Raw genomic sequence first — 56,246 nt, 5'->3', positions numbered from 1 at the left:
GCTTCTTCACCGGCTGGGTGAACCTCGCCGTCGCGAAGCCCTGGGTGACGATCGTCCTCGTCCTCGGCGCCGTCGCCGGCCTCGCGCTCCCTGCGCTCAACCTGCGCCTCGCGCTGCCCGACGCGGGCGTGCTGCCCGAGTCGAGCAGCGCCCGCGTCACGTACGAGCGCATCTCGGACCACTACGGCCCCGGCTCGAACGGACCGCTCATCATCACCGGGTCCGTCCTGACGAGCGACGACCCGCTCGGCCTCGCCACCGACCTCGCCGACGAGCTGCGCGCCCTGCCCGGCGTCGCCGACGTCCCGCTCGCGACCCCCAATGCGTCCGCCGACACGGTCATCGTCCAGGTCGTCCCCGAGTCCGGCCCGAACGACCAGGAGACGGCCGACCTCGTCCAGACGATCCGCGACATGCGGCCCGAGATCGAGGACCGCTACGACGTCGACATCTCGGTGACCGGGTACACCGCCGTCGGCATCGACGTGTCCGCCAAGCTCGGCGCCGCGCTGCTGCCGTTCGGCATCTTCGTCGTCGGGCTGTCCCTCGTCCTGCTGACGATGGTGTTCCGCTCTGTCGCCGTGCCGCTCAAGGCGACGCTCGGCTACCTGCTGTCGGTCCTTGCCGCGTTCGGCGTCGTCACGGCCGTGTTCGAGAACGGCATCGCCGCAGAGATGCTCAACGTCGGCCGGCTCGGCCCCGTCATCTCGTTCATGCCGATCATCCTCATGGGCGTGCTCTTCGGCCTCGCGATGGACTACGAGGTCTTCCTCGTCTCGCGCATCCGGGAGGACTACGTCCACGGGCGCGACGCGCGCGCTGCGATCCGCAGCGGCTTCGCCGGCTCCGCCAAGGTGGTCACGGCCGCCGCCGTCATCATGATCGCCGTGTTCTTCGCGTTCGTCCCCGAGGGCGACGTCAACATCAAGCCGATCGCGCTCGGTCTTGCCGTCGGTGTCGCCGTCGACGCGTTCCTCGTGCGCATGACGCTCGTGCCCGCCGTGCTCGAGCTGCTCGGCGAGCGCGCCTGGTGGATGCCCGCGTGGCTCGACCGCGCGCTGCCGTCGTTCGACGTCGAGGGCGAGGGCCTGCACCGCGAGCTCTCCCTCGCCGGCTGGCCGGGCGAGGGCACGGCCGTCGCTGCGCGCGGCCTCGAGCTCGCACCGCGGGCCGACCTCGCGACGCCGATCGACCTGGAGGTCCCCGACCGCGGGGTGCTCGTCGTCGACGGACCGGCACGCGCCGTCACCGGCCTCCTCCTCACGCTCGCCGGACGCGTCCGCCCCGAGGGCGGCGACCTCAAGGTCGACGACCTCGTCCTTCCGGAGCGCGCCGCGACCGTGCGGCGACGCGCCGCGTGGCTCGACGCCCGGCGCGGTGACGCCCGGGCCGTCGACGCCGCGCTGCGCGAGAAGCCGCGCGTCCTCGTCGTCGACCACGCCCACCACCTGCACGGCGACGCCCGTGCCGGCGCGGCCCTCGCGGCTGCCGCGCAGGGCGGCACCACGCTCGTCCTCGGCACGACCGACCCGGACGTCCTGCCCCCTGGCGTCACCTCCACCCACCTGCTGACCCTCACGAACGGCGAGTGACATGACCAGCCCCACCTCCATGCCGCGATCGGCCCGACGCCGCTGGGGCGTCGCCCTCGTCGCGCTGCTCGTCCCGATCGCGCTCGTCGGTGCGCTCCTCGCCGCGCAGTGGGATCCCGCGTCCCGCGCGGGCGACGTGACCGCCGCCGTCGTCAACCTGGACGAGCCGGTGACGCTCGACGGGCAGATCACGCCGCTCGGTCGGCAGCTTGCCGCGCAGCTCGTCAAGGACTCACGGTCGCAGGGCGGCTGGTCATGGGTCGTCACCGACTCCGAGGACGCCACCGAGGGCCTCGACGAGGGCCGCTACGCCGCCGTCGTGACGATCCCGGAGGGCTTCTCCGCCGCTGCGACGTCGTTCGCCGCGGACCAGTCGGCCGCGCGCACCGCGCAGATCGACGTGGCGACCGCGGAGAGCTCGACCGCGACGCGCAACCTCGTGACCAGCGCGCTCGCCGACGCCGCGACCGTCGGCCTGGGCCGCCAGCTCACCGAGTCCTACCTCCAGAACGTCCTCGTCGGTTTCCAGGACCTCAGCTCTCAGCTCGGCGAGGCCGCGGGCGGTGCCCAGCAGCTCGCCGACGGCGCTGGCGAGCTTGCCGACGGCCAGACCCAGCTTGCGCAGGGTGCGGGCACGCTCGCCGACGGCACCGGGAGCCTCGCCGACGGCCTGAGCTCCCTCGCCTCGGGCGCCAGCACGGCGTCCTCGGGCGCGAGCAAGCTGAGCGACGGCACGAGCAGCCTCGCGGGTGGCGCTGGCGACCTGGCCGACGGCGCAGGCAAGCTCGCGAAGGGCGTCAAGCCTCTCGCGAAGGGTGCGAAGAGCGCGGCCGGCGGCGCGAACGAGCTCGCCAAGGGCACCGGTCAGCTGGCCGACGGCCTCGACGCGCTGGCCGACGGCGCGAAGGACCTCACGGCGGGGTCCGCGGCCGTGGCTGACGGCGTGGACGAGCTCGTCGACGGTCTCGAGGAGCTCGCGGCGGGCGCCGAGGGCGTCCCGGCCGGCTTCGCCGCTGCGCGCGCTGGCGTCGACGCGCTCTCGGGAGACCCTCTCGACCAGCTCGTCGAAGGCGTCCGTCAGGTGGGTGCCGCGCAGGCGGCAGCCGGGTGCGCCCCGGGTGACGGCGGCTCGTGCGACGCGTTCGACGACGCTCTCGCCGACGCGGTCGCGCAGTACCGTGGCGGCCTCGGCCAGCTCTCCGACGGACTCGCGGAGGCCGAGGGGACCCCGGCTTCCGCGACCTCCGCACCGACGGGCTCATACCTGCTCGCGGCGGGCCTCGCTGCTGCCGTCGGCACCGACGGCACCGACGGCGCCGAGCCGTCGGGCGCCAAGGCGCTCGCTGCCGGCGCACAGGCGACGGCGACGGGCACGAAGACTCTCGCGGGCGGCCTCGCGCAGACCGCGTCGGGAGCCGCCACGCTCGACAAGGGTGCGGACAGCCTCGCAGGCGGTCTCACCACGCTCGCCTCCGGCACGACCACCCTGAGCACCGGGGCGAACGGTCTCGCCTCGGGTGCGAGCGAGCTTGCTTCGGGTGCCAAGAGCCTCGCCTCCGGGACCGGCGAGCTCGCTGGCGGCGTCGCGCAGCTCTCGACCGGTACCCGTGAGGCCGCCGACGGAGCGGGCGACCTCGGGGACGGGGCCACCCAGCTCGCCGACGGCCTCGCCCAGGCGGCGCCGGGCGCGAAGCAGCTCGCTGAAGGCACGTCCGAGCTTGCGGGCGGTCTCGGCCAGGCGGTCGACGGTATCTCCGCGCAGGTCCCGGAGAACCCCGAGACGCTCGCTGAGGTGATCGCGGCGCCCGTCGCGGCGCCGACGCTCTCCGACCTCGGACCGCTCGCGGGCGTCGGCCTCACGGCTGCGGTCGCGCTGTGGCTCGGTGCGCTCGTCATGACGATGCGCCCGCGCACCTCTGGCCTCGCCCTGCTCGGGACGACGCGCTCGTCGGCCCGCATGGCGCTGCACGGCGTGACCCTCGCGGTCGGCGTCACGGCGCTCCAGGGTGTGCTCGTCGGTGCGGTCGTCGTGGTCGTCACCGACGCGCCGCTCGCCATGGTCCCCGCGGCGGCCCTCGCGGCGGTGTCGATGGTGCTGTTCCTCCACGCGCTCGTCGCGTGGGCCGGCAACGTGGGCCGTGCGATCGCGCTCGTCGTCGGGGTCTCCGTCCTCGTCGCCGCGTCCGCGCCGTCGGCCCCGGCGTGGCTCGAGTCGCTCGGGGCCCTCGGTCCGCTCGACGCGGCGGGTCGCTTCCTGACCGCTGCTGCGGGCGACGGCGGCAGCGTCGGGGCGGTGGTGCTGCTGCTCGTGTGGGCTGCGGCAGGCTTCGCCGCGGACGTCGCGGCGACCGCGTGGGCGCGGCGTCGTGCGGGCGGGCTGGTGCTCGCCGCGGCCTGACGCGACGAGCAGACGCGAGGTCATCTCGTCTCTCACCCTGCGGGGGAGCAGCCGCCGCGGGGCCTGCACGACTACGCTCGACCCTCAGGGGTCGAGAATGGGGGCTGGACGTGGAGCAGGTGGATGTGCAGGGTGCCGACGACAGGCTCGTCGTCATCGTGCAGACGATGGCGGTCGAGCGCTGGGACGCGCTCGCCGAGGCGTTCGTGCGTGCCGAGGGCGCGTCGGGCGGCTGGCTCCCCGTTCCGTTCGAGGGGCCTGACGACGGGCACCGTGACGACGACGAGCTGCTCGTGCCGCGCCTCGACGCCGAGGCGCGCGCCCTCGTGGAGGCGCTCCGACCGTTCGTGGACGCGGCTGGTATCGACCCTGACGTGGTGAGCAGCGCGGTCCTCGAGGCTGACCTGGACCAGCTCACGGAGCTGACGCCGGGCGCAGCGCTGCGGACCGTCGCCGCCGTCCTGGACGCAGGGCGGGCGGACGAGGGCACGCTGCTCTCGGCGTTCGAGAGCGGCGCGATGCAGACCCTCGTGGACCGCGTCCTGAGGGCGCGTCCGGCCTGACCGTTCGCCTAGTGTTGCCGGGTGACCTCTGCACCCGCCTCCTCGTCCGCCGTCTCCACCGCATCCGAGGAGGCCGCGCCGTGGTGGCGTGACGCCGTGTTCTACCAGGTGTACCCGCGCTCCTACGCGGACAGCGACGGCGACGGCATGGGTGACCTGCGGGGCATCACTGCCCATCTGGACCACGTCGCGGCGCTCGGGGCAGACGCCCTGTGGCTCTCGCCGTTCTATCCGTCGCCCCAGGTCGACGCCGGGTACGACGTCTCGGACTACTGCGACGTCGACCCGATGTTCGGCACGCTCGACGACTTCGACGAGCTCCTCGCGGCAGCGCACGAGCGCGGCCTGCGCGTGACGATCGACCTCGTCCCCAACCACTGCTCCGACCAGCACCCGTGGTTCCGGGCGGCGGTCGCGGCAGGTCGTGGCAGCGCCGAGCGTTCCCGCTTCCACTTCGTCGACGGGCGAGGCCCGGACGGCGACCTGCCTCCCAACAACTGGCGTTCCGTCTTCGGCGGGCCGTCGTGGACGCGCGTGACCGAGCCCGACGGGACGCCAGGGCAGTGGTACTACCACCTGTTCGCGGCCGAGCAGCCGGACTTCGACTGGGGCAACCCGGAGATCCTGACCGAGTTCGAGGGGATCCTGCGGTTCTGGCTCGACCGGGGCGTCGACGGCTTCCGCATCGACGTGTCGGACGCGCTCATCAAGGACACGACGTGGCCTGACACGGAGGACGGCTCGCCGGTCATCCCGAAGGACGAGTCGAGCGCGGTGCACGACGTCTACCGCGCGTTCCGTCGCGTCATGGACGAGTACCCCGGTGACCGCATGGCGGTCATCGAGACCGGCGCCCCGGACGACGTCGTCGCCGCCTTCCTGCGGCCTGACGAGATGCACCTCGCCTTCAACTTCCGCTTCGTCAAGGCGGGGTGGGACGGTGCGTCCCTGCGTGCGGCGGTCGACGAGTCGATCGCGGCGAACGCCGCGGTGGGCGCCCCGACCACGTGGGTCACGGACAACCACGACACGACCCGCTCGGTGACGCGGTACGGCGCGGACGTGACGCTCGTCGGGGACTACGTGCCCGACGTCGCGCAGGAGCGTGCTCTCGACCCCGAGGCGTTCGCGCGCGGGACGCGCCGGGCGCGCGCGATGAGCGTCCTGCTGCTCTCCCTGCCGGGCGCCGCGTACGTGTACGCGGGCCAGGAGCTCGGGCTGCCCGAGGTGGAGGACCTGCCGCTCGAGGTGCTGCAGGACCCGGCGGTCGCCCGCTCGGGCGGCCGGGTGCGTGGCCGTGACGGCTGCCGCGTCCCGCTGCCGTGGTCGGGCGTCCGCCCGCCGTTCGGCTTCGCCGCGGACGACGTCGCGACCTGGCTGCCGCAGCCTGAAGGCTGGGCGTCGCTGACGGTCGAGCGGCAGGAGGCCGACCCGGCCTCGATGCTCGCGCTGTTCCGGTCCGTCCTCGCGCTGCGCCGGGCGGAGCCTGCGATGCGCAGCGGCTCCGTCTCGTGGGAGGAGCCTGGTCCGGACCTGCTCGTGCTGCGCCGTCGGGCGGCGGGCGGGCGGGACCTGCGGGTCGTCGTGAACCTCACCGAGGAGCCGGTCGAGCTGCCTGCGGGCGAGGTCCTCGTCGTGAGCAGCCCGGTGGCCGACGGGATTCTCCCAGGGGAGTCGGCCGCCGTCCTCGCGTGATCAGGCGCCGCGGCTGATGCGGAACGCGTGGTTGTCGGTGAACGAGTTGCGAGCTTCGACGAGCTTCGTCGTCACCGGCATGATGATGCCGCAGTACTGGTGACGCGTCCCGGTGCCGAACGAGTTGCCGGTCACCGCGACGCCCTGCAGCGGACCGTATGCGCTCCTGGTGATGTTGACGGAGCACGAGCCGTTGTTGATCCAGTTGTCCTCGAAGCGGGCGTTGGCGACCTTGCCGCGTCCCTGGGTGATCATGACGGCGGCGCTGCTCGATCCTTCGAGCCGGCTGCCGGTCACGCGGATGTTGGTGCCCTGCTGGATCTGGATGTTGTCGTCGTGCGACGGACCGCCCCGGTGGTTGGGGTCGTTCGCGTAGGAGAGGTTGCCGTGCAGCCAGGAGTCCTCGATGAGGACGTTGGGGCCGATGATCGTCACCTGGTCGATGACGCGGTGGATGTTGGTGCGCAGGAGGGTGAAGCGTGCGCCGACGACACCCATGACGTACGGGGAGGCGTGGGTCGCAGCGATCTCCGAGTCGACGATCGTGGTGCGGCGGGCGTCGTCAGCGATCTGGACGAGGTGGGTGATCGACTTGGCTCGAGCGCCGCCCCGCACGATCGAGTTCTTGATCGTGACGTCGTTCGCGCGGATCTTCACGACGCCGCGGATGTCGTAGCCGTCGATGACGGTGCCGTTCTTCGTGACGACGAGGTCGCGGTTGTGGACCTTGAGCTTCTTCTTCTTGCTCGTGGGGACGCCGGTGTTGCTCGCGTTCGGCTTGCCCGTGCGCTTCTTGAAGCCTACGGTGCTGAGCTTGACGCGCACCTCGGTGCTGGCCTTGAGGCGGATCTTGCCGCTGGCCGACGTCGTGATGCGGACCTTGTCGGTCGTCGTGCCCTTGCCGTACTTCACGACCGTGCGCTCGACCTTGGCCTTGCCGGGCGTCCAGAGCTGGAGCGTGCCCGGCTTCTTGGCGCCGCGGACGGTCACCTTCACGACGAGCGACGTCGTCTTCGCGGGGACCTTGGCGTGGCGCTTGACCTTCTTCGTGGTCGCCTTGCCGGCCTTGAGCGTCGTGCCCTTGGCGCTGCCGAGCGTGCGCTTGGCCGTGACGGCCTTGTAGGTGCTCGCCTTCTTCTTCGCGACGCGCTGGCTGATGCTCTCGGGGGGCGAGCTGGCTGCGGTCGCGGCGGGCGCAACGACGGCGAGGCCGGACAGGCCGACGACGGCAGCGATCATCGACGCGATCAGCGTGCGGATCGCTCGGGAGGTGGTTGTGCTCTCGGGGGTGTGCACAGCGGCTCCTGGGTGAGGGATTTGCCCCTTTTGGGGTACATCCAGGGTGAACCCAAGAGTCGTGCGGTGTGAACCTCTTCTCGAGAGGTCGCGCGTCACACGCGCGGCGCTGCTGGTCAGCGTGGGCGCAGTGGGGCAAAAGTGACGCATACCACCCAGATCGGCAGGGTGGGGCGGGGGCTTTAGCCCTTCGAGACCCGGAAAACCGTCCCGTCGACGAACGAGTTGCCGGACTGCGTGACCGTCGTCGTCGAGGGGACGAGCAGCGCGCAGTACGGGTGCCGGGTCGACGTGCCGAAGACGTTGTTCCGGAACGTGAGCCCGCTCAGCGGGCCCTGGTTGAGCTCGGCGATGTTGACCGAGCACGAGCCGCCGTCGATCCAGCTGTTCTCGACGGTCGTGCCGGAGACCTTGCCGCGGCCCTGCGTGATCATGACCGCAGCGCTGCTCGATCCCTCGAGCCGGCTACCCGTCACGAGCAGGTTGGAGCCGACCTGGATCTGGATGTTGTCGTCGTGCGACGGGCCGCCGTTGTGGTTGGGATCCTGCGCGTACGACAGGTTGCCGTGGAGCCACGAGCTCTTGATGGTCACGTCCTTGCCGATGATCGTGACCTGGTCGATGACCGTGTGGATGTTGACGCGCTCGAGCGTGAAGCTCGAGCCGACGACCCCCATGACGTACGGGGACGGGTTCGCCCCGAAGATCTCGGAGTCGACGATCCTGGTGCCCTTCGCGTTCTCGGCGATCTGGACGAGATGGAAGATCGAGGAGACGGGGCGCCCGCGCACGATGGTGTTCTTGATCGTGACGTCGCTCGCGAGGACCCGGATCGCGCCGCGGACGTCGAGTCCGTCGACCACAGCACCCCGCTGCGCGACGGTCAGGTCGCCCTCGTGGACCTTGAGCTTCGTCCCGGCGGGCACGCCGGTGCTCGAGCCGTCGGGGCGTGACGTGGCCGGCGGCTTCGGCGACGGAGGCGTGGTGGTCGGCGGCGACGTCGGCGGCGCCTTGGTCGGGGTCGGCGCCTTGGTCGGGGCCTTCGTCGGGCTCGTCGACAGGTCCGGCTCCGTGGCAGTGGGCGTGCTCGACGGTGTGCCCGTCGGACCCGGCGTCGGCGGGGCGGTGGTGGGCGGCGTGGTGGGCGGTGCCGTCGTCGTGGGAGGGGTAGGGGCGGCTGTCGGAGCGACAGGCGGACGCCGCCCGCGCAGCGGGTGCCAAGGGCGCCCGAGCCGCGTCGTCGGACCTGCCGAGGGGCCGGCCTTCGAGGGCGGCAGGCCCGTCGAGACGGACGTGTCGACCGGGAGCCTCGAGTCGGAGCGACCTGTCAGGGACGTGCGGACGCCGTCGTCGACCCCGACGGGCGGCTCCGGAGGGAACAGCTCGGCGACGTCGGTCTGCTCGGCGGTGGGAGCGATGATCGCGGTGGCACCGATGCTGGCCGCCGCGATCATCGCGACCAGGAGGGTCGCGGTGACACGCCGCTGACGGCGGCGTGAGCGGTCCAGCAGGGGACGAGGCACGTGTTGCTCCTTGGCGCGGCGAGCGGCGGAGGGCGGACCGGCCGTCGTGGACGACGACCGTGCGGAGATTTCGACCAGATTGGCGGAAACATGACGATTTCGCGACCGCAGCGCCCACGTGGTGAGAACCCGCTGGTGAGCGCGACGGGCTGGGCGACCGCACCAACGACACGGGCGATACCCGGGGCGACGTCGCGACGACCCGGGGTGGTTACGGTTGCTGGCCCCTCACGGCGTTGCCATGCTCCAGAAATGGCCAGCGAACACGACGACATGGATGCAGCGGAAGACATCCGCGTCGCGCTCGGGCGTGTGTCCTCGGAGCACCCCGAGGAGTTCTTCAACATCGCGAACGACCTGCGGGCGCTCGGCTGCGACGCGGCAGCCGTCCCGTTCTACGAGAAGGCGATCGCGGCGGGGGTCGTCGAGGCCGTCTACAACCTTGCGCTCCTGCACCACGAGTGCGGCGACGTGGACCGCGCCCGGCAGGGGTTCGTGACCGCCTCCGAGCACGGTGACGCCAAGGGTGCGTTCATGGCGGCACAGATCTTCGAGGCGTGCGGGGAGCACCAGGCTGCGGCGCTGCACTACGCGCGTGCGCTCGAGCTCCCCGAGACTCCCGTCCGGCTCGCACGGGTGCTGCGCCTCCTCGGTATGTCGGCGGACGCGGACCGCATCATCGACGAGTCCGTCGGGACGAGCTGGGAGTCAGCGGTCGAGTACGCGTTGCGGGAGTCGACGCCGACGTACGAGGGCCTCGAGATCCTCGACCGCCACTGGACCGCGGGCGAGCACCATGTCGCGGTCACGATGGCGCTCCTGCTGGGGGAGGCCGAGCGCACCGACGACGCGGAGGCGCTCCTGCTCGTCGCGGCCGAGCTCGGCGACGTGCACGCACTGACCAACCTGGGATCGCTGTGGTGCGACAACGGCGACCTCGAGGCCGCCCGGCGGGCATGGCACCGCGCCGCCCAGCGGGGCGACGAGCTCGCTGCGAACCTCCTGGACCGGCACGGCCACTCCTGATGGACCGCCCATCCCCGGCGACAGTATCGTCGAGGGGTGACCGCGCCGCAGACCGCCCGCCCTGGCCGCCGTCGTGCTGCCCTGGCGCTCGCGACAGCCCTCGCCCTCGGGGGCGTCCCTGGCGGTCTCGACGCGGCGGACGCAGCGATCTGGCCCGTCGTGGATCCGACCCCGCCCGGGACGACCCCGCCCGGCACGACGCCGGTTCCCACGGACGGGAGCACCGAGCTCGACGACCCCGTGGCGCTCCCCCTCCCGCCGAGCGAGGACGAGGTCCGGCAGGCCGTCAACCTCGACGTGAACACGATCGTCGACAAGGGTGGGCTCGGCCCCGCCGCGTCGGTGCGGATCGTCGATGTCGAGAGCGGCCGCAGCATCTACTCGTCCCGGTCGGGGACCCCGCGCATCGCCGCGTCCACGACCAAGCTGTTCACGGCGACGGCGGCCCTCGCCTCCCTCGGGCTCGAGACGCGGTTCCCGACCGTCATCGAGCGCAAGGGCCGCGCACGGACCGTCACCCTCGTCTCGGGCGGCGACCCTCGGATGACGAACGGGAAGCTCAGGCTGCTCGCGAAGCAGACCGCGGCTGCGCTCAAGTCCAAGCAGCCCGCCCGGACCACGGTCAAGGGCAAGCTCCGCAAGGTCGTGTACGTACGGCTCGACGACTCGGTGTTCGCGGGAGCCAGCAAGCTCGGCACGTGGCGCAAGGGCGGCTACGGTCTCGGCACGATCCAGCCGGTGCGCGGCACGGCCCGCACGACCGTGCGCTCGTCGGACTCCGCGGCGTCAGCGGCGCGCTACTTCGCGAAGCGGCTCGACTCGAGCCTCGGCAGGGGATGGGTCGTGGAGTACCGCGGGGCCAAGGCCGCGCCCGCGAAGGCGCGCGTCGTCGCGCGGGTCGACTCCGACACGGTCCACACGCTCGTCAAGCGCATGCTGCTCGTCTCGGACAACCAGGTCGCTGAGGTGCTGAGCCGGCACGTCGGGCGCTCCGAGGGCTACCGACCCACCTTCGCTGGCGGCGTGAAGGGCACACGGAAGGTCATGCGTCGTCTCGGCGTCGACCTGGGCTCGAGCGTGCTCGCGGACGGGTCCGGCCTCTCCGCGGCGAACAAGATCTCGCCGGCCGCTGTCGTCAACCTGCTGAGCGTCGCGGCGCAGCCCGACCGGTCTGAGCTGCGGGCCCTCCTCTACGAGGACTGGTCGCTCCCCCTCGCGGGGCGCACGGGGACGCTCGCATACCGTTTCACGGGCAAGTCGGAGTGTGCGCGCGGCGCCGTGGTCGCCAAGACCGGCTCGCTCGACTGGGAGATCGCGCTGTCGGGCTACACCGTCGGTGAGGACGGGCGGCTCAAGGCGTTCTCGATCGTCGCGAACAAGCTCTGGACGTCGAAGGCGCGGGACAAGGCGCGCGCCACAGCCGACCGCATCGCCGCGACGGTCAACGGCTGCGTCTGAAAAGACGCGCGACGCGTTCCTGCGTCGGGAGTAGCATTCCCCCGGCGCGGCGGGCGCCATCCGAGCTCTCGAGACGGGAATGCGCATGGCTCTGTGGACCTTGCACGGCGACGGTACGACCGTGAGGAACGGGGAGGCGGTGGCGCCGCTCGAGCGCCTCACCTGGCCGCGGACGATCGGCCTCGGGATGCAGCACGTCGTCGCCATGTCGGGGGCCACCCTCATCGTGCCGCTCCTGACCGGCCTCCCGGCGACGACCACCTTGTTCTTCTCCGCGATCGGCACGTTCATCTTCCTGCTGATCAACCGCAACACCCTCCCGAGCTACCTCGGCTCGAGCTTCGCGTTCCTCGCGCCGTTCGCGGCCGCCGCGACCGTCTCGGACGCGCTCGGCGGCGTCGTCTTCACGGGTGCGGCGCTGATCGTGATCGGGGTCGTCGGTCACGTCGCCGGTGTCCGCTGGATCAATGCGCTGATGCCTCCGGTCGTCAACGGCGCGATCGTCGCGCTGATCGGCCTGAACCTGGCGAGCGCCGCGTGGGGTGCGTGCCAGCAGTCGGTCGTCGACGGCGAGATCGTGCCGTCCTGCACGTCCGGATTCCGTGCCGCCCCGGTGACCGGCCTCGTCGTCGTGCTCGCGATCGCGCTCACTGCCGTCCTGTTCCGCGGGATCCTCGGCCGCCTGTCGATCCTCGTCGGTGTCGCGGTCGGTTACGTCGTCGCGTGGTTCCGTGACGAGATCAGCTTCGACGGCGTCGGCGACGCGCCGATCTTCGGCCTCCCGCACTTCACGACGCCGACGTTCGACCCGGGGCTGCTCGTCATGTTCGTGCCCGTGGTGCTGGTGCTCGTCGCGGAGAACATCGGGCACGTGAAGTCGGTCGCGGCGATGACGGGCCAGAACCTCGACGACAAGGTCGGCAAGGCGCTCGTCGCGGACGGGGTCGCGACGGTCCTCGCGGGTGCGGGCGGCGGCTCGGGCACGACGACGTACGCCGAGAACATCGGTGTCATGGCGGCGACGCGCGTCTACTCGACGGCGGTGTACTGGGTCGCGGGCGCGACGGCGCTGCTCCTCGCGTTCTCCCCGAAGGTCGGCGCGGTGATCCAGGCGATGCCGGCGGGCGTCCTCGGCGGTGCGGGCACCGTGCTCTACGGCATGATCGGCCTGCTCGGCGCCCGCATCTGGGTGCAGAACAAGGTGGACTTCTCCGACCCGGTGAACCTCACGCCGACGGCGGTCGCGCTCATCATGGGCATCGCCGACTACACGTTCACGATCGGCAGCGTGACGATCGGCGGCATCGCGTCGGGGGCGATCGCTGCGATCGTCCTGTACCACCTCATGCGGGCGGTCTCCCGCCTGCGCGGGACGACGGCGGAGCCGGCGAGCCCGACGTCCGTCCCGGACACGGTCCTCGACTGACCGGAGCTCAGCGCTGACAGGACGCCGTCGCCCCGTCCGGGGCGGCGGCGTTCGTCGTCAGGTGCCCTGTCGTCACAGGGAGAGGCCGAGCACGAGGCTGTTCGCGTGGGCCACCTCGGCGAAGCCGAGGTGGCGGTAGAAGCCGAGCGCACGAGTGTTGGCGGGGTCGACACCGAGATGGACGCCGCGGGCGCCCGCCTCGCGCAGGGCGTCGAGCAGCGCGGTGATGAGGAGCCGGCCGTTGCCGCCGCCCTGGGCGGTGGGCAGCAGGTCGATGTGCAGGTGGGCGGGGAACTGGTCGAGGAGGCGCGGGTCGGTGACGTTGCGGCCGTCGAGCCGCTCGACGAGGTGCTGCTCGAGCCCTGGCCGGGGAGGTCGGGTGCGGGTCCCGCGCCGGGCGCGGACCTCCGGCCACCATGCGGCGCACCGCGCCTCGAACGCGGCGGTGTCTGCGGCGCCGATGGCGTACCCGACGGGGATGTCGGCGTCGTCGACGAGGACGAGGCAGAGGTCGGGCTCGAGCGCGAGGTAGGGCGCGAGGTAGGCGTCGGTCAGGAGGCTCGGGTCGTCGAGGAGCTGTGTGGCGTCCCCGCCGGCGGCACCGGTGCGCAGGCAGATCTCCTCGAGGCGTGCGCGTTCGAGGGCGTCCGTGCGTGCGCGCCGGACCTGCGGCATCAGCCCTCCGCGGGCTCTTCGGTCGCTTCCTCGGTCTTGGTGAAGCGAGCTGGTGCGGGCTGCGGTGTCACGACGTCGAGCCCGAGGCACTCGGGGACGCTCTCGAGGGGGATCTCCGGGTCGAGGATGACCTGGTCGCTCGGGACGAGTCCCGCGAACTTCTCGGGGACGGTCAGGTCGACGGACGCGCCGGGCCGGTTGTCGAGGACGAGCCGCGCCTCGGGCACGTAGGCGAGCAGCGTGTAGGCGCGGGTGATGCCCTTGGGTCCGAAGGAGATGATCGGCTGCGACGGGCGGCGCGTGTCGTTGCCGGTCCCCTCGACGGTGAACCCCTCGTCGGTGAGGAGGTCACTCACGACCGCCGCGAGCCCTGCGCGGTCGGAGCCGTTGAGGACGGTGACCTTGATCTTCTTGCGGCCGACCGGGACGGTTCCGGAGGGAACGCACGGCTGCGGCGCGGTGAACGTCGTCCCGGGCTCCTTCTCCTTCGCGACGAAGTCGGCGGAGCCGGGGAAGGACAACGCACCCGTGTAGACGGCGAGGCCGACGACGCCCGTGGCCGCGAGCAGCGCGATGAGCAGACCGAAGACGACGGCCTGGCGCTCGTGCTGCTTGCGGCTGCGCAGGGCACGCGCCTGCTGCGGGGTCAGGGGTGTGTTCACAGGTGCAATCTAGTCGAGGTCGTCAGCCGCGGGAGCGGCCGGGGTGCGGGTCACGGGAAGCTCGGACGTCACCTCTGCTGCCGAGTCAGCGGGCGAGACGGGCTCTGCGTCGTCGGGGATCGTCAGGACGCGCGCGTGCAGGATGGGGCGCTGCTGGAGCGCCGCGCGGACGGCGCGGTGCAGGCCGTCCTCGAGGTACATGACGCCGCGGTACATGATCACGTGGGCGAAGAGGTCGCCGTAGAACGTCGAGTCGTCCGAGAGGAGGGAGTCGAGGTTGAGGGTCCGCTTGGTCGTGACGAGCTCGTCGAGGCGCACCTGACGTGGTGCCACGACAGCCCAGTCCTTGGGCGTGACGAGGCCGTGCTCGGGGTAGGGGCGGCCATCGCCCACGGCGCGGAAGATCACGGCTGCGAGTCTAGGACCGACCTCGGCGCGGCGGCTCGAGGGATACGCGTCCTGCGCACGACCTTCACCAGCGGCCACCGCTCGCCTCACATACACCTCGCGGACGCTCGTGCGGCGGATCGACGAGGGGGCCATCTGTCGCCTCCTCCGTCGTCTGCACCTGGTGCGGGTGTGTGTCGCTCACCATATCTGGTGGCACTTCCAGCAGGTACATCGTTCCAGCCGCCGCAGACGTGAGCAGTTCGCTCGTGCGCGCTCGCGCGCGTCGTCAGCCTTCGCGCGTCTCTCGCAGCCGGCGGACGAGGAGCGGGATGAAGACGAGCGCTGCGGCTGCTCCGACGACCAGGGCGATCGTGCGGCCGGGTTCGGCTGGCGTGGTGATGCCGCCGTCGTCCGTCACGGTCGGGGTGGGGCTCGGTGCGACCGGGGCCTCGGTCGTGGGCGGGGTGCTCGGCTCCTCGGAAGGCGTGGCCTCAGGGGTTGCAGGGGCGGGCGCGACGGCGGCGGACGCGGTGAAGGTGAACGTGCCGTCGACGGGGTGGCCGTCGGCCGAGGTGACGCGCCAGTCGACGCGGTACTCGCCCGCGGGGCGCTCTGCGGTGAGGGCCTGGGTGACGACCGTGTCGTCGACCACGGCTTCCCCGTCAGTGACGTCGGTGCCGTCGGGGGCGGTGACGGCGACCGTCGCGCCGACCTCGAGCACGACGTCGGTGAACGTGAGGACGACCTCGTCGGGGGCTTCCGTGACCGTCGCGCCGTCGGCCGGGGTCGGAACCGGTGGCGGATTGTGGGCTGCTGCTGCGGGTGCGAGGGCGATGCCTGCGGCGATGAGGAGGGTGGCGACGGAGGCGCGACGCAGCGCGGTGACGAACGGACGCATGAGCCCATCATCGCAGCGAGCCCGGGGTGTGGTCGGCGAGAGCGCGGTGCGACCTTCGCACATGACGAAGGCCCCGGACCGTGAAGCGTGGTCCGGGGCTTTCGTGCTACTGCGGAGGATGGGGGATTCGAACCCCCGAGGGCGTTAACCCAACCGCCTTTCCAAGACGGCGCCATAGGCCACTAGGCGAATCCTCCTGGTGACAGCACGTCCGAGGATACCCGACGAGTGGCCGGATGCTGAAACTGGGACGGTCAGGGGGTACGGACGGCCTTCGTGCGCGGAGTTTGAGGGCGGTCCGACGCTGGGCTAGGCTCGGGGGTGACCCCTCGTACGGCGTCATCTCGCTGAACTCCCCCAGGGCCGGAAGGCAGCAAGGGTAGGTGAGCTCTGGCGGGTGTGCGGGGGGTCCTTTCATGCCCGCCGGCGCCCGGATTGTCGGCCTCCTCCCGATCCGGCGCCACAATTCGGACGCCGCGTCCAGCATCCGAGATATTCTGGATCTCGCTGGTCAGGAGGGCCGGCGCCCACCCATAGTGGAGAACATGACCCGCACCGCAGGCCTCGACCTCATCGCCACCGCGACCTCCCGTCGCGGCGTGATGTGTTGTCGAATGCCGCAGCGGGCCGCGCAGGCCTGAGCCTCCGGACAGTCCAGAAGGACCCGACCGCACAGCGGTCGCCGGCGGAGAGCCCACCCTGCCAGGCCGTGGCACAGTCACGCGCCCAGCTCCCGCACCCCCCGCGCCCTCGGCGGTACGCCCGCCTCCCTGTGTCGACCCCCGTCGCAGCGTCTGCCGCTGCCTCGACCAGGGACTGTCACCACCACACGAAGTGAGAGAACCATGATCCGCAAGACCACCGCCGTCGTCGCCGCCACCGCGCTCCTCGCCACGCTCGCCGCCTGCGGCAGCGACTCGAACGACTCCAAGGCCACCCCTGCCGCAGGCGAGACCCCCGCCGCCCGCACCGAGCCCGTCCGCATCGGCGTCGTCGGCTCGCAGGACGACCAGTGGCCCATCTTCGAGAAGAAGGCCGAAGAGGCCGGCATCGACGTCGAGATCATCAACTTCACGGCCTACACCGAGCCGAACCCCGCGCTCAGCCAGGACCAGCTGGACCTCAACCAGTTCCAGCACCTGCAGTACCTCGCGGACTACAACGTGGCGTCCGACGACAACCTGACCCCGATCGGCTCGACCGCGATCTACCCGCTCGCCCTCTACTCGAACGAGTACGACTCGGTCGACGCCATCCCCGCCGGCTCCGAGATCGCCGTCCCCAACGACCCGACGAACCTCAACCGCGCGCTGTTCGTGCTGCAGAGCGCCGGGCTCGTCCAGCTCAAGGACGGCGGCACCCTCGCCTCGACCGAGCTCGACGTCCTTCCCGAGTCCAAGGTCAAGGTCACGCCGGTCGACGCCGCCCAGGCCGCGATCTCGCTCCAGTCGGTCGCCGCGGCGATCATCAACAACGACTTCATCGCTGACGCGGGCCTCAAGCCCGAGGACGCCATCGCCCAGGACGACCCGTCCTCGGTCGGTGCCCGCCCGTACATCAACATCTGGGTCGCCCGCGACGAGGACAAGAACGACCCGACCCTCCTCAAGCTCGTCGAGATCGCGCACGACGCCGAGGTCGAGGAAGCCCTCAAGGCCGCCTCGGGCGGCTCGGCCGTGATCGTCGAGGAGGACGGCGCGACGCTCGCCGGCTACCTCGCCGACATCCAGGCCCAGATCAAGGGCTGACCATCCAGCGTCACCGGTGAGGGGCCCGGTGACGCGCACGAGGACGACGGGGCTGCGCACGCGCAGCCCCGTCGTCGTGCTGAGACTCCCGGGCGCGGGGCAGCACGCTGCGCGACAATGAGCGACACGTGACCGACGGATTGAGAGCAGTGCCGATGAGCCAGCCGCAAGCCATGGTGGAGTTCCGTGACGCCACCAAGGTGTTCCGCACCAAGTCCGGCGAGGTGAGAGCCGTCGACGGCGTCGACCTGCGGATCGAGGCAGGTGAGGTCTACGGCGTCATCGGGTACTCGGGCGCCGGCAAGTCCACGCTCGTGCGCCTCATCAACGCGCTCGAGCCGGTCACGAGCGGCGCCGTCGTCGTCGACGGGCAGGACGTCCACGCGCTCAAGGAGTCCGAGCTGCGCGTCGCTCGCAGCGGGATCGGCATGATCTTCCAGCAGTTCAACCTGCTGTCCTCGCGCACCGTCGCGGGGAACGTCGCGTACCCGCTCGAGGTCGCTGGCTGGTCCAAGGCCCGACGCGCCGCGCGCGTCGCCGAGCTGCTCGAGTTCGTCGGGCTGAGCGACAAGGCGCGCCAGTACCCGTCTCAGCTGTCCGGCGGGCAGAAGCAGCGCGTCGGCATCGCCCGCGCCCTCGCCACGAACCCGAAGATCCTCCTCGCAGACGAGTCGACGAGCGCGCTCGACCCCGAGACCACGCAGGACGTGCTCAACCTCCTCAAGCGGGTCAACGTCGAGCTCGGTGTGACTGTCGTCGTGATCACGCACGAGATGGACGTCGTGAAGTACGTGTGCGACCGCGTCGCGGTCATGGAGGGCGGCAAGGTCGTCGAGCACGGCGACGTCTACGACGTGTTCGCGCGGCCCAAGCACCCCGCGACGCGCCGCTTCGTCGGGACTGCGCTGCGCGACCGCCCGAGCCCTGCCGCGCTCGAGCGCCTGCGCCGCCGGCACCCGGGCCGCATCGTGACGATCGGCATCCGCGAGGACGGTGCGTCGTCGACCGACCTGACGCGCGCGCTGCGCGAGCACCCCGTCGACGGCACGATCGTCTACGGCGGAATCACCGAGATCTCCGAGCGGCCCTACGGCTCGCTCACCCTCGAGGTCGAGGGGGACACCGCCGCGATCGACGCGTTCATCGCGGACCTGTCACGCTCGACGACGGTCCTCGACCTCGGCACCGCCGCGGCCCCGATCGAGGATCCGGACGCCGTCGGGCCGCGCGCGTCGACGACGCCGCTGTCGGTCCCGTCGGACCGGGACGCCCTGCCCACGAACCTCGACGCGGCGCCCGGCGGCGCGCCGTCCTTCGACCCGCTAGCGCCGTTCCGGCGGAAGGGGCCCCAGTCATGACCGCGTCCTTCGCCCTCGCGCTCCCGACGCTCATCCCCGGTGCTGCGCGCCCGACGGACTGGGACCAGATGCTCCCGGTCCTGCTCGACTCGACCGTGCAGACGCTCTACATGGTCGGCATCACGCTCGTCGTCGGCGGGTTCTTCGGCCTCATCATGGGCCTGACCCTGTACGGCACGCGCGCGGGGAACCTGTTCGAGAACCGCGTCGTGTTCACGGTGCTCAACATGCTCGTGAACCTCGTTCGACCCATCCCGTTCATCATCTTCATCACGGCGATCGGGCCGCTCACGATGCAGGTCGTCGGCAAGACGATCGGTACCGAGGCGGTCATCTTCCCGATGACGATCATGGCGTCGTTCGCGTTCTCGCGGCTCGTCGAGCAGAACCTCGTGTCGATCGACCCGGGGGTCGTCGAGGCGGCGCGCTCGATGGGCGCGTCCCGCATGCGCGTGGTGCGCACGGTGCTCATCCCGGAGGCGCTGAGCCCGCTCATCCTGGGCTACACGTTCCTGTTCGTCGGTGTGATCGACATGTCCGCGATGGCCGGCCTGATCGGTGGCGGCGGCATCGGTGACTTCGCGATCCGGTACGGCTACCAGCGCTTCAACTGGGAGATCACGCTCGTCTCCGTGGCGGTGATCGTGGTGATCGTGCAGGTGGTCCAGGCGATCGGCAACGGGCTCGCGCGGAAGATGCTGCGCCGCTGACGGACGCCAGCGAGCGTGTCAGCGGGACCGTCTAGGGTTGCTCCGTGAGCACAGCCCTGTACCGCCGATACCGCCCGGACTCCTTCGCCGACGTCATCGGGCAGGAGCACGTCACGGGCCCGCTCATGCAGGCGCTGCGCTCGAACCGTGTCAACCACGCGTACCTGTTCTCGGGCCCGCGCGGCTGCGGGAAGACGACGTCGGCGCGCATCCTCGCGCGCATCCTCAACTGCCACGAGAACACGGAGCAGACGCCGCGGGACACCCCGTGCGGCACGTGCCCGTCGTGCCTCGACCTCGCGACGGGAGGGGCGGGCAGCCTCGATGTCGTCGAGATCGACGCGGCGAGCCACGGTGGTGTCGACGACGCGCGTGAGCTGCGGGAGCGCGCGACGTTCTCGCCGTCGCGCGACCGGTTCAAGATCTTCATCCTCGACGAGGCGCACATGGTCACGCCGCAGGGCTTCAACGCCCTGCTGAAGATCGTCGAGGAGCCGCCGGAGTACCTGAAGTTCATCTTCGCGACGACCGAGCCGGACAAGGTCATCGGCACGATCCGCTCGCGCACGCACCACTACCCGTTCCGGTTGATCCCGCCGGACGTGCTCGCTCCCTACGTCGAGACGCTGTGCCACCAGGAGGGTGTCCAGGTGGGCGGCGGCGTCATGCCGCTCGTCGTGCGCGCGGGCGGCGGCTCGGCTCGAGACACGCTGTCCGTCATGGACCAGCTCATCGCGGGGTCGAACGGCGGCACGGTCGACTACGAGCTCGCGGTCGCGCTGCTCGGCTACACGCACGCGACGCTGCTCGACGACGTCGTGGACGGCCTCGCGGCGCGTGACGGCGCGAGCATCTTCCGTGTCATCGACCGGGTGATCGACTCGGGCCACGAGCCGCGGCGCTTCGTCGAGGACCTGCTCGAGCGTCTGCGCGACCTCATCGTCATCTCCGTGAGCGGGGAGAGCGCCGAGTCGGTGCTGCGCGGGCTGCCCGCAGACCAGATGGAGCGCATGCGTCTGCAGGCGACGAACCTCGGCATCTCCGAGCTGTCGCGGGCGGCCGACCTGGCGAACGCTGCGCTCACCGAGATGAGCGGCGCGACCTCGCCGCGTCTGCACCTCGAGCTGTTGTGCGCGCGTCTTCTGCTGCCTGCGGCCGACGACGCGATGGTCGGCGTGGCTGCGCGCCTCGACCGGCTCGAGCGCGGTCTGGGCGGTGCGCCCGTGGCGCGGCCCGCCGACGTGCGGGAGCTGGCCGCATCAGGTCCGGCCGCCCCCGTCTCGGCGCCGCAGCCGAGCCCTGCGCCCGCCGCGACGGGTCGAGGCGCGGCCGCCGCCCGTCAGGCTCTCGCGGCCGCGACCGGCCGTGGCCCGGCAGCCACCGGGCGATCGGCTGACGAGCCTGCCGCCGAGGGCCTGGTGGCCGCGGCGCCCGTCCCGCTGGCCCCGACGGACGACGTGGCTGCGGACGCGGGTGCCCCGGCACCTGCCGTGCGTCCGGCGCCGGTCGGCGAGGACCTCCCGCCGTGGGACCTCGAGCCTCCGCACGACGACGAGCGACCGGCGCACCGACATGACGAGGTGCGCCCCGACCCGCAGGTCGCGCAACCCGTCGCGCCCGAGGCGGCCGTCGAGCCCGCGCCGCCCTGGGACGTTCCGGCCCCTCGCGCCGAGGAGCTCACGCCGAGCGTCGATGCGCCCGCGCCTGAGCCAGCGCCCGCTGTCGCGCAGGAGCCCGCGCCGGCCCCCGCGCCTGTGTCCACGCCCGTGATCGAGCCGACCACCGCGACCGCGGTCGAGCCGACCACCGCGTCCACCGTTGAGTCGGCCGCCGTCGAGCCGACCACCGCGACCACCGTCGAGCCGGCCTCCGGGCCCGCCCCGGCTGCGGACGCCGCCGCATCGCAAGACTCGGAGATGCTGCGCCGTCGCTGGCCCGAGGTTCTCGAGACCCTGTCCAACCTCAAGCGCGCGACGTGGGTGCTCGTGAAGGACAACGCCCAGGTCGCCGAGCTCACCTCGACGACGCTGCGGCTCACGTTCGGCTCGGCCGGCCTCGCGACGACGTTCCGCAACGGGCCGCACGCGCAGCTCGTGCAGCAGGCCGTCCACGAGACGCTCGGCTTCGAGGTCAAGGTCGAGGGCGGCATCGACGAGGGCCGCCCGTCGGCGCGCGAGTCCGCGGGCACCCCGCCCGAGGAGCCCGACCCGGGGCGCGACCACCCGGCCGACCCGTTCGCGTCTGAGACCGACCCCTTCGCTACCGAGAACGACACGTTCGCGAGCGCGACCGGATCGTTCGCCGCCGCGCACGAGGCCGAACCGCACCGTGCCGGGCCGTCAGCCGCAACGGTCGTCGACTCGAACATCTCCGTCGTCGCACCGGTCGCCGATCCGGCTCCCGCAGCCGTGCCCGCGCCGGTCCCCGAACCGGCGCCCGCAGCCGCGCCCGCAGCTGCGCCGGCCGCTACGGTGGCCGCGGCCGCCCCCGCACCGGCACGGTCGCCCGAGCCTGAGGGACCGGTGACCGACTGGGAGGTCGTCCCGGTCGGCACGTACGTCCCCGATCCGGCACCCACGTCGACGGTTTCCCACACCTCCGTGCCCGCTGCCCCGCACGCACCGGCCGCCACGCCGGTGCCCGTCACGCCTGCGCCCGCCGCGCCGTCGGCAGACGTGCAGAGCCCGGCCGCGATGCCCCGCTCGGCGACGGTCCCGTCACCCGACGTCGCCCCCGTCCCGACGGGCGACCTGCCCGGCCAGCACCTCACCGGCGCACAGGCCGCCAAGGCTGCGCTCGCCGCGCGGCAGGCCGGCGCGAGCACGCGCCCGTCGTCGCCCGCCGCCCCGGTGGACGACGCGATCCCCGACGCCGAGGTTCCCCCGGACTACGACGAGGAGCCCCCGTACGCGGAGGACTCTGTCGACTTCTCCGAGACCACCCTCATGGGAGTCCCGCTCGTGGCACAGCTCCTCGGCGCCAAGGTCATCACCGAGATCGTCGAGGGCCAGGCGTGACGTCCAGGTTCCCGGCGAGGAACTAGGCTGAACGCGTGTACGAAGGCGCAGTCCAAGACCTGATCGACGAGCTCGGCCGTCTCCCCGGCGTCGGGCCCAAGAGCGCGCAGCGCATCGCGTTCCACCTGCTCGCAGCCGACGCGGAAGACGTCCGGCGGCTCGCCGACGCCCTGATCGAGGTGAAGAACAAGGTCCGCTTCTGCGAGGTGTGCGGCAACGTCGCCGAGGAGGAGCGCTGCCAGGTGTGCCGCGACCCGCGCCGCAGCACGACCGTCATCTGCGTCGTCGAAGAGCCCAAGGACGTCGTCGCGATCGAGCGCACCCGCGAGTTCCGCGGGACGTACCACGTGCTCGGCGGCGCCATCAACCCGATCGACAACGTCGGGCCCGACAACCTGCGCATCAAGGAGCTCATGACGCGCCTCGCTGACGGCACCGTCGCCGAGGTCATCCTCGCCATGGACCCGAACGTCGAGGGTGAGGCCACCGCCACCTACCTCTCGCGCCTGCTCGTCCCCATGGGGCTCCGCGTCACGCGACTCGCCTCCGGCCTGCCGGTCGGGGGAGACTTGGAGTACGCCGACGAGGTCACCCTCGGCCGGGCGTTCGAAGGACGGAGAGTCGTTCATGGCTGAGCACGCGGCCGCACCCGCGCCCACCCCGGCGAGCCTCGCGGAGGTCGCCGAGTCCTTCGCCGCCCAGGCCACCCGCTTCCTCGAGACGAGCACCCAGGTCGCCTCCGGCGCCGCACCCGAGGCCGCGATCCCGCTGCTGCTCCTCGCGACGACCGACATCCTCGCCGCCGGCGCACGGCTCGGCGCGATGGTCGACGTCGTCCCCGACGAGCGCTTCGAACCCGACTCCGGACCGGACACGGACGTCGAGCCGCTGCGCGTCGCGCTCGCCCGCGTCCTCGACGGGCTCGACGCCTACCCCGAGGTCGTCGACCCTGTGCTCGGCGGCGAGACCGGCGACGCGAGCCTCTCCGACGACGTCGCAGCGATCGCCGCGGCCCTCATGCAGGGCCTCGCGCACCACGAGGCCGGGCACGTCGTCGAGGCGCTCTGGTGGTGGCAGTTCTCCGCGCTCTCGAGCTGGGCCGAGCGCGCCGCCTCGGCTGCGCGCGTGCTGCAGATGATCCTCGCGCACCTGCGTCTCGACGTGGACGACGACGTCGCAGCGGAGGCCGAGTACGAGGCCCTCCAGGGCGGGGCAGACGCCCCGGCCGACGCCGCGCGCTGACCCGCGCACCGACGCATGGACATCCCCGGCACCACGATCCTGCTGCTGGTCGTGGCCGGCTTCGCAGCGGGCTGGATCGACGCCGTGGTCGGCGGCGGCGGGCTCGTCCAGCTTCCCGCGCTCCTGCTCGTCCCCGGGATCAGTCCCGTGCAGGCGCTCGCCACGAACAAGCTCGCCGGGATCATGGGCACCTCCGTCTCGGCGATCACGTACTACCGGCGCGTCGGACCCGACCTGCGCACCGCGCTGCCGATGGCCCTCGCAGCCCTCGCTGGCGCCGTCGGCGGAGCAGCGCTCGCCTCGCGCATCCCCGCCGGGCTGTTCACGCCGATCATCCTCGTCGTCCTGGTCGCCGTCGCCGCGTACACGTTGCTCAAGCCGCAGCTCGGCAGGACGTCCAGCCTCCGCTGGGAAGGCACGGCCACCCACCGATGGACCGCCGCGGGGCTCGGGCTCGTCATCGGTGCGTACGACGGCCTGCTCGGCCCCGGCACGGGGACGTTCCTCGTCATCAGTCTCGTGAGCGTGCTCGGCTACGCGTTCCTCCCGGCGTCAGCCCTCGCGAAGATCGTCAACTTCGCGACCAACGCGGGCGCCCTCATCTTCTTCGTGCCGTACGGCGCCGTGCTCTGGAGCCTCGGGCTGACCGTCGGCGTGGCCAACCTCGTCGGCGGGTACATCGGCGCGCGCATGGCCGTGTCGAAGGGGTCGACGTTCGTGCGTGTCGTGTTCGTGCTCGTCGTAGGCGCTCTCATCGTCCGGCTCGGGTGGCAGCTCCTCACGACCTGACCGGGGCCGACGCGGGCCGCGGGCGGGCACCCTGGCAAGGACGCGGGGCGCGGGTTAGCGTGAGCAACGGATGCGCGGACGGGCTGCGTCGGCGCGCTCGAGGAGAGGAGATGCGCATGGGACTCGGTGACTTGGTCGGCAAGGCGAAGGACGCCCTCGAGCAGCATGGGGACAAGGTCTCCGACGGCCTCGAGAAGGCGGGCGACTTCGTCAAGAGCAAGACTCCCGACAAGGTCGACGGTCACGTCGACAAGGCCGTGGACTCCGCTCAGGACTACATCGCCAAGCAGCAGAAGAACTGATCCACGCACGCTGACCACGCGACGCCGCGGCACTCCGACGACGGAGGCCGCGGCGTCGTCGCGTCCGCATGACGAAGGGCCGTCGCGGCCCGCGCGGCGCCGTGGCTATGATCGCCACGACTCACACAACACCTGGTGGACGTTTAGATCGACGGGACCAGTGACAGAAGAGAGCAACGTATGGCACTCATCGTGCAGAAGTACGGCGGCTCGTCAGTCTCGGATGCGGAGAGCATCAAGAGGGTGGCGAAGCGGATCGCCGAGTCCAAGAGAGCCGGGAACGACGTGGTCGTCGTGGTCTCGGCCATGGGCGACACGACGGACGAGCTCCTCGACCTCGCCCAGCAGGTCACACCAGCCCCCCCGCAGCGTGAGCTCGACATCCTCCTGACGGCGGGCGAGCGCATCTCGATGTCGCTGCTCGCGATGGCGATCAACAACCTCGGCATCAAGGCGAAGTCGTTCACCGGCCAGCAGGCCGGCGTCATCACCGACGCCGTGCACGGCAAGGCGCACATCGTCGACGTCGTCCCGTCACGCGTCCGCGAGACGATCGAGAAGGGCGCGGTCGCGATCGTCGCCGGCTTCCAGGGCGTCACGCGCGACACGAACGACGTGACGACGCTGGGCCGCGGCGGCTCCGACACGACGGCCGTCGCGCTCGCGGCGGGCCTCGGTGCGGACGTCTGCGAGATCTACTCCGACGTCGACGGTGTGTTCACGGCCGACCCGCGGATCGTGCCTGCCGCCCGCAAGGTCGAGCGCCTCACCTACGAGGAGATGCTCGAGATGGCGGCGAGCGGCGCGAAGATCCTGCACCTGCGCTGCGTCGAGTACGGGCGTCGCTACGACGTCCCGATCCACGTGCGGTCCTCTTTCTCCGGAAAGGAGGGCACCCTCGTGACCAACCGACCCCTGAACGCCGAGAACGGCGAGGAGCTCCCGATGGAAGACCCGATCATCACCGGCGTGGCCCACGACCGGTCCGAGGCCAAGATCACCGTCGTCGGCGTGCCCGACGTCCCCGGCACCGCAGCGCGCATCTTCGAGGTCGTCGCGACCGCGGGCGCGAACATCGACATGATCGTCCAGAACGTGTCCGCCGCCCAGACCGGCCTGACCGACATCTCGTTCACGCTGCCGGAGGGCGACGTCCCCGGGACGCTCGCCGCGCTGACCGCCGCGCAGGAGGAGCTGAAGTTCGCCTCGCTGCAGTTCGACGACCAGGTCGGCAAGCTCTCGCTCGTCGGCGCGGGCATGAAGTCCAGCCCGGGCGTGTCCGCGAAGCTCTTCGGGGCGCTGCGTGACGCGGGCATCAACATCGAGATGATCTCCACCTCGGAGATCCGCATCTCCGTCGTCACCCGCGAGGACACCCTCGACGACGCGGTCCGCGCCGTGCACACGGCCTTCGGGCTCGACGGCGAGGCCGAAGCGGTCGTCTACGCGGGAACGGGGCGCTGAACCATGGCTGAGAACCTCACTGTCGCCGTCGTCGGTGCGACCGGTCAGGTCGGCGCGGTCATGCGCCGCCTGCTCGACGAGCGCGGCTTCCCGGTCGGGACGATCCGCTACTTCGCGTCCGCGCGCTCTGCCGGCAAGGTGCTGCCCTGGAAGGGGCAGGACGTCGTCGTCGAGGACGTGGCGACCGCCGACCTCTCGGGGATCGACATCGCGATCTTCTCCGCGGGCGGCGGCACGTCCAAGGAGCACGCGCCGCGCTTCGCGGCGGCGGGCGCCGTCGTCATCGACAACTCGTCCGCGTGGCGGCTCGACCCGGACGTGCCGCTCGTCGTGTCGGAGGTGAACCCCGAGGTCGTCGTGGAGGCGCGCAAGGGGATCATCGCGAACCCGAACTGCACGACGATGGCCGCGATGCCGGTCCTCAAGCCGCTCGCTGACGAGGCTGGGCTCGAGCGCCTCATCGTGTCGACCTACCAGGCCGTGTCCGGCTCTGGCCTGGCCGGGGCGACCGAGCTCGCCGACCAGGTGCGTGCCGCGGTCGCGGGCGACGTGCCGCTCGAGGCGCTCGTCACCGACGGTTCAGCGGTGGCGCTGCCCGAGCCGGACAAGTACGTGCGCAACATCGCGTTCAACGTCGTGGCGGTCGCTGGCTCGATCGTCGACGACGGCTCGCTCGAGACCGACGAGGAGCAGAAGCTCCGCAACGAGTCCCGCAAGATCCTCGGCCTGCCCGAGCTTGCGGTCTCCGGGACGTGCGTGCGCGTCCCGGTGTTCTCGGGGCACTCGCTCGTCGTCAACGCCGAGTTCGGCCAGCCCCTGTCGCCCGAACGTGCCACGGAGCTGCTGTCCGGGGCGCCGGGTGTCGAGGTGACTGACGTGCCGAACCCGCTGCAGGCGGCTGGCGCCGACCCGTCCTTCGTGGGACGCATCCGCGTGGACCAGTCGGTCCCCGGCGGGCGTGGGCTCGCGCTGTTCATCAGCAACGACAACCTCCGCAAGGGTGCTGCGCTCAACGCGGTGCAGGTCGCTGAGGTCGTCGCGGGGCGTCTTGACGAGGTGCGCGCCGCTTTCACGGGCTGACCGCCGGGCTGGGCTTCACTGATCGCCCGGGTGCACGCGTCATGTGTGCACCCGGGCGATCGGCTGTGAGAAGGCCTCCCGGCGCCCCCGGCCGGTCTGTTGTCGAGGGCTCGAGTTCGCTACGATCTGCGAAAACACCAGGGGGCACTCATGAGGACGACCGCAAGCAGGATCCGATGATGGCGATGCGCGACGCCTCGCCCGTCGCTCGCAGCGCATGGCTCACGTCGGTCATGGACACCGGGCCCAAGCCCGCTCCGTTGATCCCGTGGCGAAGGTTCGGCAAGGCCGGCATCGCCGTGCTCGCGGTCCTTGTGCTCGTGGGCGCGTGGCTGTTCCTGGCGCTGACGCCGTCGATCGAGCGTGGCGACCGCACGCATCTCTTCGACCTGGTTCAGGTCGCGGACGCTGGCGACGGGCGGGTCCTCGCGGACCCGGCAGGCGGGACGACGACGTTCGCCGTCGAGATCCGCAACGCGTCGCTGACGCCCGTGGTGCTCTCGGCGCCCGAGGCCGACGCGTCGTCGCAGCTCACCGTCACCTTCCGTCCCGTCACGGACCCGGTGCAGGACCCGACCGCCGTGCCGGGCGACCGTTCCATCAAGGTCCCGTCCGACGGTGTCGTGGAAGCCGTCGTGACGATGGGCTTCGGGTGCGGCACGCATGCGGCGAGCACGGTGGTCGCGACGGGCGTCGTCGGCGTCCGGGTCTCGACGCTCGGGCTGAGCACGAACGTGTCGGTGCCGCTCGAGGAGGTCGTGGGGATCCGTACGACGGCCCCGTTGACCGTCCCTTGCCCGTGAGCGGGCCAGCCGACGGGCCCGCGGGTGCCGCCCGCCTCGACGGCGCGGCGATCCACGCACGGCTCGAGGAGGTGGCGGGGGCGTTCGAGGAGCGCGCTGCGCTGCTGCGCGCTCGTGACGTGGCACGTCGTGAGCTCTCCCAGGCGGAGCAGCAGGTGTCCGAGACGCGCAGGATGCTCGACGCCGAGCGCGCTGACGTCGTGCGTCTCGAGGGCTTCTCGTTCGAGCGGCTCGCCGCGACCTTCCGCGGCACACGCGCCGACGACCTGATGCGCGAGCGCGCCGAGGAGGCTCGCGCGGAGGCCGCCCACGCGACTGCGGTCGCACGGGCGAGCGCGGCCCGCACCGACGTGGAGAACTTGTCGGCACGCATCGAGGCGCTCGGCGACCTCGAGACGTGGCGGCGTTCGGTGCTCGCGGCTCGCGGTGACTGGCTGCGTGCGAGCGGGCACCCGGACGGGGTTCGGCTCGACGCGCTCGCGACCGAGCTGGGGGCTGCACGGGAGGTGAGTCGCGAGCTCGACGAGGCGCTGATCGCTGCGCGCAGGGCACGTGACAGGTTTGACGCGGTGCTCCGGGTGCTTGCCAGCGCCGAGTCGTGGGCGACGTTCGACCTGTTCGGCGGCGGCGTCGCCACCGACATGGTCAAGCACTCGAAGATCGACGAGGCGCAGCGTCTCATGCGTCAGGCCGACGATGCCGTGCGGCGCTTGCAGCGTGAGCTCGCCGACGTGGACCTCGTCGCGGGAGTCGACTCGGTGGGCGTGACCGAGGGGACCAAGCTGATGGACATGTTCTTCGACGACATCTTCTCGGCGATGTCCGTACGTCGTTCGGTGCAGGACGCGCGAGCGCGCAGTCAGCGCGCTCGCGAGGCGGTCCAGCGGGTCGAGCGTCTGCTCGGTGAGCGTTCGGGCGTGGCCGCGGACGAGGTGGCCCGTCTGTCGGCCGAGCGCGAGGCCATCCTCGAGGTCTGAAGCACACGGAGGCCTGAAGCGGGGCGCTCCCCGACGGGCTGACCGCGAGGAGCGCCGTCGCGATCAGTGGTGGGCGGTAGCGAGGAGCTCGACTGACCTGAGGCGGGCGGCCACGTCGAGCGACGAGTGGGCGACGATCACCTCGTCCGCACTGGTGCGCGCTGCAAAGGCAGAGATGTACTCGGAGACCTCCGCGCCGGTGCCGACTCCCGTGTAGTGGGTCATGTACGCGACCTGCGCGCCGACGGGGGAGTCGAGCAGCATGTCGAGCTCGTCGTCGGTGAACGTGCGGTCGAGGGGGACCTGCCCGCTCTGCCGCAGGAGCATGAGCACGCGTGCCCGCTTGACCTGCGTGAGCTGCTCGAGAGCGTCGTCGTGGTCGTCGGACGCGATCGCGTTGACGCCGGCGATGACGTACGGCTCGGCGAGCTGGTCGGACGGCTGGAACTCACGCCGGTAGGTCGCGACGGCGTCGTGCAGGGCTGCGGGCGCGAAGTGCGACGCGAAGGCGTACGGCAGGCCGAGCGTCGCCGCGAGGTGTGCGCCGAACAGGGACGATCCGAGGATGTACAGCGGCACGTGCGAGCCGGCTCCCGGGGTGGCGGTGACGCCTGGGACGCGGGACCGCCCGGCGAGGTACGCCTGCAGCTCGACGACGTCCTGCGGGAAGCGGTCGGACGCGGCGGGGTCGCGGCGCAGGGCGCGGAAGGTGGAGTGGTCGCCGCCGGGCGCGCGTCCGAGTCCGAGGTCGATGCGTCCCGGGTGGAGGGCCTCGAGGGTGCCGAACTGCTCGGCGATGACGAGCGGGGAGTGGTTGGGCAGCATGATGCCGCCCGCGCCGAGGCGGATCGTCGACGTCTGCGAGGCGACGTGCGCGATGAGCACAGAGGTGGCGCTCGATGCGATGGACGGCATGTTGTGGTGCTCGGCGTACCAGACGCGCGCGTAGCCGCTCTTCTCGGCCTGCTGGGCGAGAGCGACCGACGCTGCGAAGCTGTCGGACGCGGTCTCGCCGGGGGCGATCGGGGCAAGGTCGAGCATGGAGAGAGTGACGGGCATGGTCGTTACAACCGCGGTGGGGCCTCCGGTGTTCCGAGCGCTCGCGTGGTGAGCGGAGCCTCAGCTTGCGCCGGGGACCGTCGCCCTGGCGGCTGCCTCGATCCGTGCCCGGTGCGTCGCCCACTCCTCGGGCGTGCGTCCCGTCACCATGTCGTCACCGGGGGCCATCCCCGCGGCACCGTCGATCATCTCGCGGACGATGTCTGCGTGACCCGCGTGACGGGCGGTCTCCGCGAGCATGTGCACGAGCAGCTGTCCGAGGGTGACCTCGCGACGGTCGGGAGCCCACCAGGGAACGACGCCCGGGGCGTCGAGCGGCAGCGCCTCGATCGTCGCGTCGCTGTGCGCGGCGCACGCGTGGTGGAGCGCGACGACGTCGGCCACCGTCTGCCCCTCGGGCAGCCAGAAGTCTGCGTCGGGCTCGGCGTCGTCGTCGAACCACGGGAGTGGGGTCGGGAACGGGCGCTCGAAGACCTCGCCGAAGTACCCCACCTCGACGCTCGCGACGTGCTTGACGATCCCGGCCAGGTTCGTGCCGGTGGCCGTCATCGGGCGGCGCGCGTCGTGCTCGCTCAGCCCGTCAAGCTTCGACAGCAGGTCTGAGCGCCGGTTCCGCAGGTATCCGTGCAGGTGGTCCTTGAGGTCCATGCCCTCATCATCGTCACGCCGCGGGGGCCGCGCGACCGATATGGGAGTCGCGGTCCCGCGGACGGCGCAGCCCAACGTTGTGGGGAGTTGCTTGCAGCCGCCCGTCTGTGGGCAGCGAGTCCCGGCCGTCGGGGGGCTGAGTGCACCGGCGTCCCGGCGCCGTGCTCAGACGAGCGCCCGCCGGTCCACCTGCTCGAACGTCGCGGAGGCGTCCTGCACGCCGCCCCACGCCACGGCGCGGCCCGCCGCGAGCGAAGCGGGCACGTCGAGGACCCGCTGGTTGCGCGACCCGCGGAACGCGAGCCGCGGGTCCTTCTGCGCGACGTCGAACCGCCCGTCGACGAGCACGTCCACCTCGGCGAGGAGCTCGGCCTTGTCGTCGTGCCCGGCCTCGGCCCACGCGAGCAGCTCCTCGAACGTGTAGCCGCTCCACGCCCACAGGTCCTTGGCGCGCCCGTGCGCCGCGCGCAGCCGCCGCACGACGGCGAGGCACACGCCCGTGTTGAGGAACGGCTCGCCGCCGAGCAGGGTCAGGCCCTGCACGGCCTCGTGCGCGAGGTCCGCGGCGATGCGGTCGCCGAGCGCGTCGTCGAACACCTGCCCGTACCGGAACGACCAGGCTGCCTCGTTGAAGCAGCCCTCGCACGCGAACGGGCAGCCGCTCACGTACAGCGAGCAGCGCACGCCCTCGCCGTCGACCATGACGAACGGCTTGTAGTCCGCGACGCGCCCCTGGCTGAGGCGGTCGGACCTCCAGTCCGGGAGCGGCTCACGCGCCATCAGGAAGCGAACCCGTGCTGCCCGCCATGTGCTTGACGCGCGAGGAGATCTCGATATGGCGCCCGCGGACCATGGGCCGCTGCTGCGGGTTGCCGAGGTAGCCGCAGGTGCGCTTGACGACGTCGCACGTGCGCGGGTCGTCGTTGCCGCACGCCGGGCACGCGAAGCCGCGTGCGGTGGGCGTGAAGTCGCCGTGGAAGTCGCACTCGAGGCAGTGGTCGATCGGCGTGTTCGTGCCGAGGTAGCCGACGCGGTCGTACGCGTAGTCCCAGACTGCCTCGAGGGCCTTGGGGTTCTGCTGCAGGACGGGGTACTCGCAGTAGTGGATGAACCCGCCCGACGTCAGTGGCGCGTAGACCTTCTCGAAGTCGAGCTTCTCGAACGGCGTCGGGTCCTTGCGGACGTCGTAGTGGAACGAGTTCGTGTAATAGCCCTTGTCGGTGATGTTCTCGACGTCCCCGAACTTCTTCGCGTCGAGACGAGCGAAGCGGTCCGTCAGGCTCTCGCTCGGCGTCGCGTAGACGGAGAACTGGTAGTTGTGCTCGGCCGTCCACGCACGGGCGTGCTCGGAGAGGGTGCGCAGGACCCGGAGCGTGAACTCCTTCGCCTCCGGGTCGGACTCCCACTCGCCGCCGAAGAACGCGGCCGCGGCCTCGTAGAGGCCGATGTACCCGAGCGACACGGTCGCGCGGCCGCCGCGGAACAGCGAGTCGACGTCGTCCTCCGGGGCGAGGCGCTCGCCGAACGCACCGTGCCGGTACAGGATGGGCGCGTTCGCGGGCACCGCTTCCTTGCACCGTTCGACGCGGTAGAGGAGCGCGTCGTGGACGATCTCGAGGCGCTGCTCGAGCAGCGCCCAGAACCCCTCGATGTCGCCGCGCGTCTCGAGAGCGATGCGCGGGACGTTGAGCGTCACGACGCCGAGGTTCATGCGGCCCTCGACGACGTCGCGGCCCGCGGCGTCGCTCCAGCCCTGGAGGAAGGAGCGGCAACCCATCGGCACCTTGAACGAGCCCGTGATCTCGACGATCTTGTCGTAGCTGAGGATGTCGGGGTACATGCGCTTGGTCGCGCACTCGACCGCGAGCTGCTTGATGTCGTAGCTCGGGTCGCCCTGCTCGAGGTTGACCCCGCGGCGCAGCGTGAAGATGAGCTTCGGGAAGATCGCCGTGCGGCGCTCCTTGCCGAGGCCGAGGATGCGCACCTCGAGGATCGCGCGCTGGATCTCACGCTCGAACCACCCGGTCCCGAGGCCGAAGCCCACGGACGTGAACGGCGTCTGCCCGTTGGACGTGAACAGGGTGTTGATCTCGTACTCGAGGGACTGCATCGAGTCGTAGATGTCCTTGCGGGTCTTCTCCCGGGCGTACTCGTCGCGGCGCGACTCGTCCTCGATCCAGCGTTCGGCGTCGGCGAGGTGCTTCTCGAAGTTGCGTTCCGCGTACGGGGCGAGGAGCTCGTCGATGCGGTTGACCGAGCAGCCGCCGTACTGGCTCGAGGAGACGTTGGCGATGATCTGCGTGATCTGTGCCGTCGCCGTCTGGATGGAGCGCGGCGGGGACACCTGCGCGTTCCCGATGCGGAAGCCCTCGGAGAGCATCGCGTGGAAGTCGATGAGGCAGCAGTTCGTCATCGGCGCGTAGGGGTGGTAGTCGAGGTCGTGGTAGTGGATGTCGCCCTTGGTGTGCGCGTTGGCGACGTGGTCGGGCAGCATGCGCAGGCCGATGGCCTTGCCGACGGCGCCGGCCGTGAGGTCGCGCTGCGTGTTGAAGACGTCGGCGTCCTTGTTGGCGTTCTCGTGGACGACGGACGAGTCCTTGCCGATGAGCTGCCCGATCGAGTGGTTGACGTCGACGGACTGCGAGCGCGCGAGGTCGCGCTGCACGCGGTAGTCGATGTAGACCTTCGCGACGTCGTACTCGTGCGAGGAGAGCAGCGTGTGCTCGACGACGTTCTGGATCTCGTAGATCTGCACCTCGCCGGCGTAGCGGGTGCGGAGCTCGTCGAGCGTGCGCTCGACGAGGTCGGTGATCGTGAGGTCGTGCAGCGGGCTGACCTCGCCGTGGACCTCGAGGAAGGCCTTGGTGATGGCGGCGCGGATGCGGGTCGAGTCGAACGGGAGGGTGCGCCCGTCGCGCTTGCGGACGCTGAGGGCGGGGCCGCTGGGGGCCTCGCGGTCGGGTGCGTGCGCCTGTGCTCGTTCGGTCCCGTCCGCGATGATCGTCATCTCTTGTCCGCCTCAGTCCCTGTCGCCACTACATCTTGTGCTTACCTGCGTGTAAGTAGACTAGATGTAGTGGTCCCGGAGGGATGGGACTTTCGACCCACCGGGGCGGCGACCTGCCGTTCCGCGCACCCCGCGTCTCCCCGGGCGGCCACGCCTGACCAGCAGGCGGACGCACTACTCGGCAGGCAAGACACCCTGTGCTAGCCTCCCCGTCATGAACAACCGTTGGTATTGGCGCTTTACGCTGGCTCCTGGTGGGGCCGAGCGGGCTGCTGCCTGACCAACATCCACCCGGAGCCAGCACAGGGCTGAGACGCGTGACGTCTCGGCCCTTCGTCGTTCAGACGGGCCGACTCCGCGTGCGGGACGGCCGCCGAGGCTCCGTCTGAGCAGGCCGTACCTGACCAGACCCAAGGAATCGGAGCTCGACCATGACCGCCACCGCGCCTCTCGCGGCACCCAGCACCAGCGACCTTCGCGTCCGCGAGCTCGCACCGCTGCCCACCCCCGCGGAGATGCTCGCCGACCTCCCGCTGACCGGCGCCAACGCCGACCTGGTGGCGCGCTCGCGCGACGAGGTGCGCGCCGTGCTGAGCGGCATCGACGACCGTCTGCTCGTCGTCGTCGGCCCCTGCTCCGTGCACGACGCCGACGCTGCGCTCGACTACGCGCGTCGCCTCGCGGCCCTCGTTCCCGAGCTGGCCGAGGACCTGTGCGTGGTCATGCGCGTGTACTTCGAGAAGCCGCGCACGACCGTGGGCTGGAAGGGCCTCATCAACGACCCCGGCCTCGACGGCAGCCACGACATCCAGCGCGGCCTGCGCCTCGCCCGCGAGGTCCTGCTCGGCGTGCTCGACGAGGGCGTCCCGGCTGCGTGCGAGTTCCTCGAGCCCACGAGCCCGCAGTTCATCGCCGACGCCGTCTCGTGGGGAGCGATCGGCGCCCGCAACGCCGAGTCGCAGGTGCACCGCCAGCTCGCATCCGGCCTGTCCATGCCGGTCGGGTTCAAGAACGCGACCGACGGTGACGTCCAGATCGCCGTCGACGGCTGCATCACCGCCGCAGCCGAGCACACGTTCTTCGGCGTCGACTCCGCCGGCCGCGCTGCGGCCGTCGCGACGGCCGGAAACCCGGACTGCCACGTCATCCTCCGCGGCGGCCGCGGCGGCCCCAACTACGACGATGCGTCCGTCGCAGCCGCCCTCGACGTCGTGACCACGGCAGGCCTCGAGCCGCGCCTCATGATCGACGCGTCCCACGGCAACTCCGGGAAGTCCCATGTCCGTCAGGCGGAGGTCGTCCGCGAGATCGGAGCCTCGATCGCCGCAGGCAACGCCGGCATCGCCGGGATCATGATGGAGAGCTTCATCGTCGCCGGCGCGCAGAAGCCCGCGCCGAGCGGCCTGACCTACGGTCAGTCCGTCACGGACGCGTGCATCGACTGGGAGACGACCGCGACGCTCCTGCGCGAGCTCGCCGCCGACGTCCGCGCACGCCGCGAGAACAAGGCCTGAGCCGAGCGGTCAGCCCAGGCGCGCGACGTGGCTGCGCGCGTGGGCGATCGCAAGGTCGAGGGACTCGAACAGGTGCTCCTCGTGACGCAGGTTGTCGAGCACACCCACCCGCGTCAGCATCTGCAGGTGGCGCGGCTGGATGCCCTTGACCAGGACGGTCACCCCTGACCGTTCGAGGTCGGCGACGAGCTCGGCGAGCGCGTTCGCGCCCGTCGCGTCGATCATGCGGAGCTGGGAGAGGCGCAGCACCACGACGCGCGCGTCGTTGTCCGTGCGCACCTTCTCGCTGATCCGCTCGGCTGCGCCGAAGAACAGGGCTCCGTCGAAGCGGAACAGCGCGATGTGCTCGTCACCCGGCTGTGCCGGCCCCGGGAGAGGCTCCCGGTCGACCGACGAGGCCTTCGCGACGCTGCGCAACGTGAGGAAGGCGGCGGCGAGCAGGCCGACCTGCACGGCGTCGATCAGGTCGACGGCGATCGTCACGACCCCGGTCACGACGAGGACGAGCGCGCTGCCCCGCGTCGTCGTGAGCACGGCGCGAGCGACGGGCACGTTGACCATGCGGATGGCCGTGACCATGAGCACCCCGGCGAGCGCGCTGAGCGGGATGCGCGCGACCGGTCCGGTCGCGAGGTAGATGACGCCGAGGATGACGAGCCCGTGGACGACCCCGGCCGTCCGCGTCCGCGCGCCCGCGCGCACGTTGACAGCGGTGCGGGCGATGGCGCCCGTCGCGGGCATGCCGCCGAACATGCCTGACGCGAGCGAGGCGAGGCCCTGTCCGACGAGCTCGCGGTCCGGGTCGTAGCGGCGTGCGGCGTCGGGCAGGTCGCTCGGCATCGCCGAGGCGACGCGCGCCGAGAGCAGCGACTCGATCGCGGCGAGCGCCGCGACGGCCAGGGCGGGGCCGGAGAGCTCGCGCAGCAGCCCGAACGAGAGGTCCGGGGCGGACGGCGCGGCGAGACCTTCGGGCAGCGTGCCTATCCGAGCGACGGGCGCGTGCAGCAGCTCCGCCACGACCGTGACCACGACGACCGCGACGAGCGATGCCGGCACCCCGGGAGCCACCCGCGGGAGGAGCAGCATGATCGCCCCGACGACGGCGACGGCCCCGAGGCTCCAGGCGAGCGCGGGCCCGGCGTCGCCGACCGCGCGGACGGCGGTGACGAGCGGGTTGCCGCCAACCGGCGCGACGACGTCCACGGCAGCGGGAACCTGCTGCAGGAAGATGATCGCCGCGATGCCGAGCGTGAACCCCTCGACGACCGGCCACGGGATGAACGCGACCGCGCGGCCGAGCCGGGCGATGCCCGCGAGCAGGACGATCGCGCCAGCGAGGACGGCGACGATCGGGACGGCCGCCGCGCCATGATCCGCGACGAGCGGGGCGAGGACGACCGCCATGGCGCCCGTCGGGCCGGAGACCTGGACGCGCGAGCCGCCGAACACGGCGGCGACGATCCCGGCGACGACCGCCGTGACGAGACCGGCCGCAGGGCCGACGCCCGAGCTGACGCCGAAGGCGAGCGCCAGGGGGAGCGCGACGACGCCGACGGTGATGCCGGCGAGGAGATCGGCGCGGAACGTCGCGGGGCGCAGGTCGAGGTCGGCGCGGGACGGCAGGAGGTCGCGCATCGACCGCAGATACCCGTTCATCGCTCGACCGGCCCTGTGCTGCGGGCCTGGTGGGTCAGGTCAGGGAGGTCGTCGGCTGCGGCGAGCTGGGACGCGTTGCGGTCGAGACGGTTGCGCAGCATGGCGCGCGCGACGACCAGCAGCTCCGCGACGAGAGGCTCGGTGAGCTCGTACGTCACGGCGTTGCCCTCACGCGACGACGACACGATCCCCGCGCTCTTGAGCGACGCGAGGTGCTGCGAGAGAGGCGAGGCCTCGACGCCGGTCACGGCGAGCAGCGTCGCGACGGTCGCGCGGTGCTCGGGGGCGGTGCTCAGCACCTCGAGGCACTGGATCCGGGTGGGGTGGGCCAAGCACTTGAACAGCTCGGCCTTGATCGCGTAGAGCGGCGCGGTCGCGTCAGACATGGTCATGAGACCTCCTCGATTGAGGAGTTTAGCAATTGCTGAAACCACTAAGCGCACAAAGGTCCTACGTCTGACGGTCGGAGGGCAAAGCAAGAGGCCCCCCGCTCGGTGAGCGGAGGGCCTCTCGGCTGGTCGGGGTGACAGGATTTGAACCTGCGACCTCTTCGTCCCGAACGAAGCGCGCTACCAAGCTGCGCCACACCCCGAGGTCTAGCGACTGCCCCCGAGGTGATCACCTCGAAAACGGCCTCGCTCAGGATAGCCGACAGGGGGCTACTTCACGAAACCGGCGGAGTCCCGCGGTTCTCAGCGGGCGGTGAGGGTGAGGAGCGTCGCGGACGGGCGGCACGCGAAGCGCACCGGCGTGTACGGGGACGTGCCGAGCCCACCGGAGACGTGCAGCCACGTGGAGTCGTGACTGCCGAACTCGTCCGGCCGCGCGCCTGGCCAACCGTGCAGCCCCTGGGCGCGCCCTCGGTCGAGGTCACAGTTCGTCACGAGCGCACCGAAGCCCGGCAGGCAGAGCTGCCCGCCGTGCGTGTGCCCCGCGATGAGGAGCTCCGCGCCGTCGCGCTGCAGCGCGTCGAGCGCCCGGACGTAGGGGGCGTGCACGACGCCGAGGCGCAGGTCCGCGCCCGCCGTCGTCTGGTCAGGAGCGGGCATCTTGTCACGGTCGATGTGTGGGTCGTCCAGGCCGGCGAGCGCCACGTCGAGGCCGGCGATCGTCGTCCGGGCCCTGCTGTTGTCGAGGTCGACCCAGCCGGCCTCGGACAGGGCGCTCGCGAGCTCATGGACCGGGAGGTCAGGCTTGCGCGGCACGTGTGGTGTGCGGGCGTCAGGCAAGAGATAGCGCGCAGGATTCTTGGCGTGGGGCGAGAAGTAGTCGTTCGAGCCCATGACGAACGCGCCGGGGAATGCGAGGAGCGGCTCGAGCGCGTGCAGGAGGTGCGGCAGCACGTCGACGTGCGCCATGTTGTCGCCCGTGTCGACGACGAAGTCGGGCTCGAGGTCGGCGAGCTCCCGGACCCAGGCGATCTTCCGGGTCTGGCTCGGTGTGAGATGCAGGTCGGACAGGTGCAGGACGGTCAGGTCAGCGGCGCCGGAGGGGAGTACGGGAACGGTGACGCGGCGCAGCGTGAACATCTCAGCCTCGCAGCGCGCGTAGGCGACGCCGGCGACGCCCGCCACCAGACCCGCTCCGAGCGTGCGTCGGAGCGTCTTCCAGACCTCAGCCACGTCAGTCGTTGCCCCGCGCCCCGCCGCGGTCCTTCTTCTTGTCCTTCTTGTTGTCCTTACCGTTGTCGCCCGCGTTGTCCTTGTTGTCGTCGCTCTTCGCCGGCTCGGGCTGCCCGTTGGACACGTAGATCGAGATGAGCGTGCCCTTCGTCGCGGTACCTGACGGCGACGTGTAGGCGACGGCACCGTCAGGTGCGCTCGAGTAGACCTTCTGCTCGCGCACCGTCACGGAGAAGCCCGCCTCTTCGAGGAGCTTCTTCGCGGCGTCGACCGACTGGCCCCACACGCGCGGCACGGCGACCTTCTCGCCGTGCAGGACCTTGGTGCTGACCTCGGGGAACTCCTTGTTCGGCTGCCCCTTGAGGGCGGTGTCCATGAACCGCTTCCACGTCGGGGCGGCGATCGTCGAGCCGTAGACGATCGGGCGGCGGATACCGTTGATCACGATGTTCTGCATCGAGATGTTGCGGTCGGGGTGGCCCACCCACACGGCGGTGGACAGCTGCGGGGTGTAGCCGACGAACCACGTGTGGTAGCTCATCTGTGCCGTTCCGGTCTTGCCCGCGGCCGTGCGGCCCGAGAGTCGCGAGGCCTTCGCGCCGCCGTTGTCGAGCACGCCCTTGAGCGCGTGGTTGACACCCGCGGCGACCGACGAGTCGATGACGGTGCGGCAGTTCGCGGACGGGACCTCGAGCTCCTTGCCCTCGGCGTCGAGGACCGACGTGATCGCGACCGGCTCGCAGTACTTGCCGCCCGACGCGAACGTCGCGTACGCGGACGCCATCGCGAGCGGGGACGTGTTCTGGATGCCGAGGACCATCGACGGCTCGACCTGGATGCCGTCAGCGTTCGTCGAGCTGTCGGGCGCCTCGGAGAGCGAGGGCCGGAAGCCAGCCAGGTAGGCCGTGTCGGCGACCGCGCACAGGTCGAGCTGGTTCTCCATCGCGACGTACGCGGTGTTGATCGAGAAAGCGGTCGCCTGGAGGACGGACTTCATACCGCTGCCCGCGCCGTCGGAGTTGCGGGGCTTGTACTCGCCGCGACCAGCCCCGAAGTTGTCGATGCAGCTCGCGGTCCACGAGTCGCCCTTCCACGCCGTGGAGCTCGCGTTGACCATCTGGTTGAGCGAGTGCCCGGACTTGAGCCACTCGGCGAGCACGAACGGCTTGAACGACGAGCCCGGCTGGAAGCCGCGGGAGCCGCCGTGCGCCTGGTCCGCCGAGTAGTTGACCGTCGTCTGGCCTACCTTGATGTCGTCGGCGTTCGCGACGAACTTCCGGTTCTGGGCCATGACGAGGATCTCGCCCGTACCAGGCTCGACGGACGTGAGAGCGGTCGCGATGCCCGAGGGGTCCTTCGCGGGGATCGACGCGCGCAGTTCCTTGTTCGCGGCCTTCTGGGCCTTCGAGTCGAGCGTCGTGCGGATCGTGAGCCCGCCGCGGGTCAGCAGGTCGTAGCGGTCACCCTTCGTCTTGCCGAAGACCGGGTCGCTGAGGATGACCTTGGTGACGTAGTCGCAGAAGTACGCGGCCCCACCAGCGCCTTCGCAGCTGTTCTCGACGGGCGTGATGTCGAGGATGTCCTCGAGCTTGACCGCGCGCGCCTCGTCGAGCTCCGCCTTGGTGATGTAGCCCTGCGCGAACATGTTGTTCAGCACGAGGTTGCGGCGGTCCGTGGCGTTCTTCGGGTTGAGCGCCGGGTCGTACTTCGTGGGGGCCTTCGTGATGCCTGCGATCGTCGCGGCCTCGGTGATGTTCAGGTCCTTCGCGGACTTGTTGAAGTAGTACCGCGCGGCGCTCTCGACACCCCACACCGACGAGCCGAACTGCGCGATGTTGAGGTAGCGCTCGAGGATCTCGAGCTTCGACATCTTCTTCTCGATCGCGATCGCCAGCTTGGCCTCGCGGAGCTTGCGCTCGATCGTGTCGTCGCGCGCTGCCTCGACGGCGAGCTTGTCGCCTGCGCGGGACGCCTCCTCGATGAGGACGTTCTTGACGTACTGCTGCGTGAGCGTCGACGCGCCCTGACGGCTCTTCGACGCGAGGTTGACGACGACGGCGCGCGCCATGCCCTCGACGTCGACACCGCCGTGGCCGAAGAAGCGCTTGTCCTCGATCGCGACCATCGCGTTCTGCATCGCGAGGGAGATCTCGTTGAGCGGGACCACCACGCGGTTCTGGATGTAGAACGTCGCGAGCAGCTTGCCGTCACGGTCGACGATCGTCGACTTCTGCGAGAGCGGCCCAGGGACGAGCTCGTCAGGCAGCGCCTCGAACACCTCGGCGCTCTCGTCGGTGACCGTGCTCGCGCCGGCCGCGAGGGGCAGCACGAGGCCGGCGGTGAGCACTCCACCGACGCCGGCGAGGAGGAGGAACGTGACCAGGAGCGCGAGGGCTTGGAAGACGTTGACCTGACGGGTCGACCGGGTGGAGGGATGCGGCATGGATCCAGGGTAGTCGGACCTCCTGAGAGGGCCTCGGCGGGGGTGTGCAGGTTGTGTGAGTGTCACGTCCCCGGGGCGGGAAGGAGTCGCTGAGAGGGTGCCCCCTGCCCGCCCCGTCGGGCACGCACTACGCTCGGGCACATGGCAACCACGTGGGAGTACGCAACCGTTCCGCTTCTGATCCATGCCACGAAGGCGATCCTCGACCAGTGGGGCGCGGACGGGTGGGAGCTCGTCCAGGTCGTCCCCGGCCCCGAGGGCTCGACGAACCTCGTGGCGTACCTCAAGCGCCCGACGGGCGAGAAGTGAGCGGCCGCGTCGCCGCGCGTCTCGCGGAGCTCGGCATCACGCTGCCCGACGTCGCGGCACCCGTCGCGGCGTACGTCCCCGCCGTGCGGTCCGGGATCCACGTCCTGACGTCCGGCCAGCTGCCGTTCGTCGACGGCGCGCTCCCCGCGACGGGCAAGGTCGGGACGGGTCCCCAGGACGTGAGCCCTGAGCGTGCGGCCGAGCTCGCGCGCGTGGCCGCGCTCAACGCCGTCGCGGCGGTCCGCGCGCTCGTCGGCGACCTCGACACGGTGGTGCGCGTCGTCAAGGTCGTCGGGTTCGTCGCGAGCCAGCCGGGGTTCACGGGCCAGCCAGGAGTCATCAACGGCGCGAGCGCCGTCCTCGGCGAGATCTTCGGCGAGGCTGGCGTGCACGCACGGTCCGCCGTCGGCGTCGCGGTCCTGCCGCTCGACTCGCCGGTCGAGGTCGAGATCATGGTCGAGGTCGCCTGACCAGGCCCCGCAACGACGATGCGCCCGTGACGCTGAGCGTCACGGGCGCATCGCTGCGTCAGGGGTCCTGTCAGCGGGCGCGGCGCTCCAGGCGCGGGATGTCGAGGAGGACGACGGCGCGGCCCTCGCGACGCACCCAGCCGCGTGCCGCGAAGTCGGCGAGCGCCTTGTTGACCGTCTCGCGCGACGCGCCGACGAGCTGAGCGAGCTCCTCCTGCGTGAGGTCGTGCGCGACACGGATGCCCTCGTCGGTCTTCTGACCGAAGCGCGTGGACAGGTCGAGGAGCGCCTTGGCGACGCGGCCGGGAACGTCCGAGAAGACGAGGTCGGCGAGGTTCTCGTTCGTCCGGCGGAGGCGGCGTGCGAGCGCGCCGAGCAGGAACTTGGACATGCCCGGGTGCGCCTGCAGCCAGTTGACGAGCTCCGTGTGGGACAGCTCCTGGAGCGTCGTGTCCGCGACAGCACTTGCCGTCAGCGTCCGGGGCCCCGGGTCGAAGAGCGACAGCTCGCCGAACATCTCGCCCGGGCCGAGGATCGCCATCAAGTTCTCGCGGCCGTCCGAGGAACGCCGACCGAGCTTGATCTTTCCCTCGGAGATGATGAACAGGCGGTCGCCGCGCTCACCCTCGTTGAAGAGCACGTCACCGCGCGTCAGACGAACCGTGGCCATCGACGCGAGCAGGGGGCGGGCTTCCTCGGGGTCGAGGCCTGCGAACAGCGGGGCTGCAAGGACCACTGAGTCGTCCACGTGTCATTCCTTTGTCGATCCGGTCCCGAAGGCTCACTCACATTGTGCACCAGATCACGCTGTGAGCACCGGATTAGAGGCCCGCGTGCTCCTCGGTGAGGTCTTGCGACAGGAGCTCGACGAGCAGCGACGTGACGCGCTCGAGCTCGGAGCGGGCGTGCGCTCCGTACGCGGCGAGGTGCCGGTCGATGTCACGCAGCTCGGGCAGGTCGAGCACGGCCGACGCCGAGCCCGAGCCGCGCACGAGCTGTGCCATCCGCACGTGGTCAGGAAGGAGGGAGTCGGCGGGGCGCAGGACGTCCCAGGCGTCGATGCCGAGGCGGTCGGGCAGGAGCGCCCCCGCGACCGACAGGTCGATGCGCGCCTTGATGAGGCGGCGCCAGTGGAGGACGCGGTTCACCTCGGAACGCAGCGCCCGGCGCCTCAGGCGGAGGTCGTCGAGAGCGGCTGTCGTGCCGATCTGCATGGTCATGCCGCTCCTTCCGCCCCGAAGCCGTGCCGCAGCGACGCTCGGCGCGCGCTGCCGTCCTGTAGATCGGCGTCTCAGCCTGGGACCTTGAGCCCGAGCGCGTCCTAGGCTGGGCGCGTGTCCAGGAACGATGCCCCCGCCGCGCGTCCGACGGTCGCGGGGGAGACGCCTCTCGCCCTGCTCAGACGCGCCCGGCGGACCAACCGTGCGCTCGCCGTCGCGCACCCGGACGCGCACTGCGAGCTGGACTTCACGACGCCGCTCGAGCTGCTCGTCGCGACCGTGCTCTCCGCGCAGACGACGGACGTGCGGGTGAACCAGGTGACGCCCGCACTGTTCGCGGCGTACCCGACCGCCGCGCACTACGCGGCGGCCGACGTCGAGGACGTCGAGCAGATCATCCGGTCGACGGGCTTCTTCCGGGCGAAGGCGAAGTCCCTCGTGGGGCTCGGCCGCGCGCTCGTCGAGCGGCACGACGGCGAGGTGCCGGCCGACCTCGACGCGCTCGTCGCGCTGCCGGGCGTGGGGCGCAAGACGGCCAACGTCGTGCTGGGCGACGCGTTCGGCGTCCCTGGCCTGACGGTCGACACGCACGTCGGGCGGCTGGTCCGGAGGCTCGGGTGGACGGCCGAGGACGACCCGGTCAAGGTCGAGACGGCCGTCGGCGGGCTCATCGAGAAGAGCGAGTGGACGCTCCTGTCGCACCGGCTGATCTTCCACGGGCGTCGCGTGTGCCACTCGCGCCGCCCAGCGTGCGGGGCGTGCGCGATCGCGCAGCTCTGCCCGTCGGCGGGCATCGGAGAGAACGACCCGGCCGCGGCGGCCGCGCTCGTCAGGCCGTACTGACGCCCGTCAGCGCCAGCGTGCGAGGAAGTCGAGCAGCAGCCGGTCGACCTGCTCGGGCCGCTCCTCGTGCAGGAAGTGCCCCGCGTCGTCGAGCATCTCGAAGCGCAGGTCGCGGGCGAGCGCTGCCGCGTCGAGCTCGACCCCTTCGGGGCGCAGGAACGCATCGTGCGCACCGTGCACCTGCATCGCCGGCACGGCGATCGGGCGTCGCACGACCGACAAGAACCTGCGGCCGTCGAGTCGCGGCGTCGACCGCATGAGCCAGCGCACCGCCTCGATCGAGTTGTGCGCGGCGAAGGGCACGGCCATCGCCGTCTCGTAGGTCGCGAGCTCGCTCGAGCTCCGGCGCTCGTACGAGCCCTCGACGAGCAGCTGCGTCGTCAGCGACCGGTTCGCGAAGGCGCGCTCGGGCAGGACGGGCAGCTGCAGGAACGCGAGGTGCTTGAGCGCGGTCGGCGTGAGCGCCGCGCGGGCCGTGCGGTGCAGGCGGGCGGGGTGCGGGGCGCTGAGCGCGACGACGCCGTCGGTCACCGACGGCTGGAGCGACGCCATCGCCCACGCGACGACACCGCCCAGGCCGTGGCCGACGATCACCGCGCTGTCCGCGCCGAGGCTGCGGACCACCCCGGCGACGTCCCGCGAGCGCGTCGCGACGTCGTAGCCCGACGGCGGCTTGTCCGACGCTCCGACGCCACGCAGGTCCATCGCTGCGACGCGGTGCCCGGCCGCGGCGAGCGCCTCGATCTGGAAGCGCCACGCCCACCAGAACTGCGGGAACGAGTGGAGCAGCACGACGAGCGGGCCGGGTGCGTCGACCGGGCCAGCGATCGCGACGTGGAACCGCGCCCCGTTCGCCGGCACCAGCTCGTGCTTCCACGGTCCGTCGATCAGGACCGAGCTGAAGTCGGCGCTCACACGTCACCCGTCTCGAGGTCGGCGGTCGCAGGCTCGGGCGCCGAGACTGCGGTCGGAGGTTCCCCGCCCGGGCGTCGCGACGACGGCGGGTCGAACCGGTAGCCGACGTTGCGCACGGTGCCGATGAGCTGCTCGTGCTCAGGGCCGAGCTTCGCGCGCAGGCGACGCACGTGCACGTCGACCGTTCGGGTGCCCCCGTAGTAGTCGTAGCCCCAGACCTCCTGGAGGAGCTGGGCCCGCGTGAACACGCGACCCGGGTGCTGGCCCAGGCACTTGAGCAGCTCGAACTCCTTGTAGGTCAGGTCGATCGGCACGCCGCGCACGCGGACCGTGTATCCGCTCGCGTCGATCACGAGGTCGCCTGAGGAGATCTCCTCGGGTGCGTCGTCACCGCGGGCGCCAGAGCCGCGCTCGATCGCGAGCCGCAGGCGCGCCTCGACCTCGGCGGGCGACGCCGTCTCGAGGAGGAGGTCGCTCGCTCCCCACTCGCCGGTGACGACGGTCAGGCCGCCCTCGGTGAGGATCAGCACGAGGGGCACGTCCAGGCCAGCGGCCTGGAGCACGCGGCACGTCGTGCGGGCGCCCGCCAGGTCGTGCCGGGCGTCGAGGAGCAGGACGTCGGAGTCGGGGGCGTCGACCAGCGCGGAGGGCTCCATGGGCAGGACGCGCACGCGGTGCGCCAGGAGCCCCAGTGCGGGGAGCACCTGGGCGGAGGCGCCGGCTGCGGGTGTCAGGAGCAGGAGCTCGGCCACACGCCTCACCTCCTTCTCTCGAACGCATCACGGTCGTCGACGCAGCGGGGATGCCGGTGACGTGCCGACATTATCGTCCGACGGAGCCGATGGTCGTGGACGGCGCCAACATCTGGGAGAATCGAGTGACTCCCAGCCCTCCGACGCCCTGGACGTGCGTACACAGTGAGCAGATCGACCCGCGCCGTCGTGACGGCCGCGCTGGCCGCGCTCGTCGCCGTGGCGGCGCACCTCGGCGAGGTTCCGCTGGTCGCCACGTCCGCCGTCCTCGCCCTGGCCTTCGCCGCCGGCTGGCCCTCCCTCGTCGAGCTGCCCTGGCCCGCCGGTGCGACCGCGGTGCTCGCCGTCGTCGGTCTCGGCTCTGTCGCCGCCGTGGTCGGCGACCAGGGTCTCGCTTTCCTCCCGTTCGTCGCGGCCGGCGGTCTCATCTTGTCGTTCGTCCGCGAGATGCTTCGTCGTGACGGCCGCATGCGGCTCGTCGAGTCGCTGTCCGGGACCGTCGGTGGCGTGTTCGTCGTGCTGAGCGCGTCCGGCTGGGTCGCCGTCTATTCGGGCGAGGGCATCGTCGTGTGCGCTGCCGCGACCCTCGCGGCCGCGTCGGCCGTCGCGGCGGCGCTGCCGTGGCGCGGGTGGGCGAACGTCGGGCTGACCGTCGGAGTCGCGGTCGGTGTGGGCGGGGTCCTCGGTGCGGTCCTCCCGCAGGTCGACGTCGCGCAAGGGCTCTGGCTCGGTGCGACGGCCGGGATCCTCGCCGCGTCGTTCCACGTGATGTTCGAGCGCCTCCCGCAGTCGCAGACGCGGACCGGCGGCCTGGCTGCCGCGCTCGTGCCGGTGCTCGTCGGCGGGATGCTCGTCCACGTCGTCGCGTCGATCGTCGTCTGAGACGGGCCCGACGTCCCCGGGAGGGACGCGCCGGGCGGGGCTAGGGTGGCCGCATGCCTACCGAAGAGCCCGCCGCCACGCCCTCGCTCGTCGTCAAGGTGACTGCCGGAGCCGAGCGCGCCGAGGCCTGCAACCAGGCGTTCACCGTCGCTGCCGCCGCCGTCGCCGCCGGAGTCCGCGTGAGCCTGTGGCTCACAGGTGAGGCCGCCTGGTTCGCCGTCCCGGGGAAGGCCGCCGAGTTCGACCTCGAGCACGCCGCCCCGCTCGACGCGCTCCTCGCGACCGTCCTCGAGGCAGGCACCGTAACCCTGTGCACGCAGTGCGCGGCTCGCCGCGACCTCACGCCTGCCGACCTCCTGCGCGGCATCCGCATCGCGGGCGCCCCCGCGTTCGTCGAAGAGGTCATGGCGCCGGGCGCCCGCTCCCTCGTCTACTGAGCCTGCCGAAACGAGCGCAGCGAGACCCGCATCACGCGTGGGTCCGCGCTCCCGACGCTAGGATCGGGCCATGGGAATCGACGCACTCGAGGCAGTATTCATCGGCCTGCTCGTGGTAGCGACGCTGACGATCACCTGGTTCGCCGGTCTCGTCGTCGTCAAGCTGTTCAAGGGCCAGGCCCAGCGCTGACACGGCCGCGGCCGGGATCAGAGACGATCCCGGCCGCGCGCAGCGCTCTCACGCGGGCCTGACACGCCCGCGACCACCACGGCACCACCCCCGAGCGGAGCTCTCCATGCCCTTCACCTTCCCGGACGGACTCGCCCCTGAGGCGTACCCACTCGCTTGGCTCGTGGGCCACTGGCGTGGCGAGGGCGTCATCTCCTACCCGGACATCCCCGAGACGACGTTCGTCCAGGACGTCGTCTTCGACCACGACGGCGGACCGTACCTCCGCTACGAGGCGACGACGCGCCTGCCCGCGGTCGAGCCCGGGGCTGACGGCCCCGACGGCGAGGAGACCGTCTGGTCCACCGAGACCGGCTACTGGCGCGTCTCGCCCGAGCCGCACGAGGGTGCGCGCGAGGACCAGGCATCTCTCGAGGTGCTGCTCGCGGACCCGGCTGGCCGCGTGAGCGTCTACCTCGGAGTCGCAGGCAACGGCCGCATCGACCTCGTCTCCGACCTCATCGCGCGCACCTCGACGGGCGCGGACGTCACCGCGTCCAAGCGGATGTACGGCCTCGTCGAAGGCAGTCTCATGTGGGCGTGGGACCTCGCCGCGTTCGGCAAGCCGCTGCAGTCCTACGCCTCCGCGCAGCTCTTCCGCCAGGAGGCCTGACATGGCCCCCGCGGTGCCCGACGACGCGACCGCGTCGGACGAGCGCGCGGTGCGCGCGAGCCAGCTCCTGATGCGGTCTGGCGCCGTCGCCGCGTCCGGTCCGGACGCTGGCGTCGCCTGGCACTACGGCGACCCCGTCGCTGAGCAGCGCGCCCTCGCCCGCGGGGCTGGCGTCGTCGACATGTCACACACGGGCGTCGTCACGATCACGGGACCGGACCGGCTCACCTGGCTGCACTCGATCACGTCGCAGGACCTCGCGACGCTCGCGCCGCGCACCTCGACCGAGACGCTCGTCCTCGACCCGCACGGGCACGTCGAGCACGCTGTGGGCGTGGTCGACGACGGCACGACGACCTGGCTCCTCACCGAGGGCGATCACGCCGCGCCGCTCGCCGCGTGGCTCGACCGCATGCGTTTCATGCTGCGCGTCGAGGTCGCCGACGTCACCGAGCAGTGGGCCGCGGTCGGTGAGGCCGTCCGCGCCGAGGGCACGGCCGACGAGCCCGTCACCTGGGTCGACCCGTGGCCGCGGACCGCGCCCGGCTCGACCCGCTACGGCCCGGCCGACGACGAGCACCCCGGCCAGGACCGTGCGTGGCGGCTCGTGCTCGTCCCCCGCGCCGAGCTGGACGACGCCGTCCGCGCCCGCGAGGCGACCGGCTGGCGACTCGCAGGGACCTGGGCGACCGAGGCGTTGCGCGTCGAGGCCCTGCGCCCTCGCCTCGACCGCGAGGTCGACGACCGCACCATCCCGCACGAGCTCGACTGGCTCCGCACCGCCGTCCACCTCAACAAGGGCTGCTACCGCGGGCAGGAGACGATCGCGCGCGTCCACAACCTCGGACGCCCGCCGCGCCGGCTCGCCCTCGCACACCTCGACGGCTCCGGCCACCTGCTCCCCGAGCCCGGTGCCGCCGTCCGGCACGGCGAGCGCGAGGTCGGACGCGCGACGTCGGTCGCTCGGCACCACGAGCTCGGCCCGGTCGCGCTCGTCGTCCTCAAACGGTCGGTCGACCCGGACGCGGACCTCCTCGTCGACTGTGACGGCGGCGCCGTCGCGGCCGGGCAGGAGGTCGTCGTGAGCGCCGAGGGCGTCTCGACGGACCGCCCCGCCCCACGCGGCCCCGTCGCCCGGGGCCTCGCACCCCGCGCCCCGCGAGGCTGACGCGTTGGGGGACGCCGTCGCGCGCCGTCGGCTCGTGAGCATCCGCCTGCGTCAAGGGCGCGACCGCGTCCGCAACGCTGCCGTCCCTGTCCTCGTCGCGGCTGTCGCAGCCGGGCTCGCGTACGCGATCGCGCACTACGGGCTCGGCCACGCGATGCCCGTCTTCGCGCCGATCGCCGCGTGGGTGTGCCTCGGGTTCCACCACGAGCGCGAGCTGCGGCGCGTCGCCGAGCTCGCGGTCGGCGTCGCGGTGGGTGTGGGCTTCGGTGACCTCGTCGCGCACCTCATCGGCTCCGGACCCTGGCAGATCGGCCTGACGCTCGCCGCCGCCGCACTGCTCGCCCGGTTCCTCGACCGCGGCCAGATGCTCACGACGCAAGCCGGTGTCCAGGCGATCGTCATCATCGGCATGCCCCAGATCAGCGCCGGGCCCGTCGGGCGATGGACCGACGCCCTCATCGGCGGTGCCATGGCGCTCCTCGTCGCGATCCTGACCCCCGGCGACCCGCGACGGTACGCCCGCCGCCTCGCCGGAGAGGCGACGCGCGTCCTCGCCGAGGCGATGCGCGTCCTCGCGCGCGGCCTGCGCACGGGCGACCACGAAGACCTGCGCGACGCCCTCGCCCGCGGCCGCACGACCCAGCCGCTCCTCGAGGAGTGGCTCGCCTCCGCACGAGCCGGCTACGAGAACACGCGGATCGACGCGAGCACCCGCCGCTACCGCGAGGACTTCGTCCTGCTCGAGCGGCAGGCCGTGCTCATCGACCGGGCCGTGCGCTCGGTGCGCGTCCTCGCCCGCAGGGTCGAAGGGCTCGGCCCCGACGCCGGACGGGACCTGTCGATCGTCGCACCGGTCGTCGGGGAGACCGCTCAGGCCGTCCAAGAGCTCGCGGGCGCGCTCCTCAACGGGACCGACCTCGGCGGCCCGCGCCGCGCCCTCGAGGCCGCCGCGGCGCTCGCGGACCCCGGGCAGCTCGGCGAGACGGACTGGTACGTGCAGTCCCTCGTCGTCCTCATGCGCAGCCCGATCGTGGACCTGCTCGAGGCGACGGGCGCCAGCCCTGAAGAGGCGCGCGCGGCGCTCCCAGCGATCTGACGCTCGCGTGGTGGCCAGGTGGCCGGGTTAGCATCGGCGGGTGTTCACCCTTGCGCAGCTGTCCATCGAGCTCATCCTGTGTGTCGCCGTCTTCGCGAGCCAGGTGTGGGCTCTCGTCGACGCCGCCCCGCGCTCCGCGCGCGGCTTCACCGCGGAAGGCAAGCTGACCAAGACCAAGTGGCTGCTGATCCTCGGCGTCTCCGCGCTCTTCGGCTTCATCAGCCTGCCGTACCCCGTCGGCATCGGTGGGCTCTCGTTCCTCGTCGTGATCTCCGCGGTCCCGCCGATCGTCTACTTCGTCGACGTGAAGCCCGCGATCGCGTCCTACGGCAAGGGCAAGGGCGGCTCGCGCGGCACCGGCAACCGCGGCGGGTGGTGACGTGCGCGTCGTCGTGCAGCGTGCCGCGCGCGCCTCGGTGACGGTCGCGGGCGAGGTTCTGGCGGCGTTCGACGAGCCGTGCCTCGTCGTCCTCGTCGGCGTGACGCACGACGACGGACCCGACCAGGTCGCGACCGTCGCGAGCAAGGTCGCGAACCTGCGCATCCTGCGCGACGAGCGCTCAGCGCTCGACGCCGGTGCGCCCGTGCTCGTCGTCTCCCAGTTCACGCTCTACGGCGATGTGCGCAAGGGACGCCGCCCCACGTGGAACGCGGCGGCGCCCGGCCCGGTCGCGGAGCCGCTCGTCGACGCGGTCGTCGAGACGCTGCGCGGGATGGGGCTGCGGGTCGGGACGGGGCGTTTCGGCGCCGACATGGCGGTCGAGCTCGTCAACGACGGCCCCGTGACGATCGTCTACGAGACCTCGGCGGCGTAGTCGGTCGCGGCGGCTGACCGCCGCGGCGCCGTCCGGGGTAGCTCAGCGCATGCGCTGGACGGCGAGGGGCGCGGCCTCCGCGAGCCCGCGGACCGACGGGTGCTCGCTCTCGGCGAGCACGCGGTCGAGCGGGCCCTCGGCGACGAAGACGCCGTCGGCCAGGAAGTGCACGGTCGACGTCATGCGGGCCATGAGCTCGAGGTCGTGCGTGACGAGCAGCATGCCCGTGCCGAGCGTCGTGAGCACGTCCTTGATCGCCGTCGCGACCTCGAGGCGGGTGGCCGGGTCGAGGGCGGTGAGCGGCTCGTCGAGCAGCAGGATGTCGGGTCGCGACGCGATCGCGCGGGCGAGCGCGACGCGCTGACGCTCGCCGCCAGAGATCGTGTACATCTGCCGGCTGCCGAACGATGCGGGCAGCGCGAGCGACTCGAGCAGGTCGCCGACCGTCAGGCTCACGGTGCGGCCTGCCTTGCGGGCCTCGGCGAGGCCGGCCTTGACGACGGCGTCGACCGTCTTGCGCTGGTCGACGTTGTTGACGAGCTCTTGCTGCCCGACGTGGCTCACGGCGGCGCGGAACTCGCGCTTGTCGCGCGGGCCGATGCGGTGCACGGGGCGCTTGCCCCAGGTGACTGAGCCGGAGAGGGGCTTGATCTTGCCGGCGAGCGCGCGCAAGAGCGTCGACTTGCCGACGCCGGACTCGCCGACGACGCCGATCGGAGCCTCGCCGGGGACGACGTCGAGCGTCACGCCGCGCAGCGGCTCGACTCCCGGGTAGCCAGCCCAGAGGTCCTGGGCGTGCAGCGGCTTCGCGGACTTGGGACCGGCCATCGTGTCGTTCTCTCCTCGTGGCTGTGCCCGGCGTGGTCGCCGGGCACGGCTCTATCGTGCTCCATCGGGTGCCTCAACCTCTAACGCACGAGAGGCCCGGATCGCTCCCGGGGGAGGTGCGCGTCTCAGCGGCGGTCGGCGAGGAGGCGCTCGACCACCCGCGCGACGGCGGCGGGCGAGCTGGTCGGTGAGCCGGTAGCCGCGCCGAGGAGGTTGGCGGTGAGGTAGACGCTCACGACGGCGAGCGCGGTGTCGTGGTCGTGCTCGGTCGGCGCCTGCTCGGGGGTGGCCGTGGGGTCCGCGCCGGTGCGCAGTGCCGCGATCTGCTGGGCGACGCGGTCGAGCGCGGCGGTGAGGAGGCCGCCGAGCTCGTCGCGTGAGCCCGGGTGGCGCAGGGCGAACGCGGCGAACTCGATCGGCAGGAGGAGCTGGGGGTCTTCCTGGGCGGCGGTGAGCCAGCGGCGCAGCGCGGCCGCGTCGCCCGCGTCATGGTCGCGGACGGCGGTGAAGAGCCCGTCGATGCGCGCTCCTCGCGCGCCGGGGCCGGCGTCGGGGGCGTCGAACCAGCGGTGGGCGAGCGCGATGAACAGGCCGCTCTTGGACCCGAAGTTCGAGTAGAGCGCGCCCTTCGTGTAGCCGGCGTCCGACGCGATGTCTTCGACGGACGCGCCCTCGTAGCCCTTGCGTGCGATGACGTGCTCGGCGGCGTCGAGCAGGTCGGAGCGGGTCTGCTCGGCGCGGTTGCGGCGGCGGTCGGAGGTGGCGGCGTTGCGCGCGACCTTCTCGGAGACGTCGGTGAGCCCGCGCGCTGCCTCGCGCAGGGCGGAGTTGACCGCCTCGTTGACGTCGGGTCCGACGGCGGCGACCTCGTCGCGGATGAGGCGCGTGAGAGCGACGGTCGCGTCGCGCAGCGCGCGGGTCGCAGCGCCGAGGCTCTCGTCGCGTGGGCTCCGGTCGTCGGCTCCGGGGGTGCTGTCGGTTCCGCTCATGACGTCACCGTACCTCAGGGGTACCGACCGGTACAGAGGTTTGCTACCGTCTCGCACATACCGAACGGTATGGAACCGAAAGGAGTGATCATGAACGACCCAGTCCTCACAGTCCGCGACCTGCGGAAGCGATACCGCGGTCGCAAGGGCGCACAAGCCAACGACGGGATCGACCTCGACGTCGCCGCCGGCCAGGTCGTCGGCCTGCTCGGCCACAACGGCGCGGGCAAGACGACGCTCGTCAACCAGGTCGTCGGCCTCGTCCGCCCCGACAGCGGCAGCATCCGCCTGGGCGACCGCACCACCGCGATCGACGCCGTCGAGCGCCCCGACCTCGCCCGCGCCTGGGCCTCGGTCCAGGCCCAGGCGAACGTGCCCATCACCGGACTCACCCCCCGACGCGCGATCGAGCTCGTCGGCCGCATCCGCGGGGGAGAGCGAGACGCGGTCCGCGTCCGCACGGCGCGCCTCATCGAGGAGCTCGCCCTCGAACCGTGGGCCGACACCCCCGCCGAGAAGGTCTCCGGAGGAGTCGCCCGCCTCACCGCGTTCGGCATGACGACCGTCGTGCCCGGACGCCTCGTCGTCCTCGACGAGCCGACCAACGACGTCGACCCCGTGCGCCGCCGTCTCCTGTGGCAGGCGATCAGGCGGCTCGCCGACGGCGGAGCGGGCGTCCTCCTCGTCACGCACAACGTCCGCGAGGCCGAACGCGTCGTCGACCATCTCGCGATCCTCGACCGCGGCGTCGTCCTCGCGGCAGACACGCCCGCGGGACTCACCGCCGCGCTCCGCGGCTCCCTGACCATCGAGCTCGACACGGCAGACGACGTCGCGCTGCACCCGGCCGTCGCAGCGACAGCGTCCGGGCACGGGCGCGTGAGCGGGACCGTGCCCGCCCAGGACGCGACCGACGTCGTGCGCTGGGCCCAGTCCCAGGTCGACGCCGGACGCGTCGAGCGCTACGCGCTCACGCCCGCGTCCCTCGAGGACGTCTACGTCCAGCTCGTCGGTGCCAGCGACGGCGGCACCCTCACCGAGGAGGCAGCAGCATGAACCCCACCAGCGCCGCCACGCGCACGACCGCCATCCCCGCCGTGCGCCCGCCCCTCTCCGCCCACCGCCCCCGCCTCGCCGACATGACCCGCCAGACGTTGCTCCTGCTCGTCTGGCAGCTGCGCCGCCAGTCGATGTACCTGCCCCTCCTCGTCCTCGTGCAGGTGTTCCTCGCCGTCACGACCGTCGTCGGGTACGGGATGCTCGTGGGCGACCCGCCGCCCGAGACCGCTCTCTACCTCGCGACGGGCGCACCGACCATCACCCTCATCACCGTGGGTCTCGTCATGACACCCCAGATGGTCGCGACCGCACGCACCGAGGGCTCGTACGACTGGATGCGCACCCTGCCCGTGCCGCGAGGCGTGTTCCTCGTCGCCGACCTCGCGATGTGGTCTGCGCTCGCGCTCCCCGGCATGGTCCTCGGCGTCGTCGCCGGAGCTCTCCGGTTCGACGTCGACCTCTCGCTCGCGCCCTGGCTCCTGCCCGGCGTCGTGGCCGTGTCCATGACGGCGGCCGCCATCGGCTACTCGATCGCGGTGCTCACGCCGCCTGCCATCGCGATGCTCATGAGCCAGGTCCTCGTCTTCGTCGTCCTGCTCTTCGCACCCGTCAGCTACCCGCGCGAGCGGATGCCGCAGTGGGCGCAGGACGCGCACGAGTGGCTCCCGTTCGAACCCATGGCGCAGCTCGTCCGCGCCGGGCTCGTGAGCGACACGTTCGACATGCCGGTGAGGTCGGCGGTGGTGCTCGGTGCATGGTGCCTCGTGACGGTCACGGGCGCCGCGCTCGCGCTGCGCCGTCGAGCCTGACCGGCTCGCTGCGCGGGCTCACTGCGCAGGCGGGACCGAGGCGGGGCGGGCGTCCGGGGTCGAGGCCCCGGGCGCCGCCGCGCCGAGTGCGACGGGCTCCGCGGTGACGGGCTCCGGCGTCGTGATGGGGCGGCCGGGCGAGCCTGGCTGCAGCGCGCGCCGCGCGCGCACGTACCCGGGCAGCAGCACCGCGACCGAGCCTGCCCATGCGAGCGGGTTGGCCCACACGACTCCCGGGAAACCGTACGCCGCGCCCAGGATCATGGCCGCGCCGATGCGCATGCAGAGCTCGACGACGCCGCTCGCGGTCGGCGCGAACGTCCGGCCGAGCGCCTGGAGCGCCCCACGCACCACGAACAGCACCGCGAGCACCCAGTACAGGGACCCGTTGACGAGGAGGAACAGCGCAGCCATGTCGACCACCTGCTCCTCGCCGCCGCCGACGAAGAGCTGCACGATCTGCCCGCCCCAGAGCGCGAGGGCCGCGCCGATCGTGAGCGCCGCGACGACCGCCATGACGATCGCCTGCCTGATGCCACTGCGGATGCGGTCGTAGCGGCCGGCGCCGTAGTTCTGCGCGGTGTACGTCGAGGCGGCGATGCCGAGCGAGGACATGACGGCCATCGAGATGCCGTCGACGCGCAGCGCCGTCGTGTAGGCCGCGACGGCGTCCGCACCGAGCGTGTTGAGCCGGACCTGCACCGCGACCGCGCCGATCGCGATGATCGACATCTGGAAGCCCATCGGCAGGCCGATGCGCAGGTGCTCGCGCAGGTCAGCGCGGGGAACGCGCCAGTCAGCGCGGTGCACGTGCAGGACAGGCACACGGCTGCGGACGTAGAGGAGGCACAGCACGACCGAGACGAGCTGCGCGACCACGGTCGCGAGCGCCGCACCGCCGACGCCGTAGCCCGCGCCGCGCACGATCGCGAGGACAAGCCCGATGTTGAGCAGGCACGACACGACAAGGAAGAGCAGCGGGGTGCGGGAGTCGCCGATCGCGCGGATGATCGCCGCGAGGAAGTTGAAGTACATCGTCGTGGCGGCGCCGGCGAACGTGACGACCGCGAACGTCGTCGCCTGCGGGACCAGCTCCTCCGGCGTGCCGAGCAGGCGCAGCGCCGTGCCCGCGAGGAGAGGGCCGCCCACCGTCACGACGATGCTCGCAGCCCCGGTGAGCAGCGTCCCCGCGGCGACCGATCTGCGGACCGCGGCGAGGTCACCGGCCCCGAACGCCTGAGCCGTCGGGATCGCGAAGCCGGACGTCATCCCGAAGGCGAAGCCGAGCAGCAGGAACAGGAGCGAGCCGGTCGCCCCGACCGCAGCGAGCGCGTCGACGCCGAGCGTGCGACCGACGACCATCGCGTCGGTGACCTGGTAGAGCTGCTGGACGACGTTGCCGATGAGCAAGGGCACCATGAAGACGCCGATGACGCGCCAGGGCGTGCCGGTGGTGAGGTTCCTCGCCATGGGTGTCGGGCTCCGTGCTCGGGGGACGCGGGGGGCGTTCTTCCGCGTGGCCATCGTAACGTTTCGATGAGCGCGGATCCATGGCGCTGGGGTGGCTCTTCAGCCCACGGATCGCTCGCGCCCACGCTTCACGTGTGAGGCTGGGCTACCGGCGGGCGGGCAGCACGAGCTCGATCCGCTCTGGGATTCGCCGTCCGGTGCGCTCTCCCGAGGGCCGCTCAGCGGGGTGGTGTGACGAGGCGGGTGCGGATCTCGTGGGTGGTGAACGGCTCGGAGGTGGTGGTGGTGACGTTCTGGCCGT

At 71.8% G+C, this 56,246-nt stretch carries 53 protein-coding genes, 2 tRNA genes and 1 other RNA gene (1 of these 56 running past the window's edge); 33 read left to right on the top strand and 23 right to left on the bottom strand.

The window, feature by feature from the left end; all coding sequences use genetic code 11:
• The 4 genes from AC4F3Q_RS04315 to AC4F3Q_RS04300 all read left to right on the top strand — a co-directional run.
• Positions 1–1,592, top strand: the 3' portion of a protein-coding gene (locus AC4F3Q_RS04315) for an MMPL family transporter (protein ID WP_491038887.1). The gene continues 1,126 nt to the left of window position 1, outside the view; 1,592 of the gene's 2,718 nt are visible here — the last part of the coding sequence; the start codon falls outside the window, past its left edge; the stop codon is at positions 1,590–1,592.
• 1 nt (position 1,593) lies between these two features.
• Positions 1,594–3,990 carry a YhgE/Pip domain-containing protein gene (locus AC4F3Q_RS04310; protein ID WP_491038886.1) on the top strand — a complete coding sequence of 799 codons (2,397 nt, stop codon included), beginning with the start codon at positions 1,594–1,596 and terminating at the stop codon, positions 3,988–3,990.
• Positions 3,991–4,100: 110 nt separating this feature from the next.
• A complete protein-coding gene (locus tag AC4F3Q_RS04305) occupies positions 4,101–4,553 on the top strand; it encodes a hypothetical protein (protein WP_491038885.1) in 453 nt (150 codons plus the stop codon).
• A gap of 21 nt (positions 4,554–4,574) precedes the next feature.
• A complete protein-coding gene (locus AC4F3Q_RS04300) occupies positions 4,575–6,248 on the top strand; it encodes a glycoside hydrolase family 13 protein (protein WP_491038884.1) in 1,674 nt (557 codons plus the stop codon).
• Here AC4F3Q_RS04300 and AC4F3Q_RS04295 read toward each other — a convergent pair whose 3' ends face one another.
• Together AC4F3Q_RS04295 and AC4F3Q_RS04290 are read right to left on the bottom strand one after the other, a co-directional pair.
• Complete coding sequence (locus AC4F3Q_RS04295) at positions 6,249–7,544, bottom strand: hypothetical protein (protein WP_491038883.1); 1,296 nt, start codon at positions 7,542–7,544, stop codon at positions 6,249–6,251.
• A gap of 182 nt (positions 7,545–7,726) precedes the next feature.
• The gene (locus AC4F3Q_RS04290) at positions 7,727–9,067 is read right to left on the bottom strand and encodes a right-handed parallel beta-helix repeat-containing protein (RefSeq protein WP_491038882.1); all 1,341 of its coding nucleotides are present in this window, start codon (positions 9,065–9,067) and stop codon (positions 7,727–7,729) included.
• Positions 9,068–9,319: 252 nt separating this feature from the next.
• Between AC4F3Q_RS04290 and AC4F3Q_RS04285 the strand changes: the two genes are divergently transcribed.
• From AC4F3Q_RS04285 to AC4F3Q_RS04275, 3 genes are all read left to right on the top strand, one after another.
• Complete coding sequence (locus AC4F3Q_RS04285; protein WP_168446533.1) at positions 9,320–10,093, top strand: tetratricopeptide repeat protein; 774 nt, start codon at positions 9,320–9,322, stop codon at positions 10,091–10,093.
• 36 nt (positions 10,094–10,129) lie between these two features.
• Positions 10,130–11,551, top strand: a complete 1,422-nt coding sequence (dacB, locus tag AC4F3Q_RS04280) for a D-alanyl-D-alanine carboxypeptidase/D-alanyl-D-alanine endopeptidase (RefSeq protein ID WP_491038881.1) — start codon at positions 10,130–10,132, stop codon at positions 11,549–11,551.
• Positions 11,552–11,636: 85 nt separating this feature from the next.
• Positions 11,637–12,977 carry a uracil-xanthine permease family protein gene (locus AC4F3Q_RS04275; RefSeq protein WP_491038880.1) on the top strand — a complete coding sequence of 447 codons (1,341 nt, stop codon included), beginning with the start codon at positions 11,637–11,639 and terminating at the stop codon, positions 12,975–12,977.
• 72 nt (positions 12,978–13,049) lie between these two features.
• Here AC4F3Q_RS04275 and AC4F3Q_RS04270 read toward each other — a convergent pair whose 3' ends face one another.
• The 5 genes from AC4F3Q_RS04270 to AC4F3Q_RS04250 form a co-directional block, all read right to left on the bottom strand.
• The gene (locus tag AC4F3Q_RS04270; protein ID WP_491038879.1) at positions 13,050–13,652 is read right to left on the bottom strand and encodes a GNAT family N-acetyltransferase; all 603 of its coding nucleotides are present in this window, start codon (positions 13,650–13,652) and stop codon (positions 13,050–13,052) included.
• Entirely contained in the window at positions 13,652–14,314 is a 663-nt protein-coding gene (locus AC4F3Q_RS04265; protein ID WP_491038878.1) for a LytR C-terminal domain-containing protein, read from the bottom strand. The genes AC4F3Q_RS04270 and AC4F3Q_RS04265 overlap by 1 nt, the downstream gene beginning before the upstream one ends.
• Before the next feature lie 9 nt (positions 14,315–14,323).
• Positions 14,324–14,722, bottom strand: coding sequence for a type II toxin-antitoxin system VapB family antitoxin (locus AC4F3Q_RS04260; RefSeq protein ID WP_168446986.1), 399 nt, complete (start codon positions 14,720–14,722; stop codon positions 14,324–14,326).
• A 268-nt stretch (positions 14,723–14,990) separates the two neighbouring features.
• Complete coding sequence (locus tag AC4F3Q_RS04255) at positions 14,991–15,602, bottom strand: copper resistance CopC family protein (protein ID WP_491038877.1); 612 nt, start codon at positions 15,600–15,602, stop codon at positions 14,991–14,993.
• 112 nt (positions 15,603–15,714) lie between these two features.
• Positions 15,715–15,799: transfer RNA gene (locus AC4F3Q_RS04250), tRNA-Ser, on the bottom strand.
• A 123-nt stretch (positions 15,800–15,922) separates the two neighbouring features.
• On the opposite strand from AC4F3Q_RS04250, the gene ffs reads away from it, so the two are divergent.
• From ffs to AC4F3Q_RS04185, 13 genes are all read left to right on the top strand, one after another.
• Positions 15,923–16,019, top strand: an RNA gene (gene ffs / locus AC4F3Q_RS04245) — signal recognition particle sRNA small type.
• 428 nt (positions 16,020–16,447) lie between these two features.
• A complete protein-coding gene (locus AC4F3Q_RS04240) occupies positions 16,448–17,350 on the top strand; it encodes a MetQ/NlpA family ABC transporter substrate-binding protein (protein ID WP_491038876.1) in 903 nt (300 codons plus the stop codon).
• A 155-nt stretch (positions 17,351–17,505) separates the two neighbouring features.
• Positions 17,506–18,708 (top strand): methionine ABC transporter ATP-binding protein, encoded by a 1,203-nt coding sequence (locus AC4F3Q_RS04235; protein ID WP_491038875.1) that lies wholly within the window; start codon positions 17,506–17,508, stop codon positions 18,706–18,708.
• Positions 18,705–19,418: a methionine ABC transporter permease gene (locus tag AC4F3Q_RS04230; RefSeq protein WP_491038874.1), complete on the top strand. Its 714-nt coding sequence runs from the start codon at positions 18,705–18,707 to the stop codon at positions 19,416–19,418. Before AC4F3Q_RS04235 ends, AC4F3Q_RS04230 begins: the two co-directional genes overlap by 4 nt.
• 44 nt (positions 19,419–19,462) lie before the next feature.
• Positions 19,463–22,435, top strand: coding sequence for a DNA polymerase III subunit gamma and tau (locus AC4F3Q_RS04225; RefSeq protein ID WP_491038873.1), 2,973 nt, complete (start codon positions 19,463–19,465; stop codon positions 22,433–22,435).
• A gap of 35 nt (positions 22,436–22,470) precedes the next feature.
• Positions 22,471–23,070 carry a recombination mediator RecR gene (recR, locus tag AC4F3Q_RS04220; protein WP_491038872.1) on the top strand — a complete coding sequence of 200 codons (600 nt, stop codon included), beginning with the start codon at positions 22,471–22,473 and terminating at the stop codon, positions 23,068–23,070.
• Complete coding sequence (locus tag AC4F3Q_RS04215; RefSeq protein ID WP_491038871.1) at positions 23,063–23,677, top strand: DUF5063 domain-containing protein; 615 nt, start codon at positions 23,063–23,065, stop codon at positions 23,675–23,677. The genes recR and AC4F3Q_RS04215 overlap by 8 nt, the downstream gene beginning before the upstream one ends.
• A 15-nt stretch (positions 23,678–23,692) precedes the next feature.
• Entirely contained in the window at positions 23,693–24,466 is a 774-nt protein-coding gene (locus tag AC4F3Q_RS04210; protein WP_491038870.1) for a sulfite exporter TauE/SafE family protein, read from the top strand.
• 116 nt (positions 24,467–24,582) lie between these two features.
• Entirely contained in the window at positions 24,583–24,768 is a 186-nt protein-coding gene (locus AC4F3Q_RS04205) for an antitoxin (protein WP_168446521.1), read from the top strand.
• 180 nt (positions 24,769–24,948) lie between these two features.
• A complete protein-coding gene (locus AC4F3Q_RS04200; protein WP_491038869.1) occupies positions 24,949–26,232 on the top strand; it encodes an aspartate kinase in 1,284 nt (427 codons plus the stop codon).
• Positions 26,233–26,235: 3 nt separating this feature from the next.
• Entirely contained in the window at positions 26,236–27,312 is a 1,077-nt protein-coding gene (locus AC4F3Q_RS04195; RefSeq protein WP_491038868.1) for an aspartate-semialdehyde dehydrogenase, read from the top strand.
• A gap of 179 nt (positions 27,313–27,491) precedes the next feature.
• Complete coding sequence (locus tag AC4F3Q_RS04190; protein ID WP_491038867.1) at positions 27,492–28,115, top strand: hypothetical protein; 624 nt, start codon at positions 27,492–27,494, stop codon at positions 28,113–28,115.
• Positions 28,112–29,092, top strand: a complete 981-nt coding sequence (locus tag AC4F3Q_RS04185) for a hypothetical protein (protein ID WP_491038866.1) — start codon at positions 28,112–28,114, stop codon at positions 29,090–29,092. Before AC4F3Q_RS04190 ends, AC4F3Q_RS04185 begins: the two co-directional genes overlap by 4 nt.
• Positions 29,093–29,155: 63 nt before the next feature.
• On the opposite strand, the gene AC4F3Q_RS04180 is transcribed toward AC4F3Q_RS04185, so the two are convergent.
• The 4 genes from AC4F3Q_RS04180 to nrdD all read right to left on the bottom strand — a co-directional run bounded on the left by AC4F3Q_RS04180 (position 29,156) and on the right by nrdD (position 33,806).
• Positions 29,156–30,151: an LLM class flavin-dependent oxidoreductase gene (locus tag AC4F3Q_RS04180; RefSeq protein ID WP_491038865.1), complete on the bottom strand. Its 996-nt coding sequence runs from the start codon at positions 30,149–30,151 to the stop codon at positions 29,156–29,158.
• Between the two features lie 60 nt (positions 30,152–30,211).
• On the bottom strand, positions 30,212–30,799 hold the full coding sequence (locus AC4F3Q_RS04175) for a DinB family protein (protein ID WP_491038864.1): 588 nt from the start codon (positions 30,797–30,799) through the stop codon (positions 30,212–30,214).
• A gap of 165 nt (positions 30,800–30,964) precedes the next feature.
• A complete protein-coding gene (gene nrdG, locus AC4F3Q_RS04170; protein WP_491038863.1) occupies positions 30,965–31,579 on the bottom strand; it encodes an anaerobic ribonucleoside-triphosphate reductase activating protein in 615 nt (204 codons plus the stop codon).
• A complete protein-coding gene (gene nrdD, locus AC4F3Q_RS04165) occupies positions 31,569–33,806 on the bottom strand; it encodes an anaerobic ribonucleoside-triphosphate reductase (protein ID WP_491038862.1) in 2,238 nt (745 codons plus the stop codon). The genes nrdG and nrdD overlap by 11 nt, the downstream gene beginning before the upstream one ends.
• A gap of 431 nt (positions 33,807–34,237) precedes the next feature.
• Here nrdD and AC4F3Q_RS04160 point away from each other — a divergent pair, with 431 nt between their 5' ends.
• Complete coding sequence (locus AC4F3Q_RS04160; protein WP_491038861.1) at positions 34,238–35,320, top strand: 3-deoxy-7-phosphoheptulonate synthase; 1,083 nt, start codon at positions 34,238–34,240, stop codon at positions 35,318–35,320.
• A gap of 9 nt (positions 35,321–35,329) precedes the next feature.
• On the opposite strand, the gene AC4F3Q_RS04155 is transcribed toward AC4F3Q_RS04160, so the two are convergent.
• The 5 genes from AC4F3Q_RS04155 to AC4F3Q_RS04135 form a co-directional block, all read right to left on the bottom strand.
• Positions 35,330–36,976 (bottom strand): SulP family inorganic anion transporter, encoded by a 1,647-nt coding sequence (locus tag AC4F3Q_RS04155; protein WP_491038860.1) that lies wholly within the window; start codon positions 36,974–36,976, stop codon positions 35,330–35,332.
• On the bottom strand, positions 36,973–37,368 hold the full coding sequence (locus AC4F3Q_RS04150) for an ArsR/SmtB family transcription factor (protein WP_491038859.1): 396 nt from the start codon (positions 37,366–37,368) through the stop codon (positions 36,973–36,975). The genes AC4F3Q_RS04155 and AC4F3Q_RS04150 overlap by 4 nt, the downstream gene beginning before the upstream one ends.
• 123 nt (positions 37,369–37,491) lie before the next feature.
• Positions 37,492–37,568 (bottom strand) — tRNA-Pro (locus AC4F3Q_RS04145).
• A 100-nt stretch (positions 37,569–37,668) separates the two neighbouring features.
• Entirely contained in the window at positions 37,669–38,598 is a 930-nt protein-coding gene (locus AC4F3Q_RS04140) for a metallophosphoesterase (RefSeq protein WP_491038858.1), read from the bottom strand.
• A 1-nt stretch (position 38,599) separates the two neighbouring features.
• A complete protein-coding gene (locus AC4F3Q_RS04135; RefSeq protein ID WP_491038857.1) occupies positions 38,600–41,041 on the bottom strand; it encodes a transglycosylase domain-containing protein in 2,442 nt (813 codons plus the stop codon).
• A gap of 141 nt (positions 41,042–41,182) precedes the next feature.
• Here AC4F3Q_RS04135 and sp36 point away from each other — a divergent pair, with 141 nt between their 5' ends.
• Together sp36 and AC4F3Q_RS04125 are read left to right on the top strand one after the other, a co-directional pair.
• Positions 41,183–41,350: a Sp36 family protein gene (sp36, locus tag AC4F3Q_RS04130; protein ID WP_168446502.1), complete on the top strand. Its 168-nt coding sequence runs from the start codon at positions 41,183–41,185 to the stop codon at positions 41,348–41,350.
• Positions 41,347–41,820 (top strand): RidA family protein, encoded by a 474-nt coding sequence (locus AC4F3Q_RS04125; RefSeq protein WP_491038856.1) that lies wholly within the window; start codon positions 41,347–41,349, stop codon positions 41,818–41,820. Before sp36 ends, AC4F3Q_RS04125 begins: the two co-directional genes overlap by 4 nt.
• 70 nt (positions 41,821–41,890) lie before the next feature.
• On the opposite strand, the gene AC4F3Q_RS04120 is transcribed toward AC4F3Q_RS04125, so the two are convergent.
• Both AC4F3Q_RS04120 and AC4F3Q_RS04115 read right to left on the bottom strand, forming a co-directional pair.
• Positions 41,891–42,568, bottom strand: coding sequence for a Crp/Fnr family transcriptional regulator (locus AC4F3Q_RS04120; protein WP_491038855.1), 678 nt, complete (start codon positions 42,566–42,568; stop codon positions 41,891–41,893).
• Between the two features lie 73 nt (positions 42,569–42,641).
• A complete protein-coding gene (locus tag AC4F3Q_RS04115) occupies positions 42,642–43,040 on the bottom strand; it encodes a hypothetical protein (protein ID WP_491038854.1) in 399 nt (132 codons plus the stop codon).
• A 114-nt stretch (positions 43,041–43,154) separates the two neighbouring features.
• Here AC4F3Q_RS04115 and nth point away from each other — a divergent pair, with 114 nt between their 5' ends.
• Positions 43,155–43,883 carry an endonuclease III gene (gene nth / locus AC4F3Q_RS04110; RefSeq protein ID WP_491038853.1) on the top strand — a complete coding sequence of 243 codons (729 nt, stop codon included), beginning with the start codon at positions 43,155–43,157 and terminating at the stop codon, positions 43,881–43,883.
• A gap of 6 nt (positions 43,884–43,889) precedes the next feature.
• Here nth and AC4F3Q_RS04105 read toward each other — a convergent pair whose 3' ends face one another.
• Together AC4F3Q_RS04105 and AC4F3Q_RS04100 are read right to left on the bottom strand one after the other, a co-directional pair.
• The gene (locus AC4F3Q_RS04105) at positions 43,890–44,798 is read right to left on the bottom strand and encodes an alpha/beta fold hydrolase (protein ID WP_491038852.1); all 909 of its coding nucleotides are present in this window, start codon (positions 44,796–44,798) and stop codon (positions 43,890–43,892) included.
• A complete protein-coding gene (locus AC4F3Q_RS04100; protein WP_491038851.1) occupies positions 44,795–45,550 on the bottom strand; it encodes a winged helix-turn-helix transcriptional regulator in 756 nt (251 codons plus the stop codon). The genes AC4F3Q_RS04105 and AC4F3Q_RS04100 overlap by 4 nt, the downstream gene beginning before the upstream one ends.
• Before the next feature lie 165 nt (positions 45,551–45,715).
• On the opposite strand from AC4F3Q_RS04100, the gene AC4F3Q_RS04095 reads away from it, so the two are divergent.
• The 7 genes from AC4F3Q_RS04095 to dtd all read left to right on the top strand — a co-directional run bounded on the left by AC4F3Q_RS04095 (position 45,716) and on the right by dtd (position 50,790).
• Entirely contained in the window at positions 45,716–46,432 is a 717-nt protein-coding gene (locus tag AC4F3Q_RS04095) for a hypothetical protein (protein WP_491038850.1), read from the top strand.
• Positions 46,433–46,485: 53 nt separating this feature from the next.
• The gene (locus AC4F3Q_RS04090; protein WP_491038849.1) at positions 46,486–46,869 is read left to right on the top strand and encodes a DsrE family protein; all 384 of its coding nucleotides are present in this window, start codon (positions 46,486–46,488) and stop codon (positions 46,867–46,869) included.
• Positions 46,870–47,165: 296 nt separating this feature from the next.
• On the top strand, positions 47,166–47,711 hold the full coding sequence (locus tag AC4F3Q_RS04085; RefSeq protein WP_168446495.1) for a heme-binding beta-barrel domain-containing protein: 546 nt from the start codon (positions 47,166–47,168) through the stop codon (positions 47,709–47,711).
• A 1-nt stretch (position 47,712) separates the two neighbouring features.
• Positions 47,713–48,879 carry a CAF17-like 4Fe-4S cluster assembly/insertion protein YgfZ gene (ygfZ, locus tag AC4F3Q_RS04080; RefSeq protein WP_491038848.1) on the top strand — a complete coding sequence of 389 codons (1,167 nt, stop codon included), beginning with the start codon at positions 47,713–47,715 and terminating at the stop codon, positions 48,877–48,879.
• A gap of 34 nt (positions 48,880–48,913) precedes the next feature.
• Positions 48,914–49,975: an FUSC family protein gene (locus tag AC4F3Q_RS04075; protein WP_491038847.1), complete on the top strand. Its 1,062-nt coding sequence runs from the start codon at positions 48,914–48,916 to the stop codon at positions 49,973–49,975.
• A gap of 40 nt (positions 49,976–50,015) precedes the next feature.
• A complete protein-coding gene (locus AC4F3Q_RS04070) occupies positions 50,016–50,354 on the top strand; it encodes a DUF2516 family protein (protein WP_168446492.1) in 339 nt (112 codons plus the stop codon).
• 1 nt (position 50,355) lies between these two features.
• Positions 50,356–50,790, top strand: a complete 435-nt coding sequence (gene dtd, locus AC4F3Q_RS04065) for a D-aminoacyl-tRNA deacylase (protein ID WP_168446491.1) — start codon at positions 50,356–50,358, stop codon at positions 50,788–50,790.
• A 42-nt stretch (positions 50,791–50,832) separates the two neighbouring features.
• Here the strand turns inward: dtd and AC4F3Q_RS04060 are convergent, their stop codons facing one another.
• Both AC4F3Q_RS04060 and AC4F3Q_RS04055 read right to left on the bottom strand, forming a co-directional pair.
• Entirely contained in the window at positions 50,833–51,618 is a 786-nt protein-coding gene (locus AC4F3Q_RS04060) for an ABC transporter ATP-binding protein (protein WP_491038846.1), read from the bottom strand.
• 125 nt (positions 51,619–51,743) lie between these two features.
• Entirely contained in the window at positions 51,744–52,607 is an 864-nt protein-coding gene (locus AC4F3Q_RS04055; protein ID WP_491038845.1) for a TetR/AcrR family transcriptional regulator, read from the bottom strand.
• A gap of 90 nt (positions 52,608–52,697) precedes the next feature.
• On the opposite strand from AC4F3Q_RS04055, the gene AC4F3Q_RS04050 reads away from it, so the two are divergent.
• Entirely contained in the window at positions 52,698–53,663 is a 966-nt protein-coding gene (locus AC4F3Q_RS04050) for an ABC transporter ATP-binding protein (protein ID WP_491038844.1), read from the top strand.
• The gene (locus AC4F3Q_RS04045) at positions 53,660–54,475 is read left to right on the top strand and encodes an ABC transporter permease (protein ID WP_491038843.1); all 816 of its coding nucleotides are present in this window, start codon (positions 53,660–53,662) and stop codon (positions 54,473–54,475) included. Before AC4F3Q_RS04050 ends, AC4F3Q_RS04045 begins: the two co-directional genes overlap by 4 nt.
• A gap of 18 nt (positions 54,476–54,493) precedes the next feature.
• Here AC4F3Q_RS04045 and AC4F3Q_RS04040 read toward each other — a convergent pair whose 3' ends face one another.
• The gene (locus AC4F3Q_RS04040) at positions 54,494–55,945 is read right to left on the bottom strand and encodes an MATE family efflux transporter (protein WP_491038842.1); all 1,452 of its coding nucleotides are present in this window, start codon (positions 55,943–55,945) and stop codon (positions 54,494–54,496) included.
• Positions 55,946–56,246: the final 301 nt, after the last annotated feature.

The sequence above is a fragment of the Flavimobilis sp. BM9 genome, from assembly GCF_058313055.1.
Note: the sequence above shows the minus strand (reverse complement) of the source record. Positions and strands in the feature narration are given on the sequence as shown.

Excerpts from the sequence above, each read along its gene's own strand:
- AC4F3Q_RS04310 (WP_491038886.1), top strand. The coding sequence starts at position 1,594 with ATGACCAGCCCCACCTCCATGCCGCGATCGGCCCGACGCCGCTGGGGC.
- AC4F3Q_RS04285 (WP_168446533.1), top strand. The coding sequence starts at position 9,320 with ATGGCCAGCGAACACGACGACATGGATGCAGCGGAAGACATCCGCGTC.
- AC4F3Q_RS04275 (WP_491038880.1), top strand. The coding sequence starts at position 11,637 with ATGGCTCTGTGGACCTTGCACGGCGACGGTACGACCGTGAGGAACGGG.
- AC4F3Q_RS04270 (WP_491038879.1), bottom strand. The coding sequence starts at position 13,652 with ATGCCGCAGGTCCGGCGCGCACGCACGGACGCCCTCGAACGCGCACGC.
- AC4F3Q_RS04255 (WP_491038877.1), bottom strand. The coding sequence starts at position 15,602 with ATGCGTCCGTTCGTCACCGCGCTGCGTCGCGCCTCCGTCGCCACCCTC.
- AC4F3Q_RS04240 (WP_491038876.1), top strand. The coding sequence starts at position 16,448 with ATGATCCGCAAGACCACCGCCGTCGTCGCCGCCACCGCGCTCCTCGCC.
- AC4F3Q_RS04235 (WP_491038875.1), top strand. The coding sequence starts at position 17,506 with ATGAGCCAGCCGCAAGCCATGGTGGAGTTCCGTGACGCCACCAAGGTG.
- AC4F3Q_RS04230 (WP_491038874.1), top strand. The coding sequence starts at position 18,705 with ATGACCGCGTCCTTCGCCCTCGCGCTCCCGACGCTCATCCCCGGTGCT.
- AC4F3Q_RS04215 (WP_491038871.1), top strand. The coding sequence starts at position 23,063 with ATGGCTGAGCACGCGGCCGCACCCGCGCCCACCCCGGCGAGCCTCGCG.
- AC4F3Q_RS04210 (WP_491038870.1), top strand. The coding sequence starts at position 23,693 with ATGGACATCCCCGGCACCACGATCCTGCTGCTGGTCGTGGCCGGCTTC.
- AC4F3Q_RS04205 (WP_168446521.1), top strand. The coding sequence starts at position 24,583 with ATGGGACTCGGTGACTTGGTCGGCAAGGCGAAGGACGCCCTCGAGCAG.
- AC4F3Q_RS04200 (WP_491038869.1), top strand. The coding sequence starts at position 24,949 with ATGGCACTCATCGTGCAGAAGTACGGCGGCTCGTCAGTCTCGGATGCG.
- AC4F3Q_RS04195 (WP_491038868.1), top strand. The coding sequence starts at position 26,236 with ATGGCTGAGAACCTCACTGTCGCCGTCGTCGGTGCGACCGGTCAGGTC.
- AC4F3Q_RS04190 (WP_491038867.1), top strand. The coding sequence starts at position 27,492 with ATGGCGATGCGCGACGCCTCGCCCGTCGCTCGCAGCGCATGGCTCACG.
- AC4F3Q_RS04180 (WP_491038865.1), bottom strand. The coding sequence starts at position 30,151 with ATGCCCGTCACTCTCTCCATGCTCGACCTTGCCCCGATCGCCCCCGGC.
- AC4F3Q_RS04175 (WP_491038864.1), bottom strand. The coding sequence starts at position 30,799 with ATGGACCTCAAGGACCACCTGCACGGATACCTGCGGAACCGGCGCTCA.
- nrdG (WP_491038863.1), bottom strand. The coding sequence starts at position 31,579 with ATGGCGCGTGAGCCGCTCCCGGACTGGAGGTCCGACCGCCTCAGCCAG.
- nrdD (WP_491038862.1), bottom strand. The coding sequence starts at position 33,806 with ATGACGATCATCGCGGACGGGACCGAACGAGCACAGGCGCACGCACCC.
- AC4F3Q_RS04160 (WP_491038861.1), top strand. The coding sequence starts at position 34,238 with ATGACCGCCACCGCGCCTCTCGCGGCACCCAGCACCAGCGACCTTCGC.
- AC4F3Q_RS04155 (WP_491038860.1), bottom strand. The coding sequence starts at position 36,976 with ATGAACGGGTATCTGCGGTCGATGCGCGACCTCCTGCCGTCCCGCGCC.
- AC4F3Q_RS04150 (WP_491038859.1), bottom strand. The coding sequence starts at position 37,368 with ATGACCATGTCTGACGCGACCGCGCCGCTCTACGCGATCAAGGCCGAG.
- AC4F3Q_RS04135 (WP_491038857.1), bottom strand. The coding sequence starts at position 41,041 with ATGCCGCATCCCTCCACCCGGTCGACCCGTCAGGTCAACGTCTTCCAA.
- sp36 (WP_168446502.1), top strand. The coding sequence starts at position 41,183 with ATGGCAACCACGTGGGAGTACGCAACCGTTCCGCTTCTGATCCATGCC.
- AC4F3Q_RS04115 (WP_491038854.1), bottom strand. The coding sequence starts at position 43,040 with ATGACCATGCAGATCGGCACGACAGCCGCTCTCGACGACCTCCGCCTG.
- AC4F3Q_RS04090 (WP_491038849.1), top strand. The coding sequence starts at position 46,486 with ATGCCTACCGAAGAGCCCGCCGCCACGCCCTCGCTCGTCGTCAAGGTG.
- AC4F3Q_RS04085 (WP_168446495.1), top strand. The coding sequence starts at position 47,166 with ATGCCCTTCACCTTCCCGGACGGACTCGCCCCTGAGGCGTACCCACTC.
- ygfZ (WP_491038848.1), top strand. The coding sequence starts at position 47,713 with ATGGCCCCCGCGGTGCCCGACGACGCGACCGCGTCGGACGAGCGCGCG.
- AC4F3Q_RS04060 (WP_491038846.1), bottom strand. The coding sequence starts at position 51,618 with ATGGCCGGTCCCAAGTCCGCGAAGCCGCTGCACGCCCAGGACCTCTGG.
- AC4F3Q_RS04055 (WP_491038845.1), bottom strand. The coding sequence starts at position 52,607 with ATGAGCGGAACCGACAGCACCCCCGGAGCCGACGACCGGAGCCCACGC.
- AC4F3Q_RS04050 (WP_491038844.1), top strand. The coding sequence starts at position 52,698 with ATGAACGACCCAGTCCTCACAGTCCGCGACCTGCGGAAGCGATACCGC.
- AC4F3Q_RS04045 (WP_491038843.1), top strand. The coding sequence starts at position 53,660 with ATGAACCCCACCAGCGCCGCCACGCGCACGACCGCCATCCCCGCCGTG.
- AC4F3Q_RS04040 (WP_491038842.1), bottom strand. The coding sequence starts at position 55,945 with ATGGCGAGGAACCTCACCACCGGCACGCCCTGGCGCGTCATCGGCGTC.